Source organism: Virgisporangium ochraceum (genome assembly GCF_016863655.1).
Taxonomy (GTDB): Bacteria; Actinomycetota; Actinomycetes; order Mycobacteriales; family Micromonosporaceae; genus Virgisporangium; species Virgisporangium ochraceum.
Map to the genome: position 1 here is coordinate 1 of NZ_BOPH01000023.1, position 56895 is coordinate 56895.

A 56895-nucleotide genomic window follows, 5' to 3' on the forward strand; every position below is an offset into this window, starting at 1 on the left:
CAACGATCAAGGCGACCGGCACAGACCCGGTGGGCAGATTGCCGACGACGGACAGTGGCGGCGGGCCCGCCCGAGCCGAGACGCCGGCTTTGGCGCAACGCCGCCAGCGGCGCGGCCGGTCCACACCCCGGCAACGCACCACCAGGGCCCGGCGCCCGCTCGTACCGGGACACGGCATCCCCCGTCCGGAGTACTGGGGTGGGGCCGAACCGACGGTCAGGCGGGAGTGGCGTCGTGGGTCGCGCGGTGGGCGAGCACCTGGTCCATGTGCGACTCGGCCCAGGCCTTGAGGCCGCGCATGGTCCGGTGCAGCGACAGGCCGAGGTCGGTCAGCTCGTAGGAGACCGTGACCGGCACCGTCGGCACGACCGTGCGGCTGACCAGCCCGTCGCGCTCCAGGGCGCGCAGCGTCTGGGTCAGCATCTTCTGGCTCACGCCGGCCAGCAGGCGCGACAGCTCCGAGTAGCGCATCGGCCGCGGCCCGCCGGCGCAGTCGGGTCCACTGCCCAGGGCCGCCAGGATCAGCGCGACCCACTTGTCGGAGATCCGGTCGAGCAGCTGGCGGCTCGGACACGCCGCCAGGAACGCGTCGTACCCGGCCTTCGCCTGCGCCCTCGTGCGGGCTGCCTTCGTCGTCGCCATCGGCCCCTCGCGTTCCCGGGTGCGTAACGCACCTCGAAGTGCGTACTTCCCAGGAGAGAGTTACATCCCGATAGTGGCTCAGGCAACCGACAGAGAGGTGACCCGCATGGCCTCCCCTTCCCTTCCCGGCGGTACCTGGACGCTGGGCGACCTGACCGTGACCCGGTTCGGCTACGGCGCGATGCAGCTGGCCGGCCCCGGTGTGATGGGCCCGCCCGCCGACCGTGACGGCGCGCTCGCGGTCCTCCGTACTGCGGCCGACCTCGGCATCACCCACCTCGACACGTCCGCGGCGTACGGGCCGCGGGTCACCAACGAGCTGATCCGCGAGGCGCTGCATCCGTACCCGGACGGCCTGCACGTCGTCACCAAGGTCGGCGCGACCCGCGACGAGCGGGGCGGCTGGCCTCCCGCCCGCGACCCGCGGAGCCTGCGCAGCGCCGTCCACGACAACCTCGAGACCCTCGGCCTCGACGTGCTCGACGTGGTCAACCTCCGCCTCGGCGACGCCACGGGGCCGCGGCCGGAACCGGTCGCCGAGGCGTTCGGGACGCTCGTGGACCTCCAGCGGGAGGGCCTGGTCCGGCACCTGGGCCTCAGCAACGCGACGCCGGAGCAGGTCGCCGAGGCGCGGAGCATCGCGCCGATCGTGTGCGTGCAGAACCTGTACAACCTCGCCCACCGCCACGACGACGCCCTGGTCGACGCGCTGGCCGCGGACGGCGTCGCCTACGTGCCGTTCTTCCCGCTCGGCGGCTTCAGCCCGCTCCAGTCCTCGGCGCTGGAGGCGGTGGCCACCCGCCTGGAGGCGACGCCGATGTCGGTCGCCCTGGCCTGGCTGCTGCGGCGGTCGCCGAACATCCTGCTGATCCCCGGCACGTCGTCGGTGGCCCACCTGCGCGGGAACGTCGCCGGCGCCGGCCTTCCGCTCTCCGCGTCCGACCTCGCGGAACTCGACACGGTCGGCATCATGGGAACATGATCGCCGACGGTGGACCGGCTCTCCGGCAGGTCGACTACCAGTGCCTGTCCGCGGCCGGCGCCGCGGTCACGTCGACGTGGTCCGGGTCGGAGGAGCCGGTCGACGCCGTGGCCGCCTGGTTCCGGCACACCCTGGACGGCTACGTCGAGCGCGCACCGAACGACTGGGTCCGGCAGCGCGACGGCGGCACCGACCTAGTCGTCGTGGCCGCGGCCGGGCAGTGGCCGGGCAGTGGCCGGCCGGCACGCCGGCGCCGGCGCAGGGCTGGGGCGAGGGCTTCCGCACGCTGGTGATGCAGTCGTCGATCACGTCGCACGCGCCGCCGCCCGCACAGCCACCCCGCCGGCGGTGGTGGCACCGGTTCACCAACCGCCCCGGCTGAGAGGGAACCCGGCCCGGAAGGGCAGCCGGACCGGCCTTCCACCCGACGCGCACCGCGCCCCGGCCGTTGTAGCGTCCAGGCCTCTACCGTCGGGGAGGCCATGACCATGGTGCTCGGACGTGGCTTGGCGTCGGCTGTCGGCGCGTCTCCCGCTCGACGGGCGCGACGACGACGTCCTGCCGTTGGCGTGAAGCGTGAAGCGTGAACCTTGACACGCGCCATAGCATTTGATCGACGTTCTTCTCTGCAAGGAGGGGCGGTCGCCCATGCGTGGAAGAAGGTTCTTCGCCGTCGGCGTCATCGTGGCGGGCGCCGTGCTCGTCGCACCCTCCATCGCCCGGGCCGCGCCGCGGTACTCCTACGCCGACGCCATCCGGGAGAGCGTCCAGGTCGAGACGCCGCTGGACAACGACGCCGACGGCCGACCCGACCGCGTCGTGGTCGACCTGGTGCGCCCGCGCGAGGCCGCGGAGCGCGGCATCAGGGTGCCGGTCGTCATGGTGGCCTCGCCGTACTACCAGTGCTGCGGCCGTGGTCTGGAGAACGAACGCAAGGAGTACGCCGACGACGGGACCGTCACACAGTTCCCGCTCTACTACGACAACTGGTTCGTGCCGCGCGGGTACGCGTTCGCCGCCGTCGACGCGGCCGGCACGAGCCGGTCGACCGGCTGTGCCGACGTCGGCGGCCGGGAGGAGATCCTCGCGGTCAAGGCCGCCATCGACTGGCTCAACGGCCGCGCGCGGGGGTTCCACGCCGACGGCACGGGCGCGTCGGCGGGCTGGAGCACCGGCAGGGTCGGCATGATCGGCAAGTCGTGGGACGGCTCGATCGCCAACGGCGTCGCCGCCACCGGGGTCAGGGGCCTCGCGACGATCGTGCCGATCTCGGCGATCTCGAGCTGGTACGACTACAGCCGCTACGCCGGTGTCGTCCGGTCCCGGAGGCACCACGTCTACCTGCACAACTACACCAGCGGCCGGCCGGCCGGCGTCTGCACCGCGGTCACCTCGGAGCTGTCCGCCGGAAGCGACGACGCGACCGGCGACTACAACGCCTACTGGGCCGAGCGCGACTTCCGGCCCGACGCCCGCACCGTGCGGGCGAGCGTGTTCATCGCGCACGGCCTCAACGACACGAACGTGACCACGACGCAGGTCGGCGCCTGGTGGTCGGCGCTCGCGAAGCACCGCGTCCCGCGCAAGATCTGGCTCTACCAGCAGGCGCACACCGACCCGTTCGACGTCCGCCGCGCCGAGTGGGTGCGCACGCTGGACCGGTGGTTCGAGTACTGGCTCAAGGGCGTCGACAACGGCATCATGCGCGAGCCGCAGGCCACCGTCGAACGCGCGCCGGGCCGGTGGGTGGACGAGCCGTCGTGGCCGGCGCCGTCGCTTCAGGTTCCGGTCCGTCTGGGCAACGGCACGTTGGGACTGCGACCCGCCGCCGGAACCGTGTCGTTCACCGACGATCCCAGCCTCGGCGAGAGCGCGCTGGTGGCCCAGCCGAACACGCCCGTCGCCGGGCGGCTGATGTTCCTGTCGGCGCCGGTGCCGACGTCGCTGCGGGTGTCGGGCACGGCGTCGGTGACGCTGCGGGTCAGGGTGGACCGGCCGACGACGAACTTCAGCGTCCGGCTGGTCGACTACGGTACGGCCGACCGGGTGAACTACGGCAACGCGGCGGGCGGCGTGGTCCGGCAGACCACCGAGTCGTGCTGGGGCCAGTCGACCGCGACCGACGACGCCTGCTACTTCGACACGGTCGAGGACGTGGTCTCCACCGACCACGCGGTGATCACCCGGGGCTGGCTGGAGGCGTCGCACCACGCGTCGTTGAGCAGCCCGACCCCGCTGGACCCGGACCGCTGGTACACGATGACGGTGACGTTCCAGCCGCACGACTTCGTGCTCGCCACCGGCCACGTGCTGGGGCTCGTGGTGAGCCAGAGCGACCGGAGCTTCACCTCGCCCACCCCGAGCGGCGCGACCGTCGAGGTGGACCTCGCCGGCAGCCGGCTCACGCTCCCGGTCGCCGGTCCCGTCCGCATCGGTGAACCCGACCGCGCGCCGGCGGTGACGACCTCGCGGGCACCCGATCCGCCGGCCGCGGACGTCGTCCCGCACGCATAGACTCCACGGGCGGGGGGCAGTACCGATCATGACGACCGTCACCGATCGGAGGCTTGCCGATGGCCGACAGCGTGGTGCGCGCGATGACCTGGAACGTCTGGTGGCGGTTCGGGCCGCACTGGCGTGACCGGCAGCCCGGCATCCGGGAGACGCTGACCCGCGTCGGCCCCGACGTCGTGGCGCTCCAGGAGGTCTGGGCCGGCGACGGCACGACCCAGGCGCACGAGCTGGCCGACGCGCTCGGGATGCACGCGGTGTTCGCCGGTCCCTCCTACCCGACGGCGCCGGCCGACGCCGGCGGCGTCGAACTCGGCATCGCGGTGCTGAGCCGCTGGCCGGTGCTCGAACACGAGGCACCGGTGATGCCGGCCCGGCACCGCGCCTGGGACCCGGTGGCGCTCACCGTCCGGGTCGACCATCCGGCCGGGCCGCTGCCGATCGTGGCCGCGTGCCTGGACTACGGCGTCCCCTACACCGACGACCGGATCGCGCAGGGCGCGTTCGTGGCCGACCTCGCCACCGATCCCCGCTTCGACGGCCCGTGTCCGGTGCTGCTCATGGGCGACCTCAACGCCGCGGCGGACTCCCCCGTGCTGCGGTCGGTCGGCGACGTCCTGACCGACGCCTGGACCGCCGGCGGTGGACCGGCGGACGCGGTGACCCTGCCGTCGACCCACCCGTCGGCGCCGCTGAGCGCCGGACCTCAGCTCGTCGACCAACGCATCGACCACATCTTCTTCCGCCCCGGACGCGAGGACCAGCACGTGTCCGTCGACGCCGTACGGCTGGCCGGCGACGCCGTCGACGGCGTGTACCCGTCGGACCACCGTGCCGTCGTGGCGGACCTCCGCTGGAGCGAATGACCGTACAGTCGGTGAGTGTGACCGTGACAGGCCCGAACCGGACCGACGTGCTGCTCGACGTCGGCCCGTACCAGGCGGGCTTGGTGTCGTCGGCCAGCCAGCCGGACCGGTACATGTGGTGGCTCGACGGCGCCCTGCGGCTGTTCCCGCCGTGGGAGGTCCGCGCGTTCGGCCACACCGTCCCCAGCGTCTTCTTCCCAGCGGTCGTCGTACCCGGGGTCCTGGTGACGGCGACGGTGCTGTATCCGTGGCTGGAGGCCCGCTTCACCCGCGACCGCGCCGCCCACCACCTGTTGCAGCGGCCACGGGACGCGCCACACCGCACCGCGCTCGGCGCGATGGCGCTGGCGTTCTACGGTGTCCTGACCGTGTCGACGGCCAACGACGTGATCGCCGAGCGGTTCCACATGAGCCTCAACGCGATGACGTGGGCCGGCCGGATCGGGCTGCTCCTCATGCCGCCCGTCGCCTACCTGGTGGCCCACCGCCTCTGCCTGGCGCTGCAGCAGCACGACCGGGAGGTGCTCGCCCACGGCATCGAGACGGGCATCATCCGGCGCCTGCCCGACGGCGGGTTCGTCGAGGTCCACCAGCCGCTGGGCGACGGCCTCGGGTACCGCGGCACGCCCGTCCCGAAGAAGCTGAACCGCGTCGGCGCGCTGGCGCCGACCGTGCGAGGCTTCTTCGTACCCATCGAACGGCCGCCGCCGGACCGGCGTCGACCGGGAGTCGGCCTCAGGAACCGGCCGGACCTGCCGAACGTACTCACAGACCCGACACGTGTGACGGGTGGAGCGGACGAGACGGAGGTGGCGTGCCGGACACCCGAACTGTCGCGGTCCTCTCCCCCTTCGTCGGCGGGGACTACTACGGTGCGCTGATCGCCGGCGTGAACCGGGCCGCGGTGGCGGCCGGCGACCGGACGATCGCCGTGCAGACGCTCGACCCGGGCTCGCCGAGCGCCGACATCAGCGGGGTGCCCGACTTCCGCCAGCCGGTCGCCTGGAACCACCTCGACGGCGCGGTGGTGCTCCCCGGCGCCGTCGACGCCGCGTACGTGCGGCGGATGCGTGACGCCGGCATCGGGGTGGTGCTGATCGGCCACGAGCTGCCCGGGGTCGAGTGCCCGGTCGTGGTCGCCGACAACCGGGGCGGCGTCCGCGACAGCGTCCACGATCTCGTCGCGCACGGACACGAGCGGATCGCGTTCGGCGGCGACCTCGACCACTTCGACCTCCGGGAGCGGCACGAGGGCTACCGGACGGGCCTGCGCGACCACGGCATCGAGCCCGACCCGGCGCTGCTGTTCGACGCGATGGACAACCACGAGACCGGCGGCGTGGACATCGCCGAGCGGCTCATCGCGGCCGGCATGCCCGCGACCGCGATCGTGCTCGGCACCGACCGGAACGCGATCGGTCTGGTCCGGGCGCTGACCGGCGCCGGGTACGACGTGCCCGGCACGCTGGCCGTGGTCGGGTTCGACGACATCGCCGACGCCCGCTTCCTGCGGCCCAGCCTGACGACCGTGTGCCAGCCGCTCGACCGGCTGGGCCGGCTGGCGTACGAGCTGCTCGGGCAGGGTCCGGGCATGCACGTCGTCCCCTCCGAGCTCGTCGTCCGGGACTCGTGCGGCTGCCCGCCGAAGGGTCTGCAGCTCGCCGAGGACCGGTACCGCGCCCAGTTCGACGACACCGCCTACCTGCAGAAGACCCTCGACATCCAGTACGGGCTCAGCATCGAGCTCCTCGGCCGGCACGGCCGGGACCCGCTGGGGCTGGCCTGGCTGGGCCGCACCCCGGCCCGCGCCGGCCGCCTGGGCCTGTGGCGACCGGGTGAGCGCGCGATCGAGATCGTCGGCGCGTACGACGCGGCCGACCCGGCCCGGGCGTCGACGCGCGCGGTGCTGCCGGTCGAGGAGTTCCCGCCCGCCGACCTGTTCGCGCTCGCCGACGGCGAGGCCGGGCAGATCGTGTTCGTCGTGCCGGTGCGCAGCGAGGCACACGACTGGGGAATGCTCGCGGCGGTCGGCCGCATCCAGGACACCACGCCGCCGGGCCGCGAGATGATGAACCACTCCGGCGCGCTGCTGGCGTTGGCGCTGGAGCACACGGCGCTCCTGCGCTCGCTGCACGAGAGCGAGGAGCGGCTGCGCCAGGCCGCCCTGCACGACAGTCTGACCGGACTGCCGAACCGGGCCCTGTTCACCGAGCGTCTCCGGCGCGCGTGGCAGCGCTCGGTCGCCGACCCCGGGCACCACCTCGCGCTGCTGTTCCTCGACCTGGACGGCTTCAAGCAGGTCAACGACACGCTGGGCCACGCCGTCGGCGACCGGCTGCTGGTACACGTCGGCCAGCGCCTGACCGACCTGCTCCGCGACGGTGACACCGCGGCCCGGCTCGGCGGCGACGAGTTCGTCATCCTCCTCGACGGCGTCGACCTGCCGCACGGCCCCCGGCACGTGAGCGACCGCATCCGGGCCGCGTTCGTCGACCCGGTGCCGCTCGACGGCCACGAGGTGCGGGTCGGCGCGAGCATCGGGGTCGCGCTGTCCACCGACGGCGTCGCCGCGCCGGAGGACCTGCTCCGGCACGCCGACGCCGCGATGTACGACGCGAAGACCCAGCGGCGCGCCGCCCGCGCCGGCTGAGGGGCGCACCGACCGGCCGCTGGCGGCCACCGCGGCGACCCTGCCGCACCCGACCGGCAGGACCTCGACCGGATAGACAGGGATCGCTACCCTCGGGGTTCATGGCCAGGGTCGCGATCGTCACCGGTGCGTCCGCCGGCATCGGCGCGGCCACGAGCCGCCGCCTGCACGGGCTCGGTTTCCGCGTCTACGCGGTCGCCCGGCGGGTCGACCGGATGGCCCCGCTCGCCGAGCTCGGCGTCAGCACCGTCCGCGTCGACGTCACCGACGGTGCCGACCTGGCGGCGCTGGTCGACCGGGTCGTCGCGGAGACGGGACGCATCGACGTCCTGGTGAACAACGCCGGGTACGGCTCGTTCGGCGCGCTGGAGGACGTGCCGATGGACGAGGCCAGGCGGCAGTTCGAGGTCAACGTCTTCGGCGCGGCCCGGCTGTGCCAGCTGGTGCTCCCCCACCTGCGGGCGCAGGGATCCGGGCGCATCATCAACGTCTCCTCGGTCGGCGCGCGGATGTACCAGCCGCTCGGCGGGTGGTACCACGCGACGAAGTACGCCCTGGAAGGGCTCAGCGACTGCCTCCGCGTCGAGCTGAAGCCGCTCGGCATCCACGTGGTCATGATCCAGCCGGGTGGGGTCGCGACCGAGTTCCCGCGGGTCGCCGGCGAGCGGCTGCTCGCCACCTCCGGCGACGGCGCGTACGCCGGCTACGCCCGCCGGTACGCGGTGTCGCTCGCCTCGGAGACCGCGGCCCTGTCGGAGCCGTCGGTGGTCGCGCGGACGATCGGCCGGGCCGCGACGGCACGGCGTCCGCGCACCCGCTACGCGGTCGGGCGCGGCGCGAAGGCGGCGCTGCTGGTGCGCTGGCTCCTGCCGGACCGGGTCTACGACCGCGTGCTGGTGGGCATGTTCACGGCGCTGGCCGACCTGGCGGCCCGGAAGGCCCGGCACCGGTAGGAGCCCGGGCGTGCGGCGCGTGCCCGGACACCGGTAATTGACGGGCGTGGGTGCGGCGGGGCGGATACATTGCCGGGCGTGAGCAGGATCGCGTCGGTCAACCTGGCGGTACCCGAGCCGAACCCGGCCAAGCGCGTGGGGGTCACCGGTATCAACAAGCAGCCGGTCGACCGCCTGGTCACCGTCCGCGCGCCCGGTCCCAGGACGGTGGGACTGCACAGCGGCCTCGTCGGCGACCAGATCTTCGACATCGAGCACCACGGCGGCGACGACCAGGCCGTGTACGCCTACGCGCGCGAGGACTACGACTGGTGGCAGTCGCGGCTCAACCGTCCGCTCGCCAACGGCCTGTTCGGCGAGAACCTCACCACCGAGGGCGTCGACGTCAACGGCGCGGTCATCGGCGAGCGCTGGCGCATCGGTCCGCGGCTGGTGCTGCAGCCGACGTTCGGCCGCATCCCGTGCGCCACGTTCCAGCACAAGATGGGCGAGCCCCGGTGGACGAAGACGTTCACCCGGATGAACCGCCCGGGCGCCTACCTGCGCGTGCTCGAGGAGGGTGAGGTGCTGGCCGGCGACACCGTCACCGTCGAGGACCGGCCGGCGCACGGCGTCACGATCGCGCGGGCGTTCCACGCGTTCATGACCGAGCCCGACCTCATTCCCGCCCTGCTCGACCTCGACGGGCTGCCCGACGACCTGCGCGAGAGCCTCACCGAGCGGCTACCCCGTCAGCCGTAGCCCTACAGGCGGATCTGGATGGCCCGCGCGAGCGTCGTCGCGGGGTCCTCGCCGTCGCGCAGGTCGAGGTCGTCGGTCACCGCGCCATCGGACAACCGGACGAGACGGTCGCAGCGCGCGGCGACGTGCTGCTCGTGTGTCGCCAGCAGGATCGTCATCCCGCGCTGTTCGCGCAGCGTGAGCAGCAGGTCGAGGATCTGCTGGCCGGTCTTCGAGTCGAGGTTGCCGGTCGGCTCGTCGGCGAGCAGCAGCGCCGGCTCCCCCATGAGCGCGCGGGCGATCGCGACGCGCTGCTGCTGGCCGCCGGACAGCTCCGACGGCACGGCCTTCTCGCGGCCGGCGAGGCCGACCGCGTCGAGCAGCTCCCGGGCCCGCGCGGCCCGGTCGTAGGTGACCCGGTAGGGCAGCGTCGGCGCCACCACGTTGTCCAGCGCGGTGAGCGGCGGCAGCAGGTGGTACCGCTGGAACACGAAGCCGATCCGCTGCCGGTACGCGGCGAGCCGTCCGCGTCTGAGCGCGGTGACCTCGACGTCGTCGACGGTGATCGATCCGCTGTCGGCCCGCTCGATCGCGCCGACGAGGTGCAGCAGCGTCGACTTGCCCGAGCCGCTCGGTCCGGTGAGCGCCACCGTGCCGCCGGCCGCCACGTCGAGGCTGATGCCGTCGACGGCGACGATGTCCCCGTACCGCTTCGACAGGTTCTCGATCCTGATCATCGTCACTCCTCGGCCAGGAGACGCGCGGCCGGCAGGCGGCGCAGCAGTACGGTCGGAACGATCGCGGCGACGCCCGCGACCAGCACGCCGACGGCGGCGGTGCCGACCGCGACGGCGACCAGCCGGTACGGCACGTCGCCGACCAGCCAGGCGGCCGCGGCGAGCCCGGCACCGGCGCCGGTCACCGCGCCGAGCAGGCCCAGCAGCCCGCCCTCGTAGGCGATGAGCCGTACGAGCGCGGCGTCGGTCCACCCGGTCGCGCGCAGCGTGGCCAGCTCGGCGGCGCGGTCGCGGACGTTGAGGTACATCACGTCGGCGACGGCGACGACGCCCAGCAGCACCGTCGCGCCGGCGGCGAGCCGGTCGACGCCCCGCACGGTCACCGAGACGGCGTCGCCGAGCAGCGTGCCGACGACCGTGCCGTGGAACGCGATGGTGACGGCGGCGAGCACGGTCAGCGCGGCGACCCCGATCGCCAGCGCGCCGGCGCCGAGCACGGTGCGCCCCGGCACGCGGGTCAGGTTGACCACGCTCAGCCCGAACACGCCGCGGGCGTGCCGGCGCCGGCGGGAGGTTCCGCGCACCGGCCGCAGCGCCGCCGCGGGATGGGTCCGCGCGGCGCCGACGGCCGGAACCAGGCCGGCGACGAGCGCCAGGGCGAGGGCGACCGGGACCGCGACCGCGGCCCGCCCGGCCGGCACCCGGATGTCGAGCACCGCGGCGAGCGGTAGGGACAGGCCCACCGCGGCGAGCCCGGCGACGGTGCCGATCACCGCCACCTCGCCGAGGACCGACGCGGCGATGCGCCGGGCCGGCCAGCCCAGGCAGGACAGCACCGCCAGCTCGGTGCGTCTGTCACGCACGGCGGCGCTCACCGCGTTGCCGAGGAACAGCGCGCACACGACGAGCACCAGCGCGAACAGGGTCAGGCTCTTGCGGTCGACGGCCCGCACGATCCGGCTGGCCACGCCGATCGACGACCACCCCTCGCCGACCCGCAGCTCCGGCCGGCCGAACGCGCCCGCGGCCAGCTCGACGGTCTGCGGCTCGGGCGACGAGCCGAGCGTGATGTCGACGTCGAGGCCGGTGCGCCGGGCGATCTCCTCGGCGGCGGCCCGCACCCGCTCGGCGTTGACCTCGCTGAACCCGTCGACGCCGGCGACCTTGACCCGGATCGCGCTGATCGGTGCGGCCGCCCGGTCCGGGTACCGGTCGAACAGCGCCGGCACGACGTCGAGGTTGGTCAGCAGCAGCGGCGGCGGGGAGAGGTAGCCGCCCGGGTTGCCGCCGGGCAGCAGGGGCTGGTCGCCGAGGGCCGCGCGGCTGGCCGGGTCGGCGCCCGTGACCGCCGGCGGCTCGTAGGTCTCCAGGGGCACGCGGGAGACGTCGCTGAACCCGGTGAGCTTCTCCGGGTCGAAGAGGCCGACGGGCCGCCAGCTGCGGAAAGCGCCGCCGGACGCGGGGTCGACGAGCTCGACCCGGGTCAGCGGGCGGAACCACTGGTCGGCGGCCAGCCACGGCTGGGGCAGGCCGGCGAAGCGGCCCGCGCCGAAGACGTCCGGGGCCCGCGGAACGGTCGTGGCGCGGAGGGTGCCGTCGGGCAGCCGCTCGTACGAGACCGGGCCGGGCTGCACGACCGTCTCGAGCAGTTCGCCGCTCAGCGCGTCGGCGGCCATGCGCCGGTCCATCGACTCGCGGTACCGGTCGTTGACGTCGCCGCGCCACTCACCGGCGGGCGTGCCCGCCGACGCGGTGAGCGCGGTGCGTACCGCGTCCGACGACAGGCCGGAGACCTGCGGCGATGCCAGCCGCGACAACCGGGTGGCGGCCTTCAGGTCGACGTAGGCCCGGCTGCTCGCGACCGCTGGAAAGATGCGCTGCGCGGTGATGTTCGCCGTCGTCGGGGTGTCGGTGGGCCGGTCGGCGCCGGTGAGCGCGCGCCCGGCCACGGTGGCGCCACGCAGGCCGACGAGCCGCTCCTCCGAGTCCGGGTCGACGGCGGCGAGCAGGAACGGCACCGTGGCGAACGCCCGCACGACGAGCCGGTCGACCGGTCGGCCGAGGGGCGCACCGGGCCCGCTGCGGCTGCCCGTCTCGAAGCGCCCGTCGGGGCGCAGGTGGACGGTGTACCACCATGGCCGCTCGAGGTCGGACCGCGTCTGACCCGCCCGCAGGTCGCCGGCCGACTGGTCGGTCGGGCACACCGGCACCGTGGTGCCGTCGGGCAGCACCTCCCGGTCGGGGTACGGGAACAGCCCGCCGCCGCAGTCGAAGGGCGGGTACTCGCGGCCGTCGGTGTACCGCCCGGGTCGGTCCGGCGAAGGCTCGAAGGAGGGGTAGATCACGCTGTTCTTCGTCACGTACACCCAGCCGGGCGCGGCATCCGCGCGGGACAGGCCACGCTCGGCCTCGTAGGTGGTGTCGACGCGGATGACCTGCCGGTCGAGGCTACGGTCGACCGCGTCGGTGACGTCGACGGGCACGTGCAGGCTCATCGTCGAGTAGCCGATCATCGCGATCGGTGCCGCCACGCCGACCCCGGGCACGTCGCGGACCTTCGCCCAGTCGTCGAACGTGAGCCCGCCGAACTGGCCCGACAGGTAGTTGGGCCGCACCAGGCGCTGCCGCGCCTCCAGGGGTGTGCGGGCGCCCTTCGGCCGGACCAGGATGTCGTACGCGGCGCGGGTCTCCCGCCCGACCGAGCCGGTGACCTCGAGCCGGGACGTGTCGGTGGCACCGGTGAGCACGACGAAGCCGGTGGTCGCCACCAGCACCCCCGCCAGCAGCGCCACCGACCTGCCGAGCCGGCCCCGCAGGTACCGCCAGATGAACCGGACCACCGCTCGACCCCTCCCCCGATCGCCGCTCCACACTCTGCGCGATACATTGTCACAATGCAAGCGGCAGACGGTGACCGGTGAGATGCCGATCCAGCACGCGGTCCTGGCGCTCCTGGCGGCCGGCCCCAGCTACGGCTACGAACTGAAGGGCGCGTTCGAGGCGGCGGTCGGCCCGCAGTGGGGCACGCTCAACATCGGTCACCTGTACCAGGTGCTCGACCGGCTCTCCCGCGACGGTCACGTGGTGTCCAAGCGCCACGCCCAGCAGGTCAGGCCCGACCGCGTGGTGTACGCGATCACGGACACCGGGCGGGCCGAGCTGTCGCGGTGGCTCGACACGCCGAGCCCGCGCGGCAGCGGCTTCCGCGACGACTTCTTCCTCAAGGTCACCGCCGCCGCCCGGTCGGGCTCGGCCGACACGGTGCGCGCGGTGCTGGGTCACCAGCGCGGGCTGCTGCTGCGGGAGCTGCGCAACCTGCAGACGCTGCGGCGGGAGCAGTCCGACCCGGTGGTGGCGCTGCTGCTGTCGGCCGCCGCCCGCCACGTCGAGGCCGACCTGCTGTTCATCGAGGACGCCGACGGCGCCCTGCTGCGCGACGGCGGCGCGGCGCTGGAGGAGCTGCGCGTCGCGCCGCCGTCCGGTGAGCGACCCGGTGACGGTCCCGGCGACGAGGTCCGGGACGCGTCGTGAACCGGTCACCAGCCCGCACGCCGCGCCGGAACGTGGCTGGAAGGATGGCGGCCATGACCTCAGCGACGGATGTGGACGGACGGTTGACGCTTCGCGACGGGCGCACGCTCGCCTGGCACGAGTGGGGGGTGCCCGACGGGATCCCGGTGCTGCGGCTGCAGGGCACGCCCGGCTCCCGGTTCGCCCGCTACCCGCGGCCCGAGGTCTGGGAGCGGCTCGGGGTGCGGGTCGTCATGGCCGACCGGCCCGGGTACGGCGCCTCGACCCGGCTGCCCGGCCGCGGTCTCGCCGACGTCGCCGACGACCTGGCCGAACTGCTCGACCACCTCGGCCTCGACCGGGTGCCGGTCGCCGGTGGCAGCGGCGGCGGTCCGCACGTGCTCGCGATGTGCGCCCGGCACCCGGAGCGGGTGAGCGCCGCGACGGTGGTCGTCGGCGCCGCGCCGCTGACCGACGACGACCTGCCGTCGCTGATCGGGCTGAACGCCGACGCGCACCGGCGCATGCGCGACGGCGGCTGGGACGCGCTGTTCCCGCTGCTGCGCGACGTCCGGGAGAAGATCCTCGCCGACCCGCTCGGCGGATTCCGCGACGCGCTGCGGGACGCCCCGCCCACCGACCAGGCGGTGATGAGCGACCCCACCTGGCAGCTGACGCTGGAGCAGAACCTGGCCGAGGCCCTGCGGCCCGGCGCGGAGGGCTGGTGCGACGAGGCGCTCGCGATGTTCGAGTGGGACATCGCGCCGGAGGACGTGACCAGCCACATCGTCTGGTACCACTCCCGCCACGATGCCAACGCGCCGTTGCAGGCCGCCCGACGGGTGGTCGACCGGCTCCCGTCGGCCGACCTGCACGTGTGGGAGGGCGGTCACTTCGAGACGTATCACCGCGAGGAGGAGCTGATGCGCGACCTGCTCGCCCGCGCCTGACCGGACCGCCGGAACAGCGCCCCGCCCGGCCGCCGCGCGGTCGCCAGCGCGGCCACGGCGACCGCGGTCACCAGCAGGACCGTCCAGCGGTCGTGTGCCGCCGCCCAGGCCGGGGAGCCGACCTGCGCCATCAGCGCGAGCCGGTCCGGGAGCAGCAGCGCGCCGATCAGCAGGAGCAGCGCGGCCGGTGCCGCCACCGGCCCGGTCACCCCGCGGGCGGAGCCGCGCCACAGGCACACCGCCGCCGCGACGCCGACCGCGGCGAACGTCGCGGCCTCCAGGGTGAGGTCGCCGCGCGGCAGCGCGTCGCCGACGCCGTCCGCGGCGCCGGCGACCGTGACGCCGAGCGTCGCCGCCCACCACAGCGCGGCGGCCGCACCGGCCCACAGGGCACGCACGGCGGTGACGACCGTGGCCGACGTCGGTGCCGTGACCGTGCTCGGCTTCGCCGGGTCGTCGAACAGGAACACGATCCCGACGCCGAGGCACGCCGCCGCGACCCGGAGCAGCCCGACCAGGTCGCCCGGCTGGAGGTCCACCGACATGAGCGACGGGACGCCGGGGATCGCGAACCCGACGGCGGCGGCGATGCCGAACGGCAGCCAGCGGGCGGCCCGCAGCAACGGGACGGCCAGCAGCCCGGCGACGGTCAGGACGCGCACCCGGCGTGCCTCTCCTCGACGGGCGGCAGCGGCGCGGCGGGCACGCCGAGGAGGGCGGCGAACCGGTCGACGCCGACGGCCGGGTCCGTCAGTTCGGCCCAGTGCCGCCGCACGAGCGCGGTGCTCCCGGCCACCGGCCTGTCCAGCAGGGCCAGCCCGGACGCCGCGTCGGTGTCGGGAACGCTGAGCTGGATCCCGGAGAGCACCGGGTCCGACAGCGTCAACGCGCCCCAGCTCAGCTCGTCGGCCTCGCGCAGGCCGGCGGCGAGACGCCCGCCCGCCTGCCCGACCAGCCAGACGACCAGCGCGCCCCGGGCGCCGCAGACGAGCCCGTCGCCGTTGTCGGGGTCGGCGCCGGTGACGAGCCGGTAGGCCACCGCGGCGGCGAGCGCGGCGGCGGCCCGCGCCGACCAGTCCGTGCCGACCGCGACGGCGCCGGGCTGCCCGGCGGCGGTGTCGTCGGCGTCGCGACGCGCGGCGGCGGCCTGCCGCTCCTCCAGCGTGCTGGTGCCCGCGAGCCACGAGCCGTCGGCCGGGATGCGCTGCCGCACGGCGAGCGGCGGACCGGCGACCGCGGGCATCGGGCCCCGCACCGCGGCGACCACGTCGGCCCACTCGTCGATCCACGGGGTGAAGTCGTCGAACGCGCAGTACGTCGCGCCGTCGACGGTGCGGCAGGTGTGCAGCGGCGCCGGGGCGTCCACGGCGGCGGCACGGGCCCGCACCACGTCGGCCCGTTCGGGGAGCTGCGCCGCGACCCCGCCGGCGGCCAGCGCCGCGGCGAGCCCGGCGGCGACGTACGTCGCACTCCCCCGCGCGCCCGTGCGCACCAGCGCGCCGAGGGCGACCAGCAGGGTCAGCCCCACGAGGTAGGCCAGGTGACCGGCGGACGGCCGGTCGACCAGCACGTCGGGCAGCGCGTGCGGCGGGTAGCGGACCTGCAGCGGAACCAGCGCCATCATCGCGCGGCCCGGCTCCGAGGCGACGCCACCGACCACTGTGGACACCAGGACGGCGAGCACACCGACCGGTGCGACGACGACGCTGCGGACGAGCGTCGCCAGCAGCACCCCGACGGAACCGAGCAGCAGCACCAGAACGGGGCTGATGAGGACCTCGGCCCAGTGCGGGCGGCCGACCGAGCCCGGCAGCGCCGCGGACACGCCGAGCCGCAGCAGCACCAGCACGGCCGCCAGGGCACCGGTCGGCAGCAGGGCGAGCAGCAGCCCGCCGGTCCGCCGCGCGCGCGTCAGCGTGAGCACGCCGAAGAACTCGTCGACGTGGTGGCGGTGGCCGCGCAACGCGACGAGGTTGGCCGCGACCATCGCGGCGCTGCCGAACAGCAGGAGCACGAGGAACTGCAGTTCCAGCGCGTCGTCGCGCAGGGTCGGGTGGCGGTCGGCGCCATTGGCGAGGAAGAACACCCACGGCCCGAGGAACAGCACCGCCGCGACGACGAGGAGCGGGTGGCGCACCAGCCGGACGGACTCGACCCGGGCGAGCGCGAGCATCGCGCGGCGGTGGTCGACGGGCGGCGGTGGCGCCGGCCGCTCCAGGAGTGCGGTCACCGGTCCCCCTGGAGGCCGACGAGCGTGAGGTAACCGTCCTCTATGGACGGTTCGATCAGGTCGGCGCCGGGCGGCGGGTCGCCGACGTTACGGAACAGCCCGCTGCCGGTGCGCCACGACGCGAGCGCGGCTGTCTCGCGGGTGCCGCTCGTCCACACCCTTCCGGCCGCCAGCGCGGCCAGGTCGGTGGGTGTGCCGGTGAAGCGCACGCCGCCGTGGTCGAGCACGATGACCTCGCGGCACAACGACATCACGTCCTCGGTCTGGTGGGTCGACAGCAGCACCGCCCTGCTCTCCCCCAGGTCGGCGAACAGCTCCCGGAACCGCAGGCGCTGCTCGGGATCCAGACCGACGGTCGGCTCGTCGAACACCAGTAGATCGGGGTCGCCGACGAGGGCGGCGGCCAGCGCGACGCGTTGGCGCATACCGCCCGACAGGGTGCGGATCCGTTTGCCGCGCCGGTCACCCAGGCCGACCGCGTCGAGCACCCGGCGGACCTCGGCGTGGCGGGCGCGCCGGTCGGTGAGCTCCTTGAGGATCGCGACGTAGTCGACGAACTCGAACGCCGTGAACAGCGGGTGGAAGCCGGGATCCTGTGGCAGGTAACCGATCCGGCGCCGGGCGGCGAGCCGGCCGGGCCCGGTCCGCGGGTCGTGGCCGTGGATCGACAGCTCGCCGGCGTCGGGGTTGATCGCGGTCGCGACGATGCGCAGCAGCGTGGTCTTGCCCGCGCCGTTGGGGCCGAGCAGCCCGGTGACACCGGTGTCGAGCGTGAACGACACGCCGTCCAGCGCCGTCGTCCGGCCGTACCGCAGGGTGAGGTTGCTCGCCCTGAGCGCGACGGTGGTCGCGGTTGTCGTCATCGGTCGCTCCTTCTGAGGTGACGCGGGGAGAGGCCGGCCGTGTCGGACGCGTGGGCACGGCTGCGCAGCCCGAGGGCGGCGGCGGCCGCACCGACGGCGATGACCGCCTGGCCGGCGAGGGAGAAGAGCACGGTGTCCGTCGACAGCCCGGTCGCCACGACGAGGACCAGCCACCCGGCACCGACCACCGAGGACGCGGTCACCGGGCCGAGGCGCGGCGCCAGGAGCAGCGCCGCCGAGGTGAGACCGAGCGACGGCAGGAACCAGCCGACGACCGGCGGCCCCTCGGTGGCCATGACGAGCGTGGCGACCGCGGCGAGCACGGTGACCACCGACAGCACCGCCACGCACCGCAGCAGCACCAGCCGGAACGTGTGGATGGGCGCCACGACGGTCAGCTCGTAGGTCGGGTCGGTACGGGGCCCGAACGCGGCCGCCACCCCGAGCAGCGGCAGCAGCGGCGTCAGCACGAGGAACACGACCGGGTCGGCGACATACGCCATCAGTGCCGTGAGCGCGACCGTCACCGCGACCGCCGACACCCACGACAGGCGCAACGCCGGGGTCGCGGCGAGCAGCCGGGCCGTCGGTTCGGACACGCCGACCGCGACGAGCGCCCGTTCGACGGGACCGGGAACCGGCGCGTCGAGCGCGGCGTCGAGCCGCTGCCACCCCTCGTCGAGCAGGGCCGCCGGCGCGGCCGCCGTCAGCCGGGCGCGGCAGGGTTCGCACGCCGCGAGGTGCGCCTCCACCGACCAGACGAACGGCGCGGCGAGCGATCCGTCGGCGTAGCCGGTGAGGTCGGCGTCGGTGAGGTGCCAGGTGGTCATGCCAGCTCCCCGCGTAGCTGCCGGCGGGCCCGCATCGCCCGGGTCTTGACAGTTCCGGGTGGTATCCCGAGCAGCACGGCGGCCTCGCCGGTGCTCAGCCCGTCGAGGACCGTGGCCTGCACGACGGCGCGCAGTTCCGGCGAGAGGCGGTCGAGGGCGCCGCCGAGGTCACCGTGCTCGACGCCGCGCAGGACGAGGTCCTCCGCCGACGACTCGGTCGACGGGCGGAACCACGACAGCAGGTGCCGCAGCCGGTCCCAGGCGCCCTGCCGGCGCAGCGCGTCGACGAGCCGGCGCGAGCCGATGCGCCACAGCCAGCCGGCCACGTCGCCGGGCTCGCGGTACCGGGACGCGCCGCCGCGCCACAGGTCGAGGAACGTCTCCTGGACCACGTCGTCGACGAGCGACGCGTCGGCGCACCGGTACCGCAGCCGCATCGCCAGCCACACGGAGTGGCGACGGTAGAACGCCTCGAACGCGGCACGGTCGCCGACGGCGATCCGCGCCAGCAGATCAGCGTCCGTGGGGGTCGGTGTCACACCCCATCATCGTCGCGGGGCGGCAGTTCGGTTCACGGCCGCGCTCACGCGGTCAGAAAAGGATCGTCGCCAGACCGATCCGCACGCCCTCCGCGGGCGCGCCGTCGACCGGGGCCGGGTCGTCCGGCGTGGGTGCGATCCCGTCCGCAGCGATGCGGTCGAGGACCGCCATCCCCTCGGGGCTCACCGTGCCGAAGATGGTGTAGTTCGGCCGCAGCGCCGAGTCCTTGTAGACGAGGAAGAACTGGCTGCCGTTGGTGTCGGGGCCGGCGTTGGCCATCGCGAGCGTGCCGCGCTTGTAGACCTTGCGCTCGCCGGTGGGGTCGGTGGGGGCCGGCGGCAGGTTCGTCGGCAGCTCGTCCCGGTACCGGTAGCCCGGACCGCCCTCGCCGGTGCCGCTCGGGTCGCCGCACTGCAGGACGCTCAGCGTCGGGTAGGCGGTGAGCCGGTGGCAGATCGTGCGGTTGTAGAAGCCGAAGAGCGTCAGGTGCACGTGGCTCTGCACGGTGCAGGGGGCCAGCGACCGGTCGAGCGTCATCGGGATGCGGCCGTAGTTCGTCCACAGGGAGACGTCGATGGTGCCCCGGCTGGGCGTGCGCCGCGGGTCCGGCGGCAGCGGCACCGGGCGGGCGGCCGGGTCGTCGGGCGTCGCCGTGTACCGGCACGGACCGCGCGTCACCGACGGTTGCCCGCCCCCGGCGGCAGCGGTCCCGGCGGCGGGCTCCACGTTCTCGGCGGACGCCGCGCCGGGTGCGGCGACGACGCCGATGGCGAGCACACTCGCGGCGACGACCGCCGACAGCCAGCTACGCATGACACCTCCAGGGTCGCGGGTCAGCCTACATCGCCCTACATCGATGCGCGCGCCATCGCCCGGCGACCGTCACGGCCACCGCGGCCACCGACCGTCGCCGCCGGCCGCCGGCGGATCTCGGGCAGCCACCGCACCAGCGCGGCGGTGCGCGGGTCGGAGCCGTACACCAGCAGCGTGAGGAAGATGCCGTAGACCGGCAGGTGGCCCAGCAGCTCCGTGCCGCCGAAGAGGATCAGCGTCGCGTTGAACGGGATGCCGGCGACGAGCACCGCGACCTGCGGGAGCGCCCCGGAGATGACCAGCAGGCCGAACAGCAGCTCGGTGACGCCCGCGACCGCCACGAACGTGTCGACGGGCAGGTGGATGCCCACCAGCGAGAAGACGTCGAGCTGCGGGAACAGCCGCAGGGTCTCCCGGGCCAGCGCCGGGTTCGCCAGCTTCTCGGCGAAGGCGAGCGTGATCAGCGCGCCACCGGCACCGAGGCGCAGCGCCAGCAGGGCCCGCCGCAGCGTCGCCGCGTCCGGCTCCACGCGGCCGAAGGGCGCGTCCGACGGCGGGACGAACGCGAGGAACAGCGCCACACCGAGCAGGTCCATCGCCGACAGCAGGCCGACCGGTCCGGTCACCAGCAGGGCCAGGGGCCCGACGAGCGTCAGGCCGACGGCCGCGCCCCGCAGCCGGACGCCGGCGATGAACCAGATGCCGAGCGCGCCCTCGGCCAGCAGCAGCACCGAGCCGCCCGGCAGGTCGTCGACGCTCAGGTCGTGGGTCAGGAAGTGCCGCGACACGGCCGCGGCGAGCAGCGACACGCCGAGGTGGACCGCGAGCAGCCGGGGGACGTACGGCACCAGGCGGCCGAGGAAGCGCAACGGCCGCAGCTCCGGGGTCGGCAGGAACCGGACGGCCACGTACCGCCAGACCGCCGCGACCAGCACCACCGCCACGATGAGCCCCAGCGTCACCGGGCGCATCACGAACGCCCAGTCGCCCGGGTACGTGTGCGGGTCCTCGACGAACCACTTCTCGTGCGCCGAGGCCGCGCCCGGAACCGCCAGCAGGGCCGCCGCCACCGCGGTGACGACCGTCGACCGTCCCAGCACCGTCTTCATCTCAGTTCTCCACTTCCGAGCCGTGTCCGTGCACGTCCCGTCGACATTTCTAGCGGTGATCCAAGCCGGATTCAGCACGTGCGCCGCAGGTCAGGACCAAAGTCCCGCCGGGTCGGGACCGTTGCCGCCGTAAGGGGTCACCATCCGGACAGCCAATCGCCGATGGTCGATATACGGTGGGGCGTCCTTTCCGGCACGCGGTGACGGAGGTTGCCATGAGGCGTTGGCATCGGCGGATCCCCCTGCTCGTGGCGGCTCTCGCGCTCGTGGCGGCTCCGGCGCTCGCCGCACCCGTGGCGCCCGCCGCCGCGGCGGAGCCGGCCTCCGCGGCGCGGGCCAACCCCGTCATCACCTGGGACCTCAACGCCCAGACGGCGATCTGGGACATCGCCCGGCAGCAGCCGAACGTGCAGGCGCGGGCGTTCGCGATGGTGCACGGCGCCGCCTACGACGCGGTGAACGCGATCGCCGGCACGCCGTACCAGCCGTACCTGGGCGCCCCGCGCGCCGACGGCACCGAGTCGGTCGACGCGGCCGTCGGCGCGGCCTCGCACCTGGTTCTCGCCGCGCTGTTCCCCGACCAGAGCGACCGCCTGCGCGCGCAGTACGACGAGTTCCTCGCCGGGATCCCCGACGGCCGGGCGAAGCGGCGCGGCATCGCGCTCGGCGAGCGCACCGCGGCGGCGATGGTGGCCGACCGCCGCGACGACGGCGCGTTCGGCGACCAGACCTGGGTGGTCGGCACCCGGCCGGGCGAGTGGCGCCCGACGCCGCCGACGTTCGGCTCGGACTCGGCGTGGAGCGGGCACGTGCGGCCGTTCCTCGTCGGCGACGTGTCGCGGTTCCCCACGCCCGGGCCGCCGGCGCTCACCAGCGCCGCGTACGCCCGCGACGTCGGGGAGGTGACGCTCGTCGGCCGGGCCACCAGCACGGTCCGCACCGCGGACCAGACCGAGGCCGCAATCTGGTGGCACGACCGCAACAACGTCATGTGGCAGGTGAAGCGGCAGCTCGCGACGACCCAGCGGTTGAGCGTCCTGCGGACGGCCCGCCTGTTCGCGATGATCGACCTCATCGGCGCCGACGCGGCCATCGCCTGCTTCGCGCAGAAGGAGAAGTGGAGCTTCTGGCGGCCGGTCACGGCGATCCAGCTCGCCGACACCGACGGGAACCCGCTCACCGTGGCCGATCCCACGTGGATGCCCCTGCTGGTGACGCCGCCCTTCCCCGAGTACCCGTCCGGGCACGCCTGCGGAACGGCCGCGCGGATGACGACCTACACGCTCTTCTTCGGTCGCGACCGGGTCCCCTTCAGCGCCTACAGCGTCGACGCCGACGCGACCCGCCACTTCACCAGCTTCTCCGGTGCCCTCGCCGAACTGGAGGATGCCCGCGTGTGGGGCGGGGTGCACTTCCGCACCGCCGACACGCACGGCGCCGCCCTCGGTGCCGCCGTCGCCCGGTACGCCGCCGCACGCCACTTCCAGCCGCGCCACTGACCCGCCGCGCACTGACCCGCCGCGGCACTGACCCGCCGCGGCGGGCCTGTGCCGGGTACGGTCGCGGAATGACGCGGCCGTTCGTCTTTCTCGATGTCGACGGCGTCCTGATCCCGTTCCGCCCGCGCCCGGACAGTCCACCGTCGGGCGGCACCGACGTCGGCAACCCGCTGCTGCACAGGCTGAACCCGGACGACGGGCCCCGTCTCCTCGCCCTGGACGGCGACCTGGTCTGGGCGACGACCTGGATGGCCGACGCCAACGACGCCGTCGCACCACCGCTGGGCCTGCCGGCCCTCCCGGTCGTCGAGTGGCCCGACGAGGACGACGACGAACCCGGCGTGCACTGGAAGACCGTGTGCCTCACCCGGTGGGCGGCCGGGCGGCCGTTCGTCTGGCTCGACGACGAGACCACCGACGCCGACCGCCGGTGGGTCGCCGCGCACCACCCGGCGCCGGCCCTGCTCCACCGCGTCGACCCGACCGTGGGACTGACCGACGCCGACTTCGCCGCGGTGCGCCGGTGGCTCGCCCTGCCCGGCGGAGCCGGATGACGCGGCGGAGCCGGATGTCAGTCGTCCTGACCGGGCTCGCCGTGTTCCGCTACCGCCAGCGGACCGGGGAGCGGTGACGCGTACTCGGCGCAGATCTCGTCGACGACGCGCGCGGCCGCTGCCGCTCCCGGGCCGGCGTCGGCGTAGAGCAGCAGCGCCTTCCACAGCGCCCACGCCCGTCCCCGCGCCCACGTGCCGGCGTCGACGCCGAGCCGGGCGCGGAACGCGTCGCGGCTGGCGCCGGTGAACAGGGTCCAGGCGATCGGCAGGTCGCACGCGGGGTCGCCGACGCCGCAGGTGCCGAAGTCGATGACCGCGCTGAGCACGCCGTCGCGGAGCAGGAGGTTGCCCGGGGCCACGTCGCCGTGGAACCACACCGGCCGGCCGGCCCAGGTGGCGTCCACACCGGCCTGCCAGATCTCCAGGACGAGCGGACGCGGGATCCGCCCGCCGAGCCGCCCGACCGACCGGAGCACCTGCGCTTCGTAGCTGTGCGGTGGTCCGCCGCGGAACCAGTTGTGCGGCCCCGGCCCGGGCCCGCCGGTCGGGTCGACGCCCCGCAGGGCGACGAGGAACGCGGCCAGGCTGTCGGCGAACTCCACCGGGTCGCGGATGCTGTCGGCGTCGACCGTCACCCCGTCGATCCACGGATAGACCGACCACTCGAACGCGAAGTCCCCGTCGGGGACGCCCCGGGCGACCGGCACCGGCACGGTCAGCGGCAGCAGCGGCGCGAACACCGGCAGCCACCGGTGCTCCTTCTCCACCGCCAGCGCGTACTCGCGGGCGGTGGGCAGCCGCACCGTCAGGTGCTCGCCGAGCCGGAACGTCTGGTTGTCCCAGCCGCTGACCGGCACCGGCCGCACCGGAAGGTCGGCCCACCGCGGGAACTGGCTCGCCACGAGCCGCCGCGCCACCCCGACGCCGACGAGGCGGCGGTCCGGCAGCGGGACGTCGTCCATCCCTCGACGCTAGGACGGCGCGCAACCGGTTAACCGGGCGCGGACGTCCGCGGCCTCCGGGCCGCCGAGGTCGGTGTACCGGGCCAGCGCCCGCTCGTAGTGCCCGCGGGCCCGGTCGGGGTCGCCCAGGGCGCGGTACGCGTCGCCGAGGCCGGTGTGGGCGCGGGCGTACTGGTCGGCGCCGCCCGTCTCGGTGGCGGCGGCGAGGGCATCGGTGTGCCGGGCGACGGCCGCGGCCGGGTCGCCGCCGGCCCGGGCGGTCTCGCCGAGGCCGTTGAGGGCGTAGGCCTCGCCCTCCCGGTCACCGGTCTCGCGGAAGACGGCGAGGGCCTCGTGGTAGTGCTCCGCGGCGCGGTCGCGATCGCCGAGACCGGCGTGCGCGGTGCCCAGCCCGTCGTGCGCCCACCCCTCGCCGGTCCGCTCGCCGACCTGCCGGAACCGGTCCAGGGCCAGCCGGTGGTGCTCCATCGCCGACGCGTACCGGCCCAGCCGCGCCTCGACGGCGCCGAGGCCGTTGAGCGCCTCCGCCTCGCCGGCCGCGTTCGCGGTGCGCCGGAACAGGGCGAGCGCCCGCTCATGGTGGTCGACCCCGTCCTCGTACCGGCCGAGCCGCCGGGCGATGTGGCCGAGCTGGGTCAGCGCGAGCGCCTCCCCCGCCTCGTCACCGGACCGCCGGAACACGGCGAGCGCCCGCTGGATGTGGTCGCTGGCCGGCTCGTAGCGGCCCAGGTGCGCCTCGAGCATGCCGAGGTTGCCGAGGGCGCGGGCCTCACCGGTTCCGTCGCCGACCTTCTGGAACAGCACCAGCGCCCGCCCGAGGTGGTCGATCGCCGGGTCGTAGTCGCCCAGGCGTCCGTGGATGGCACCGAGCCCGAACTCCGCCTGCGCCTCCGCCGCCGGGTCGTCGGTCTGCCGCGCGGCGTCGCGGGCGTGCCGGTACACCGTCAACGCGTCGCCGTGGTGGCCGCCGCCGAGGTAGCGGTAGAGGGTGGCGGATAGCCGGATCGCGTGGCCGGGGAAGCCGTGTGCGGCGGCGTGCGCGACGACGGTCACCAGGTTGTGCCGCTCGGCGTCGAGCCAGCCGCGCGCGGCGTCGGGGTCGGCGAGCGCGGGCATCGGTGCGGGCGCGTCGACGCGCGGCCGGCGGTTCGCGTCGGCCGGATGCAGGCTGTCCATGGCCGCCGCGGCGTTGGCGAGGTAGTGGTCGAACAGCCGGTCCAGGGCCGCCCGTTCACCGTCGGCGGTGGCGAGGCTTGCGGCGTAGGCGCGCAACAGGTCGTGCATCCCGTACCGGCGCGGCGCGGTGCGGTGGACGAGGTTCGCGCGGGCGAGCTGTTCGAGTGCCCGCGCGGCCCCGTCGGGGTCGGTGCCGTCGAGCGCCGCGGCCGCGTGGGCGTCGATGTCGGGACCGGGGTGCAGGCCGAGCAGCGCGAACGTGCGGGCCGCCGGTGCGGGCAGGTGCCGCATCGACCAGGAGAACACGGTGCGCACGGCGGCGCGGGGATCGTCGCCGGCGTCGAGCAGCCGCAGGCGCTGCCGCTGGTCGGTCAGCTCCGCGACGAGGTCGGCCAGCCGCTCGGACGGGCGGGCGGCCGCGAGCTCGGCGGCCACCCGCAGCGCCAACGGCAGCCGCACACACAGCTCGGCCAGCTCGGCGGCGGCACCGGGCTCGTCGTCGACCCGGCGGCCGACGAGCCGCCGCAGCAGCGCCAGCGCGACTCCCGGCGCCAGCAGATCGAGGTGGACCCGGTGGGCGCCGTGCAGGGCCGCCAGCCCGGCGAGCGAGTCGCGGCTGGTCACCACCACGGTGCAGGACGCGGTGCCGGGCAGCAGCGGACGCACCTGCTCGACGCTGGAGGCGTTGTCGAGCAGGATCAGCATCCGCCGGTCGGCGGTCGCGGTCCGGTAGCGGGCCGCGCGGTCGTCGACGTCGAGCGGGATGTCCTGGCCGGGCACCCCGAGCGCGGTCAGGAACCGGGTCAGCGCGTCCGCGGCGGTCATCGGCCGGTCGGGGTCGTAGCCGCGCAGGTTGACGTAGAGCTGGCCGTCCGGGTACCGCGCCCGCACCCGGTGCGCCCACCGGACGGCCAGCGCGGTCTTGCCCACGCCCGCGGTGCCGGCGACGGCCGAGATGACCACGGCGGTCGGATGCTCACCGGCCGCGGCCGCCGCCGCGTCGAGGCTCGCCAGCTCCTCGTCGCGGCCGGTGAACGCGGGCACGTCGGCGGGCAGCTGTGCGGGGCTGTCACCTGGCCGGCCCGGTGCGTCGGCGGTGGGCGGTCCGGGCGGTACCAGCGTCGGGTCGTCGCGCAGGATCCGGACGTGCAGGTCGCGCAGCCGGGCCGACGGCTCGGTGCCCAGCTCGTCGGCGATGCTCGCGCGCACCTGGGCGTAGGTCGCCAGCGCCTCGGTGGACCGGCCGGCCCGCACCAGCGCCAGCAGCAGCGGGACCACGATCCGCTCGGCGGTGGGGTGCTCGGCCACGGGACCGCTCAGGTCGTCGATGACGGTGGCGTGCCGACCGGTGCGCAGGTCGGCCTCCGCGCGCAGGGCGAGCAGGTCGAGCCGTTCCCCGTGCAGCGCCTCCCGCATCCGGGTGGCCCAGCTGCCCGGAACCCCGGCGAGGGCCACCGACTGCCATTCGCGCAGCGCCCGGCCGAGGAGGTCGGCGGCGCGCCCGGCCGCGCTCCCTGGGCCGCCGTCGGCCGCGCTCCCGGGGCCGCCGTCGTCGAGCGCGGCGCGGGCCTCGGCGGCCAGCCGCCGGGCGCGGTGCAGGTCGACCAGGTCGGGGTCGCAGTCGAGCCGGTAGCCGCCGTCGACGAAGCGCAGCGTGCCGAGGTCCGCGCCGGGCGCGGCGGTGTCGATGACGCGGCGCAACCGGGTGACGTAGGGGGCGGCCGCGGTGCCGGAGCGCGGGGGCCGGTCGTCCCACACCCGGTCGATGAGCGTCTGGACCGGGACGGTGCGTCCGGGGGTCATCAGCAGCACGGCGAGCACCGAACGTTGCCGGCCCGGCCCGAGGTCGATCTCACGCCCGTCCACGGTCAACCGGACCGGGCCGAGGACGCGCCACAGCGTCTGACCTGCGCCGTCATCCCCCACAAACCAAGCCAACCGCACCGGCCGGAACCGCGCAACGATCGAAACAATCGAAAAGCAAACGCCGCGCTATCGACGGTCGCCATAGTGTCACCGATCTTCGGACCGGCAAGCACACGGGGGCGGCGGCATGACTGAGACGGGGCGCGCGGGCCAGAGCGCCGATTTCTACGAGTTCAGCTTCCGCCGTGGCCACGTCCGCGGGCGGTCGGCCCGGACGTGGGCGGTCAGAGATCGGCGGCGTCGTCGTAGCGGCGGCGCAGGTCGGACATCTCCGACGGGGCGAGCGCCTCTTTCTGCGCCAGTTCCGAGTACTTGGCCGGGAACATCTGGCGCAGCCGGTCGATGTACATGACGTCGGCGGTCGCCTCGACCACCTGGATGCCCGGCGGGTCGGTCGACATGTCCAGGATGACGGGACCGGCGAGCTTCACCGCCACGTCCCACGGGCGCTTCGGCTCGGCCACCCCGCAGAGGTGGAAGCCGTAGACCGTCTTCACGTCGGCGAGCGCGGTGGCGCCCTCCGGCTCGAAGCCGTAGACGTGGACCCCGCAGATCACCGGTGGCTTCGCCTGCCCGTCACCCTGCAGCGGGTTGTGCCCACCGTGGTTGTGCTGCCCCGGGTCGGCCTTCTCCAGGGTGGTGCGCATCCGGCCCAGGATCTGGCTCCGCACGTCTCCGGCCCTCGTCGGCTCCGCGTCGGAACCGGCCGTGTTGACCAGAGCGACGGCGCCGACCGTCGCCATCAGGATCACCGCCGCCCACGCGAAGCGGTTGCGGAACAACCCCGTCACAGCTGCCCGGGACATCATGATCGCTTCTCACCTCGTCGTCGGGGGGAGCTCCGGCCCCGGAGCGTCGGCTGACGCTCCGGGGCCGCAGTGTTGCCGGTCGATCAGCTGGTCGATCAGCTGAAGGTCACGTCACTGCACCACATGTAGGCCTGGTCGAGGTGCGAGGCCTGCCAGATGATGAAGAGGATGTGGTTGCCGGTGTAACCCGACGTCGAGACGTTGAACGAGATGTTCTGCGACGGTGCGTACCGCCCGGTCTGCGTGATGAAGTCGAGGTTGCCCCAGCCCAGACGCTGGGTCTGCGGGTTGAACCCCTGCTTGCTCACGTAGACCCGGAAGTAGTCGGCGCCGTGGCTGGCCTGGTCGTACAGCTGCACCGTGAAGTTGCGGCTGATGGGAGTGGTCTTCCAGGCACCGAGGTTGTTCAGGCTGTTGTTCCGCGACAGGTTGTTGCTGCACAGCGTCCCGTCGGGGGTACGGGCCTGGAACTGGGCACCGAGGCCGTCCCGCAGCGCGCTCATCCAGTTCCACATGGTGTCGGGGTTGGCCTGGAAGGCCTGCCAGCACATGGGGTCCTGCGTCTGCATGGCCGGGTTCATGTGCTGGCTGCCCCAGGTCTTCCAGCACTGGTAGGCGCGGGTCTGCGGGTTGATGATCGTGCCGTGGGCCTGGGCGGGGGCGACCCACGTCAGGATGCTGGCCATCGTGGCGAGCAGCACGACGAGTGCGGCGGCGGGCTTGCGGACAGCGGAGCGGGATCGCCGTCCGTCTAGGTCAGAATCGTGTGGACGCACGTACGTCCTCCATTCATCGGCGTACTGTGGGGGTGGGAGCGCTCCCACTGAGCATTGCATCTCAATGCCCTCATATCAACCGAGGTCTATGGATTTCGTGCCGCCCGAGCGCCCTGCCTCCCCGAAACAGCGGCCATGAGCAGGGAAGACGGCCAAATGCGCCAATCTGGAACCGTTCGAAACCGTGGGAACATCCACCGGGCCCGATATGGAAGTCTGTCACCGTGACGGAGCCGGTGCCAGGGGACGCGTTCGGAGATCTGCTGCGACACTGCTGGGCCGGCGGCGGCACGCCGGGCCGGTCGATCGAGATCGTCGAGCGCGACGACGGGTTCATCGGCGCCGGCGACGCCGCCCGCTACTTCGGCGGCGCCGACTCGTGGTCGCCGCGGGAGGCCGCGGTCCTCCCGCACGCGCGGGGACGGATCCTCGACGTCGGCTGCGGCGCCGGCCGGCTCATGGCCACCCTCCGCGAACGGGGCCTGGAGCCGGAGGGCATCGACCTCTCGCCGGGAGCGGTGCAGGTGTGCCGCGAGCGCGGGCTGACCGCCTCCGTCGGAAGCATCGACCACCCACCCGCCGGCCCGTTCGACACGTTCATGCTGTTCGGCAGCAACCTGTCCCTGCTCGGGTCGCCCACCCTGGCCCCCGCCCGGCTGGCGGCGCTCGCGGCCGTGGCGGCACCGGAGGCGCGGATCCTCGGCTCGTCCACCGACCCCTACCGCACGGCCGACCCGGTCCACACCGCCTACCACGCCAGCAACCGCGACCGGGGCCTGCCCGGCGGACGGCTGCGCCTGCGCGTGCGCCACGCCGACCGGGCGACCGACTGGTTCGAGTACTGGCTGCTCAGCGTCGCCGAACTGGAGGGCGTGCTGCGCGGGTCACCGTGGCGGCTCGACACCGTGGAACGGAGCGACGACGAACCGGTCTACGCGGTCGTGCTCACGTTGATTCACCCACAGCTTATATAAGCGCGAACTGAACAATGATGTAGGGTCGGCGGGTGACCGACGCGACGGTGTCCGACCTCATGGCCGAGCTCGCCACGCTCGACGACCCGAAGGTGCGGGCGGCCAACGGGAGACGCGGCGACGACCACGGCGTCAACCTGACCCGGCTGCGCGCGGTCGCCAAACGCCTGAAGACCCAGCAGGACCTGGCGCGCGGGCTCTGGGAGACCGGCGACACCGCGGCCCGCCTGCTGGCGCTGCTGATCTGCCGCCCGAAGGCGTTCGAGCGCGCCGACCTCGACGCGATGCTGCGCGCGGCCCGCTCCCCCAAGGTCCACGACTGGCTCGTGAACTACGTGGTGAAGAAGAGCCCGCACGCCGAAAGTCTGCGCCTGGCCTGGCTGGCCGACCACGATCCGGTGGTCGCGAGCGCCGGCTGGGCCCTGACCGTCGAGCGCGTCGCGAAGAGCCCGGAGGGCCTCGACCTGGCCGGGCTGCTCGACGTCATCGAGGCCGACCTGAAGGACGCGCCCGACCGCCTGCAGTGGGCGATGAACCACTGCCTGGCCCAGATCGGCATCGACCACCCCGGTTCACGCGCCCGCGCGGTCGACATCGGCGAACGCCTGGAGGTTCTGAAGGACCACCCCACACCGCCCGGCTGCACGTCGCCGTTCGCGCCGGTCTGGATCGCGGAGATGGTGCGCCGCCAGGCGTGACGGGTACGCCCTCGCGGACCGGGTAGACCGTACGTTGTGACGTTCGCCGACCGGGCGGAGGCGGGACGCGCGCTCGCGCGCCGCGTCGCCGCGCTGTCCCTGGAAGACCGGAGGGGGCCGCTCGTGCTGGCGCTCCCGCGCGGCGGCGTGCCGGTCGCGGTCCCGGTCGTCGCGGAGACCGGCGGGGAGCTCGACGTGGTCATCGCCCGCAAGATCGGGGCACCGGGGCAGCCGGAGCTGGGCATCGGGGCGTTGGCCGAGGACGGGCCGCCACTGGTCGACCGCGCCGCGATGGCCCACCTCGGCGTCACCGACGACGACCTCGCCCCGGTCGTCGGGCGCGAGCGGGCCGAGCTCGCCCGGCGGACCCGCCTCTACCGGGGTGACCGGCCGGCGCCGCGGGTCACCGGCCGCGCCGTGGTCGTGGTCGACGACGGGCTCGCCACCGGGGTCACCGCGGTCGCCGCGCTGCGGTGGGTGCGGGCCGGCGGCCCGTCCCGGCTGGTCATGGCCGTGCCGGTCGGCTCGCGGCCGGCGTGCGCCGCGGTGGCGCGGGTCGCCGACGACGTGGTCTGCCTCCGCACGCCCAGGCGGTTCCGGGCGGTGGGCCGCTGGTACCACGACTTCTCCCAGCTCACCGACGCCGACGTGGTCCGCGCGCTGGCCGGCTGACCGGTGTGCCGGTTTTGCGCCAGCCGGCATCGGGTAGCCCGTGAGTGCAGTCAATGAACAGCCCTGTCGATGCACCTCGGGGCTTCCCCTGGATACGAAGGACATTCTCATGCGTCGTCGCATCATCATGGCCATCGGCGCCGCCGCCGGTCTCGGGCTCGCCCTCACCGGGTGCGCCGAGGGCGGCACGCCCGGCGCGACCCCCAGCGGGTCCCCCGCGGGAAGCGGCTCGGCCTCGGCCGGCGGCCCGGTCGCGTCCTGCGTCGTCGGCTCGTGGCGCTCGACCGCGCTCACCGCCGACGCCGCCTCGCGGCGCAACAACGTCAGCGCGCAGCTCACCGGCGGCGCCGGGATCGGTGTGCGGATCGCCCAGAACGGCGCCACGAACATCGACTTCTCCAGCATGGAGCCGGTCAACTTCAGCGCGAAGGTCGCCGGTGCCGACGTCCGCGGGAAGTTCACGTACGCGGGCACCGCCTCGGGTCAGATCAGCACCGGTGCGGCGCCGGCCGGCACGTCCGCCACCCCGGCACCGAGCGGCTCCTGGGCGCCGGTCGGCGACCTGAACTGGGAGGCGACCCGGCTGACGCTCGACCTCACCCAGCCGGTGCAGGCGCGTCCGTTCGACAACACCCCGATCGGCCGGTACGTCGGTTCGGAGACCGGCAACGCGGTCGACATCGACCCGTTCTTCGACCAGGGCACCTACACCTGCAGCGGCGACACCCTGACCATCACGCCGGACAAGGAAGCCGACATCCCCTGGACCCTCAAGCGCACGTAGTCATCCACGGTCGCCGGACACGTAGGAACATCATCCGGGAAGTTCCTACGTGCCCGGTCGGCCCTCAACGGTCCAGGAACGCCAGCCGCGCGGTCTTGTGCGGCAGCACGACCCGGTCGCCGAACACGAAACCCAGGCGCCGCCAGCGTTTCAGGGCACGCTCGTTGCGGGCGTCGGGCTCCACGACGATCCGGGTGCGTCCCGGGTCCCGGAACACGAACCGCAGCAACGCATCCGCCACCGCGCCGGTGAACCCCGGAACGGGCGGCGACGCGGGCGCCAGGAACAGGTGGATGCCGAAGTCGCCGGGCCGCACCGGGTAGTACTCCCCGATCGGGTCGGCGTCGGGCTCGTAGGTCTGGAAGATGCCGACCGGGACGTCGTCGAGCCGCATCAGGTAGGCGTGGTGGGTGTCGAGGCTGTCGACGAAGCCGTAGACCTCGCGCACCTCGTCGAGCGTGTGGTCGGTCATGCCCCAGAACTCGGCCCGCGGTTCGGTGACCCAGCCGTGCACGAGGGGCGCGTCGGCCACCGGGTCGAGCCGGGTCAGCGTGAACCGGCCCAGACCGGCCAGGTCCTCGGAGTAGGCGGTCATCGCAGGTCACGCACCAGCATCCGGTGCGACCGCCAGCCCGGGAACGGCACCAGGTCGCCGACGTGCCGGAACCGCATCGCCTGCAACGCGCCCCACACGCGCGTGTTCGACTCGGCGACGGCCATCGACACCCGCTCCTCCGTCCGGCTCAGCAGCAGCTCGGTGATCATGCGGATGCCCAGCCGGTGGCGCTGGTACCCGGGCAGCACGAACGCCTCGCAGAGCGCGAACGTGCGGCCCTCCCACTCCGTCGTCACGCCGGGCTCGCCGGCCGAGGCGAGGTCGCGCCACCACAGCGTCCCGGCGGGGAGCGGGCAGCCCATCATCGCGCCCGCCAGCTCGTCACCGACGTATCCGACGGCGGCCGCGAACCCGGGCGCCTCCGCGGTCCAGCGCAGGCGGTCCCCGACGCTCGGGTGGCGGTGGTCGGTGAGGTGGAGGTCGGCGGCGTGCACCGTGCGGTAGACCGCCTCGAGCCCGTCGAGGTCGACGGCCCGGGCCAGGACAACCGTGCTTTCCATCGGCCACCTTCGGTGCTTGGTTTGGTAAGCCTTACCTAAGCAGAGGAGACCGGCCCGAGGCAAGGCTGTCCATATAACGGGAAAGTATTCCCGGATTTCGGGAAGCGAACCTACCGTCCCCTCATGGCTTCCGCTGTCTACACCCACGGCCACCACGAGTCCGTCCTGCGCTCGCACCGGTGGCGTACCGCCGAGAACTCCGCCGCCTACCTGCTGCCTCACCTGCGTCCGGGCCTGTCGCTGCTCGACGTCGGCTGCGGGCCCGGCACGATCACGGCCGACCTCGCCGACCGCGTGGCGCCCGGGCGGGTCACGGCGGTCGAGGTCACCGCGTCGGCGCTGGACCTCGCCCGGGCCGAGATCGCGCGCCGCGGCCTGACCACCGTCGACTTCGCGGTGTCCGACGTGCACGCGCTCGACTTCCCCGACGACACGTTCGACGTGGTCCACGCCCATCAGGTGCTGCAGCACGTGGCCGACCCGGTGCGGGCGCTGCGCGAGCTGCGCCGCGTGTGCCGTCCCGGTGGGGTGGTCGCCGTCCGCGACGCCGACTACGCCGGCTTCACGTGGTACCCGCGGCTGCCGGAGCTGGACGAGTGGATGGCGCTGTACCAGCGCACCGCCCGCGCCAACGGCGGCGAGCCCGACGCCGGCCGGCGCCTGCTGGCCTGGGCCCACGCGGCCGGCTTCACCGATGTCACCCCGGGCGGCAGCGTGTGGTGCTACGCCTCGCCGGAGGACCGCCAGTGGTGGGGCGGCCTGTGGGCCGACCGGATCCTGAAGTCCGACCTGGCCCGCGTCGCGCTCGCGAGCGGCGACGCGACGGAGGCCGACCTGCGCCGCATCTCCGGGGCCTGGCGCACCTGGGCCGCCGACGACGACGGCTGGCTGACCATCCTCAACGGCGAGATCCTCGCGCGCGCCTGACCGCCGGCCCAGGGCGCGGGCGGCGGGCGCGGGCCGTGTCAGGCACGCGCGGTGGCCGACGGTGTCGAGGCCAGCGCGAGCTCGACGAGCGCGTCAGCGGCCGCCCCGGCGCCGCCGGCGGCCCGGAACGAAGCGCCGATCCGGGCCGCGGCGGCAGCGTACGCCGGGTCACCGAGCACCGTGTCGACGGCCGCGGCCACCTGTGCCACCCCCGCGCGGGCGAACCGCAGCCGCACTGCCGCGCCGGCGGCGACCACCTGGGCGGCGACCGCGGGCTGGTCGTCGCGGATCGGGGCCACCACCAGCGGGATCCCGTGCCACAACGCGTCGCAGGCGGTGTTCTGGCCGCTGTGACAGATCACCAGGCTGGTCCGGCGCAGCACCGCGAGGTACGGGATCCACCGGACCGTCCGCACGTTCCCGCCGAAGGCGGCGTCCGGCCCGCCGAAGGCGGCGTCGTTCCCGTCGCGGGCGGCGTCGCCGAGGACGCCGTCCGGGTCGACCACCAGCGTGTCGAGGTCGGTGCGCGCGGACAGCGCCTCGGCGCACACCCGCAGGAAGCGCTCGCCGGCCGCGCCGTTGGCCGTCCCGAGCGTCACGACGACCAGCGGGCGCCCGCGGTCCCAGGGCGGCGTCCAGTCGTGGTCACCCGCCTCGGTGAGCGTCGGACCGACCCAGCGCACGTTCTCCGGGACCGACACCGGCCGCACCAGGTCGGGGGTCGTGTACGCGAGCACCAGCGACGGCGACCAGCGCGGGTCCGGCTCGGCGGGGCACGCGTCGGCCAGCCGTCGCGTGACCCAGGCGGCGATACCCGCCGGCAACGGCTCGACGAGCTCCGCCGTGGTCGGCGCCGAGGTCGCCCACGGCACGCCGGCCAGGTGCGCGGCGGCGCCGCCCGCCCAGGTGTGCTGGTCGGCGAGCACGAGGTCGGGCCGGTACCGCTCGATGGCCGACCGCACGCCGGGGAGCATCTCCGTCGCCAGGGGCACCAGGTACCCGTCCACGAGGAACTGGAACGCCGCCGGCCCGCGGAGGTCGGGCGGGCGCAACGACGTGTCGGCGAACCGCGGCGACGCGCAGTCGAACACCGTCGCGTCGGGGCCGAACCGCTCCCGCAGCCACCCGCCCGCGCCGGCCCACGCCACCTCGTGGCCGTCGGCGACGAGCCGGTCGGCGACCCCCCGCATCGGCGCGAGGTGACCGAACAGCGGCGCCACCACGAACAGGAACCTCACGGCACCGCCACCGCCGCCCGATCGGCCAGCCACGGCAGCACGGCCGCCCGGACGCGGTCCGGCGCGGTCACCAGGACCAGGTGGCCCTGGTCCGCGACGACCTCCACCGTGCACCGCCGCAGCAGCGGCACCAGGTGCGCAAGCTCGCCGTGCAGGTCCGACCGGCCGCCGACGACCAGCAGCACCGGCGCGTCGACCGCCCGGATCTCGTCGGCGGTCATCAGGCCCTCCGGACGCACGACGTCGGCGCCGATCGTGGTGGTCCCGGTCAGGATCCGGCCCGACGCCACCAGCTTGCGGGTCAGCTCGGGGTGCCGGTCGGTGTCGTCGCCGTCGTCGCGCGTGACGTCGTGCAGGACGCGGGCGATGCGCGTGCACCACGCGGCGGTCGGTGGCTCGGACTCGATGACGACCAGCGACGCCACCGACCCCGGGTGACGGTGGGCGTAGCGGAACGCGACGGTGCCGCCGAACGAGTTGCCGACCAGGTGCACCGGACCGGCGATCCCGAGCCCGGTGACGACCCCGTGCAGGTCGTCGACGGCGGCGTCGAGCGTGTACCCGCTCGCCGGCCGGTCGCTGCGGCCGTGCCCGCGCAGGTCGTAGGTCACCACGTCGAAGCCCAGCCCGTGCACCGGGCCGGCGAGCGTGAAGTGGAAGTCGGCCATCGACCCGGTCATCCCGTGCACGAACACCAGCGGCGGCCCGTCGCCGGCCAGCCGCTGGACGTGCAGCCGCACGCCGTCGACCGTCACGTAGGCCATGTCAGCGGCCGCCGGTCAGGTGGTCGACCAGGTCGCCGACGCGCAGCGCGATGATCTCCTGGAGGCTCAGCTCCGCCAGGAACGCCGGCAGGTTCGCGGCGGGGCCGTAGCGCTCGGTCAGCCGGGTGCCGAGCACCACGAGGTCGATGCTCTCGAACGCGAGGTCCTCCTGGAACGACGTCTCCCGGGTGATCGGCACGTCGAGGTCGGGCTCGTCGAGCACCTCGCGGATCAGGTCACCTATCTCGGTGAGGACGTCGGTGCCGGTCTGCACGCGGGTCACCTCTCGCTCGCGGGTGGGGTCCAGGCGACGACGTAGCGCCGCCCGTCGTAGGTCAGGTCGGTCACGCGCACGAGGACGTCGCGCACCAACAGGTCGTCGCCGAACACGCCGGTGATCTCCAGGTCGTCTGCCGCCCCGCCTTCCGCCCCGCCCATGGCCCGGGCGGCGGCGCCCTTCGCGGCCCGGAACCGCGCGGTGTCGGCCGTTGTGCCGGTCCCGCTCACCTCGACGACGTCAATGCCGATGGGACCGGCGGAGCGCACGATCGCGACACCGACCTCGCCGGCGTGGGCGAGGGAGACGGCGAGCTCAGGCAGGGTCCGGTCGAACCGTCCACGCACCCATGGCCGACCGTCGTCCTCCTCCACCGTCAGCTCGGCGGGGAAGACCTCGCCCGCCGGTTCGCGGTCGCGGACCAGGCCGCGGACGGCGTCCTTGACGGCGACCCGGCCGAGCAGCCACCGCCGGCGCCGCTGCGGGGGCTGCCGCTCGTAGGCGTCCCACTCGTCGCGGGTCAGGTACGTGCGGGCCATCAGCTCGCGGCTGGCCAGGTCGGGCCAGGCCTCGCCGACCCAGCACCAGCCCTCGGCCTGCCGGCGGGCCAGCAGCTCCGTGCCGGCGCCGCGGTCGACCGCCTGGACCTCGGGGCCGTACGCGAACCGGCGCAGCTGCCAGCCGTCGGCCTCGGCCCACACCGTGCCGTCGGCGCGGACCAGTTGCAGCGCGGCGACCACGGTCGTCGCGGTCACCGTGAGGACGCGGGCGTGGCACGTGACCCGCTCGCCGACCGGCGGTTCGGGCGAGTACGTCCGCAGCTCCCCGATCCGGACCGGGAACGTGCGGTTGTCCTCCTCGCACTCCTCCAGCACCCAGTAGCCGACGAGCTGGCCGGCCGCGTCGAGCAGCCCACCGGGAGCGTCGGGCACGGTCAGCTCCCCGACGACGTGGTCGGGCCCGATCGAGTCGATGCCCGTGATGCCGCGGTATCCGGGGCCGTGGAACATCCAGCGCCGGTCGTACACCTCGCGCGCGGTGAGGAGCGGTGCCCGCCCGGAGACGGTGGGCCAGCGCGCCGGCGGTGGCGGGTACGCCTCGTCGAGGTCCACCGTCGCCCGGGCGTACCCGCGCACGACGACGGCCATCCGGGCCGCGCTCACGCGGGTCCCCTCGAACGTGACCCGGACCGGCGGCTCGACCGCGAGCCAGCGCTCGAACCTGGCCTCCCGCACGGCGACCGCGACGCGGCCGGGCGCGCTGTCGCGGGCGAAGTCGGCCAGCTGCCGGACGAGCTCGGTGGCCGGCACGACCGGGAAGCCGTCGTAGGGGTCGGGCCAGTTGGCGGGCACCGAGAAGAAGGTGTGGTCGCGGAGGTAGGGCATGGCGCCCAGCGACATGTCCCGGGTCTGGGTGCGGACCGGCACCTCGCGCCGGGGTTCCGGTGCGGTGGACCGGGACCGGGTGGCGGTCAACACCGCCAGCGCGGCCTCCTCGGCCTCCGCCACCATCGCCGCGATGCCCGTGTGCGCCACACGCGGCGCCGCCGGGACCGGGCCGGCCGCTTCCGGCCTCACCGGGGCCAGGCCCGCCGCTCCCGGGCCGAGCGAGACCAGCGGGCTGCCGAGCGCCAACCGCACCCGCTCCCGCCGCGACGCCACCGCTCCGAGCAGCTCGTCGCCCACCCGCGCGCCCTCGACCCACAGCGCCGCCAGTACCCGGGTGAGCTGCCCGAGCCCCGTCTGCCGCGGCGAGCTGGCGGCGACCGCGAGATGCTCGCGCCCCCGCAGCACGTCGTGGACCAGCGACGCCAACTGCCCGACCCCGACCTGGACGAACGCCCGCACCCCGGTCTCGTACAGCCGCTCGACCAAGGGCCGGAAGCGCACCGGCTCCAGCAGGTGACGCGTGTGCAGCGCCCGCACGTCGGCGGGGTCGTCCGGGTACGGCGCGACGGTGGTGGCCGACCACACCGGCTCGCGCCACGGCCGCGGCTCCAGACCGGCGGCCGCGTGGGCGAACCGGTCGAGGTACGGCCGCAGGCGCGGCGTGTGGAAGCCCGACCGGAACGGCAGGACCTGCCCGAGGACGCCGTCGGCGCGCGCCGCGGCCAGCACCCGCTCGACCTCGACGGCCGGACCGCAGACGACGCTCTGGTGCGGCGAGTTGTCGTGGGACACGGTCACGGTGGTGCCGGCCAACCGGCGGGCCGCCGCACCGGCGGGTTCGCCGAGGACGCCGAACACCACGTCCGGCACCTCGCGGGCGGCGTCGGCGAACGCGGCCAGCACCGGCTCGATCTCGGCCTCGGTGTAGCCGGCCGCGATGCCGGTCGCGGTCCACTCGCCGATCGAGTGGCCGGCGAGCACGTCGGGACGCACGCCGTGCGCGCGCAGCGCGGCGTCGAGGAGCCGGCCGACCCAGAGCACCGCGGAGCCCTGCCGGAACAGGCTCTCCGTCCCCAGGTCGGGCACCGGCCAGCCGAGGTGCGCGGCGACGTCGGACACGCGCGGGTCGAAGTCGGCCTCCAGACCCGGGTACAGGAAGGCGATCCGGCCGCCGTCGAGCAGCGGACGGGGGCTGAACCAGATGTCCTGGCGGCCCCGCCACGGCCGTCCGGCGGCCAGTACCCGGCGGGCGGTCGCGAGCGTGCGCTCCGTCGGGGCCACGACGGCGATCCGGCACGGGCCGTCGGAGGAAGGCCGGCCGTCGGACGGGTGCCGGTGGTCGAGCCGGTCGGCGAGGTCGGCGACGGTCGGCGCCGCGAGCCGCAGCACCGGCTCCGGCTCCCGCACGCGGACCGGACGCGTCGCCCGCGGTTCGCCCTCGAGCACCACATGCGCGTTGATCCCGCCGAAGCCGAACGCGTTGACCGCGGCCCGGCGCACGCCGTCCGGCCACTCCCGCGCGGTGTCGATCGGCCGGAACCGGGTGGCCGCGAGGTCGGGGTGCGGGTCGTCGCAGTGCAGCGTCGGCAGCAGCATGCCGTGGTGCACGGCGAGCGCGGCCTTGATGAACCCCGCGATCCCGGCCGCCGGCATCGTGTGCCCGATCATCGACTTCACCGAGCCGAGCACGGCGGGCGCGCCGGCACCGAACACCTCGCGCAGGGTGGCCAGTTCGGCCGTGTCGCCGGCGGGGGTGCCGGTGCCGTGCGCCTCCAGCAGGCCGATCGACCCGGGTGCCGCCGCGTCGAGACCGGCCGCCGCCCAGGCCTGCCGCAGCGCCTCGACCTGCCCGCCGGTGCCCGGGTGCATGAGACTGGCACCGCCGCCGTCACTGGCGACGCCGGTGCCCCGGACGACCGCGTACACCCGGTCGCCGGCGCGACGGGCGTCGGCGAGCCGTTTCAGGACCACCACCCCGGTGCCCTCGCCGATCAGCAGCCCGTCGGCCGACCGGTCGAACGGCCGGATCGCACCGGAGCCGCTCACCGCGCCGAGGCGGTCGAACACGGTCCACAGGCCCGGTTCGTGCGCGTGGTGCACGCCGCCGACGAGCACCGCGTCGCAGCGTCCCCGGTTCAGCTCGCCCACGGCGTGGTCGATCGCCACGAGCGACGACGCGCACGCCGCGTCGACGGTGTACGCCGGTCCGCCGAGGCCGAGCCGGTTCGCGATCCGCGACGCGGTCAGGTTCGGCACGAGCCCGATCTCCGCACCGCGCGAGGGCGGGTCGAGCCGCGCGAGGAACGCCTCACGCACGCGCTGCCGGGTCCCGTCGTCGAAACCCAGCTCCGCGAGCAGGTGCGCGACCTGGTGCACGGTGCGGGTGCGCAGGTCCATCCGGGCCATGCCCGCGGTGAAGTACCCGCCGCGGCCCAGGATCACGCCGACCCGGCGGGGGTCGCCGAGCGGGCCGGCGTCGGCGAGCGCCGCGGTCGCCACGTGCAGCGCGATCAGCTGGTCGGGCTCGGTGTGCGGCAGCGCGGCCGGCATCACGCCGAGCGCGGCGGCGTCGACCGCGGCGAGGTCGCCGAGGAACCCGCCGCGTCCGGCCGGGAACACGTCGGCGGTCAGCCCGTACGACGCCGGCACGGGCGTGATGCAGTCGACCCCGCCGACGAGGTTGCGCCAGTACGTGTCCAGGTCGGGCGCGCCGGGCAGCAGCACCGACATCCCGACGACGGCCACCGGTTCCATCGGGCTCACCAGCCGGGCGCCGCGTACACGACCGACGTCAGCGCCGGATCGCCCCAGGCCAGCTCGTGCAGCAGGCCGACGGCGCCGCGCACCGGGTCGATCAGGCGCACGCCCTGGCGTGCGAAGCGCTCGGCCAGCTCGGGCGTCACCATGCCGCCGCCGGTCGGCGCCCACGGTCCCCAGTGGACGGTCAGGCAGCGCCGCCCGGTGTCGGCGGCCCAGCGTCCGCCGAGTTCGGCCATCGCGTCGTTGGCGGCGGCGTAGTCGCACTGGCCGCGGCTGCCGAGGACCGACGCGATGCTGCCGAACAGCGTCACGAACCGGGGACCTTCGGGCAGGTCGCCCAGCGCATCGAGCAGGTTCCGCGCTCCGTCGACCTTCGTGGCGAACACCCGCCGGAACGACTCCGGTGACTTGTCGGCCAGCAACCTGTCCTCGATGACGCCGGCGGCGAAGATGACGCCGTCGAGCCGGCCGTGCCGCGCGTACACGTGCTTCACCAGGCTGTGCACCGCTTCCGCGTCGGTGACGTCGACGGGGGTGTACCAGGCGTCGCGGCTGACGGCACGCAGCCCGTCGAGCGTCCGGGTCACCTCGCGGCGGGCGAGCGCGGCCCGCGCGCGGGCGTCGACCGCGGCGGCCGGCAGCCCGGGCTCGCGCGCGGCCAGCACCGCGCGCAGCCCGGCGAGGTCGACGGCCGCGGCCAGTTCAGAATCTTCGGGACCGGCGGGCAGCAGCGTCCGGCCGGCGACCGCGACCCGGCACCCGCTCGCCGCGGCGAACTGCCGCGTGACGACCGACGTGATCCCCCGTGCCCCGCCGACGGCGAGCAGGACCGACTGCGGCCCCAGGCCGATCGCCGCCGCGGCGTCCGCCGTCGCGGCGGCCGGTTCGAGCGGACGTGCGGACGTGGTGCAGATGAGCCGCTCGGATCCCAGCCGTGCCACGGGTTCGGAGTCCCGGACGGCCAGTTCGGCGAGCACGGCGCCGGCCGTCGCCGCCGCGGAGCGTCCCGGCTCGACGGCCACCAGCCGCGCGATCGCCTCGGGACGCTCGCGCCGCAGCGACCGGAAGAACCCGGCCAGCCCGTCGGCGCGCGGGTCGCCGTCGGCGACGACGACGAACACCCCCGAGCCGGTGAGCGCCGCGTCGCGGAGCACCGGGAACCACTCCGGCAGGAACGCCGGCTCGTCGTCGTCCGCCGCGCCGAGCGCGTCGAGCAGGACCAGGTCGTCGGCCGGCTCGTCGGGCCCGACGACGGTGGCCGCGCACCTCTCGATCAGCAGCCGCGCCAGCTCCGCGCCGACCGAGGCGCCCACCGACGCGTCGGGCCCGGTGCCGATCGGGCTGACCGCGATCCGCCGGCCGGCGAGGTCGGCCAGCCGCCCGGCGACCGGAGACGGCGTCCACGTGACCGTGAGCCGCTCGACGGCGGGGTCCGGCTGGAGGTCGGGTCCCGGTGCCGGTTCGGATCCCGCTTCCAGGGCCGGTTCCGGTGCCGGCTCCGGCCGGCCGGACCGGGCGTCGAGCCAGCCGGCGATCGCGACGGCCGTGCGCATCCGGGCCAGCTCCTCGATCTCCGAGTCGGCCAGCTGCGCCGCCATCGCACCGGCCGTGGCGCCGGCCAGCTCACCGATGATCTCGGTGCGCTTGATGGAGTCGATGGAGAGGTCGGCCTCCAGGTCGAGGTCCGGCTCGACGAGGTCCAGCGGGTATCCGGTGCGGTCGCTGATGACCTGGCGCACCCTGTCCACTGTGGACCGGGTGTCCTCCACCGGTGCCGGGCCGGCCTGGTGCGGGATCTCCGGGACCGGCGCCGGCGCGGGCTCCACGACGCGCGGCGGTGCGGGCGCGGTGCCGAGGTAGGCCAGCATGACCTCGCGCTGGGCGGCGATGAACTCGCGCGTGGTGCGCAGGTAGTCGCCGATCAGGTCGTCCGACGACGCGGTCACCGCCGGGGTCAGGTCGACCGGTCGGGGCGTGGTGACGCCGCCGGGCAGGAACGCGCCGTCGGCGGTGCGCACGGCGTGCCCGTCGACCGTCCACCGTGGAGCGACGGCCGGCGGGGCGGCGGCGAGGTCGACCGCGTCGCGGCCGCGGAACAGCCGGTCCGGACGCACCGGGACGCCGGCCAGCGCGAGGTCGGCCAGGGCCCGCAGCGCGCCGGGCAGCCCGCCGCCGGCCCGCTCGAAGTTCACCACCGTGTGCGGCCGGCCCTCGAGTGTCGCGCCCACGAGTCCACTGAGGACGGTGCCCGGCCCGCACTCGACGAACACGCGCGCGCCGGCCGCGTACATCGCCTCGACCTGCTCGCCGAAGCGCACCGGCGCACCGATCTGCTCGGTGAGCTCGAACGCGATCTGGCCGGCGTCGTCGGGGTACGGCCGCGCGGTGCGGTTCGACCACACCGGCACCGAGGGGGCGCGCAGCGCCACCCGCGCCACCGCCGCGCCGAAGGCGGCACCGGCGCCGGCGACGAGCGGGCTGTGGAACGCGCCCGCCACGTCGAGCGCGGTGACCCCGATCCCCCTGGCCCGCAGCCGTTCCACGGCCGACGCGACCGCGCCGGTGGCGCCGGACACCACCACCTGCCGGGGCGCGTTGAGGTTGGCGACCACCACGCCGGGGATCCCGGTCAACGCGTCGAACACCGTCTCCGCCCCGGCCTGGACGGCGGCCATGGTGCCGGGATCCCCGCCGACCGCGCCCAGGATCGCCGCCGCCCGCTCCGTGCTGAGCGCGGCCAGGTCGGCGGCCGGTACCGCGCCGGCGGCGGCGAGCGCGACGAGTTCGCCGTAGCTGTGCCCGGCGACCATGTCGGGCGCGACACCGGCCATCGCGAGGAAGCGGTGCGCGGCGAGGCCGGCCGCGCCGAGGGCGGGCTGGGCGTGCCGGGTGTCGCGCAGCAGGTCGCGCTGGCGGCGCTCGGCGTCCGGGTCGAACGCGGCGCCCGGGTAGAGCGCGGCGGCCCAGTCGCCACGCGGGTCGACGAGGTCCTGCAGTTCGGGGAACGCGACGAGCAGCGGCGCCAGCATCCCGACGCGCTGGCTGCCCTGTCCCGGGAACAGGAACGCGACCGGCGGGCGGTCGGCGGGCTCCCGGACCGTCACCGTGTCCAGTTCGGACACCAGCTCGTCCACTGTGGACGCCACGACCGCGGCGACCGCGACCCCGCCGGCCCGGTCGAGCCGCACCGCCGCCGTGCGGGCGAGGTCGCGCGGCCGCACCGGTCCGCCGGAGACGGCGCGGTCGCGCAGCCAGGCGGCGTCGGCCGCCGACGCGAACAGGAACAGCTCGGCCGGCCACGCGTCGTACCCGTGCCGGGGCGGCGCGTCCCCGCCGCCGGTGAGCACCGCGTGGAAGTTGGTGCCGCCGAAACCGAAGCCGCTCACCGCGGCCACGCGTCCACCGGCCGGCTCAGGCCACGGCCGCGCGGTGCGGTCGAACGCGAACGGGCTCTCCGACGCCGACCACTCCGCGTGCGGTTCGGCCAGGTGCGTCGTCGGCGGGCGGACGCCCACGTGCAGCGCCAGCGCCGCCTTGATGACCCCGGCCACGCCGGCCGCGCACTTGGTGTGGCCGATCTGCGACTTCACCGAACCGAGCGCCACCGTGCCGGGTGCGCTTCCCGCGAACACGGCCGTGAGTGTCGCCAGCTCGGTGCGGTCGCCCACCGCCGTGCCGGTCCCGTGCGCCTCGACCAGGCCGACGTCGGCCGGCGACACCCGCGCCTGCGCGTAGGCCCGTTCCAGCGCGGTCCGCTGCCCCTCGGGTCGCGGCGCGGTCAGCCCGCGGGCCCGGCCGTCGCTGGCGCTGCCGATCCCCCGGATCACCGCGTAGACCCGGTCGCCGTCGCGGCGGGCGTCCGCGAGGCGCTTGAGCACCAGGCAGCCAACGCCCTCGCCGAGCGCGATCCCGTCGGCCGACCGGTCGAACGGCCGCGACCGGCCGGTGGGCGACAGCGCGCCCACCGAGGCGAAGAGGCGGTAGTCGTAGACGCCGTTGTGGGTGTCGGCGCCGCCGCAGAGCACGAGGTCGGCGGTGCCGGCCACCAGTTCGCGGCACGCCACGTCGAGCGCGGCCAGCGAGGACGCGCACGCGGCGTCCACCGTGAAGTTCGACCCGCCGAGGTCGAGCCGGTTCGCGATCCGTCCCGCGATGACGTTCGCCAGCACGCCGGGGAACGTGTCCTCGGTGAACGCGGGCAGCTGTTCGTCCACTGTGGACGGTATCGTCGACAGGTAGCCCGGCAGCGTCGCGCGCATCATGGCCGCGCTCGACAGCTCGCCGCCCGACTCGGCCCCGAACACCACCGACGCGCGCGACCGGTCGAAGGAGCGCCCGTAGTCGGCCAGCGCCCGCGCGGCCACCTCCAGCGCCAGCAGCTGCACCGGCTCGATCGCGGCCAGCGACGCCGGCGGGATCCCGTACGCCAGCGGGTCGAACGGCACGCGGGGCAGGAACCCGCCCGCCGCCGACGCCATCCCGTGCCGCGCCGGATCCCACCGCTCCGCCGGCACCGGGGTCACCGAGTCGACGCCGGCCAGCACGTTGGACCAGTACGTGGCGGTGTCCGGCGCGCCGGGGAAGATCCCGGCCAGCCCCACGATCGCGACGTCCAGCGGCTCCGGCGGTTCCGGCGCGCCCGCCGTCGTCGTGAGCGGCCGTGCGGCCGCCCGTGAGGCGAGCCACGCCTTGGCCCCGGCGGTCACCTGGGTGTGCAGGTCGGCCACGGTGGTCACCCGGTCGCGCAGCACCGCGACCTGGCCGGCCATGAACAGGCCCTCGTCGCGCTGGACGGTCTCGTCGACGCGTTCCAGCCGCGCCCCGTCCCGGCGGATGCCCTTGCTGGCGATCCGGAGCCGCCCGAGGTTCAGGCGCTCCAGCTCCTCCCACATCTCCCGGTCGGGCGTGCCCGCGGCTCGGAGCCTGTCGCGGGTCCCGTTGAACTCTTCCGTGTAGGGCGAGGTGACGCACCGGGTGAGGTGGCCGGGCGCGGTCTCCAGCACGGCGGTGGACCGCGCGCCGCGCAGCTCGCGCTGGAACGTCGCACCGATCGCGCCGGTCTCGACGGCCTCCTCGGTGAACAGGTAGGCGGTTCCCATGAGCAGCCCGACGCCCGCACCCCGCGCGGTCAGCGGCGCGGCGAGCGCGGCGACCATCGCCGCCGACCGGGCGTCGTGGATGCCGCCGGCGAAGACGACGTCGACCGTGGTGCCGGGGTTGCGGTCGAGGTGGTCGACCAGGATCGGCAACTGCGCCTGCCACAGGCAGAAGCTCGACCGCGGTCCGATGTGGCCGCCGCACTCGGCGCCCTCGAACACGAACCGGCGCGCCCCGGCGGCGAGGAACTGTTCGAGCAGACCGGGCGACGGCACGTGCAGGAACACCGAGATGCCGACGTCCTCCAGCGCCGCCGCCTGCGACGGCCGTCCGCCGGCGATGACCACCGCGGTCGGCCGGGTGGCCCGGATCGCGTCGAGCTGGGCCGACCGCACCTCCTCCGGCGCGAACCCCAGGATGCCCGCCGCCCACGGCCGCCCGTTCACCTTCCGCGCCGTGTCGGCGAGCAGCGTCCGGCTGGACTCGCCGTCGGCCAGCGACAGCGCCACGCACGGCAGCCCACCGGCCGCGGCGACGGCGGCGGCCAGGGCCGGCCGGTCGCTCACGCGGGTCATCGCGCCCTGCACCACCGGAAGCTGAAGCCCCAGCCGGCGAGCGAACGGCGCCGACGCCTCCAGCGCCTGTACGGCCAGCTCACCGGTCGCGGCGGCGATCGCGAGGTCGACGGCCCGCACGGTCGACGCCACATCACCGGTCGCGACGCCCGCCGCGGGAGCGTCCGACACGGCGCCCCACCCGGCGGCGGCCGCGGCGAGGAACAGGTCCTGGCCGGCCGGCACGTCACGGGTCGCGCCGCGCGGCCGCCACACCCGGCGGCCGTCGCGGACCACGGTCCCGGTGCCGTCGGCGGTGGCCAGCGCCGCGGCCAGGTCCGGTGGCGGGGTCGCCTCGTCGAGCAGGGCGAGCGCGCTGTCGAGCACCACCCCGGCCGCGCCACCGGCGACGGCGGCCGCCGCGGTGTGCGGGCCGATCCCGCCCCACGCCCACACGGGGACCGGCACCGCACCGAGCACCTGCTGCAGCAGGACGAACGTGGTCAGCTCACCGGCAGCTCCGCCAGCCTCGCTGCCCCGGGCGAGCAGCCCGTCGGCGCCGGCGGCGACCGCGGCGACCGCCTGCGCCGCGTCGGTAACCTCCACGAGCACGGTGCGGCCGCCCGCAACGACGGCCGCCCACTCGGCCAGATCATGCGGGACCACGAGCAGGTCGACCGTGTCCGGCAGCGCGCCGAGGAGCCCGGCCGGCGGGTCGGACCCCAGCCGCACCCCGAACGTGCCCGGCACCCAGCGGGCGGCGCGCGCCAGCTCGTCCTCGGCGCGCTGGTCGTGCCCGGTCAGATCGAGGACCCCGGTGGCTCCCGCGGCGCGCAGTGCCGCCACGAGGCGCGCGTCCGGCAGCCCGAACGGGGTCACTCCGATGATCGTTCCGAGCGTCATTGACCTGTGACCTCCCCTGGTCGGCGGCGCGCCCGCTCGCACCACCCTCGGGGAAGTAACGCTCGTTTTGTCCACTTTGTTACGGCCGAATGCGGCCCCGGCACGCGGCAGGGCGGGCTCGGCCTCCCGCCTGCTGGGCCGGCGCGTTGCCGGGCGGCGTGGCGTGCTCACCGATCGACTCCCGAGTGGCTCGCGCGCCCACGCGCGTCTTCTCAGGTCTGGAGTTGCGCGACGGCCCGACGCAGCGCGACCGCCCGCGACCGCGGAGTGCGGGCCTTGAGCATCGGCAGGAACAGCGAGTACCGCTCGCTGCGGCCGAGGCCGTCGAACGCGGCCCGCGCCCGGTGGTCGCGCGCGAGTTCCGCGAGAAGATCCGGCGGGACCGGCGCGGAGCGCTGCGGCGCGTACGCCGCGTCCCAGCGCCCGTCGGCCTTGGCGGCGGCGACCTCGGCCCGGCCGCCGGCGCGCATCCGCCCGGCGGCCTCGAGGGTGGCGACCCGGTCGACGTTGACCTGTGACCACGGGCTGCCCGCCCGGCGCGGCGAGAACCGTTGGAGAAAGCGCTTTCCGTCGAGCCGGCGGCGGTGGCTGTCGATCCAGCCGTGGCAGATCGCGATGTCGCCGGCCTCGGCGGCGGTCAGGCCCGGGGTGCCCTTGCGGGCCACGGCGACCCACACCTCGCGCTCGCCGGGGTGCGCGGCGAGCCAGCGGTCGAAGGCATCGACGTCGGTGAAGGTCATCATTGTCCCTTCACCTCCACGTAGTGCGGGTTGTACATGACGCCGAACAGGTTGCCGAACGGATCGACCACCGTCGCCGTGACGAAGCCGGCACCACGGTCGGCCGGCGGCTCGTGCCCGGTGGCACCCATCGACAGAAGTCGCTCGAAGGCGCCGTGGACGTCGTCGACGTGCCAGTACACGACCACGCCGCCCGGGCCCTGCTCAATGCGCCCCGGCGGGCGGTAGCGGCTGTCGATCAGCCCGAGCTCGTCCAGGTCGTCGCCCAGCCGCCATTCGGCGTAGCCGTCGCGCAGGAAGTACGGCTCGGCGCCGATCAGCTCGGAGTACCAGTCCTTCGCGGCGTTCCAGTCGTCGGCCCAGTAGGAGACGTTCGCCAAACCCCTCAGTTCGCTCATGTGGACAACGCTAGGAGGGGTTGAGGAAGGTTAGATTCCTCAAATGCTGGAGACTTCGGTTCGACTCCTACGCCTGCTCTCGCTTCTGCAGCAGCGCCGGGAATGGACAGGCGCCGAGCTCGCGTCGCGCCTCGAGGTGACCACCCGCACGGTCCGCAACGATGTGGACAAGCTGCGCCAGCTCGGATACCGCATCGACTCGTCCACCGGCCCGACGGGCGGCTACCGGCTCGGCTCCGGCACCGCGATGCCGCCGCTGCTCCTCGACGACGACGAGGCGGTCGCCGTCGCGGTCGGGCTGCGCGCGGCGGCGGCCGGGTCCGTCACCGGCATCGAGGACGTCTCACTGCGGGCGCTCACCAAGCTCGAACGCACGCTCCCGTCGCGGTTGCGGCCCCGCGTGGACGCGCTGCGCACGGCCACGGTGTCGGCGGCCGGCGGTGGGCCGACCGTCGATCTGGAAACACTGTCCACAGTGGCGAACGCCGCTCACAACCGAGAGCGGCTGCGCTTCTCCTACGCCGGGCACGACGGGACGGTCAGCGTCCGGGACGTCGAGCCGCACACGCTCGTGTACACCGGCCGCCGCTGGTACCTGCTCGCCTGGGACACCGACCGGCGCGACTGGCGCACCTTCCGCGCCGACCGGGTCACCCCGCTGCCGCCGACCGGCGACGCGTCGGCCGCCGCACGGAGGTTCGTGCCGCGCGAGCCGCCCGGCGGGGACGCGGCCGCGCACGTGCTGCGCGGCGTGGTGTCGGCGCCGTGGCCGTACAAGGTGCGGGTCCGGCTGCGGGCGCCGGCGTCCGTCGTGGTCGAGCGGACCACACCGACCTCAGGCCGCGTGACCGACCTCGGCGACGGGACCTGCGAACTGGTGACCGGCTACGACTCGCTGGCCGACCTGACCACGTACCTGACCGGGTTCGAGGTCCCGTTCACCGTGCTCGAACCGCCCGAGCTCCGGGAGTTCCTCCGCGAGCGGGCCCGCCGCTACCTCGACGCGTCCTCCTGACGGCTCGCGTCGGCGAGCACCGCCTCCAGGGCGGGAATGTGGTCCAGGTCGTCGGCGTCGACCTCGATCACCGGGGTGTCGAGGCCGACCCGGTGGACGGTCAGCCCGTCGTCGTCGACCTCGACCCGGTCGACGTCGCCCCAGGGCACGGTGCCGGCCAGGTCGGTGCCGATGCCCCGCGGTCCGATCCGGACGTCGCCGAACTCCAGCTCCTCGCCGGCGGCGAAGCGGGCCCGGTGGTTGCGGATGATCCCGGGCAGCACCGCCTCCTCGATCGCCTCGGCGAGGGGACCGGTGTCGTGGAACTCGCTGTGGATCTCCAGCGGCACCCGGGCGGTGGTGAGGATGTAGTGGGAGTGGTAGGTGCGCTCGTCGGGCGTCCCGAGCAGGCGGGCCTCGTTCTCGTCGAGGTGGTCGACCGTGTGGTCGTAGTCGTCCACCTCGTTCCAGGCCACGACCTCCGGATGCAGGTCGCCCATGACGATCACGAGGCCGCCGGTGTACTGGTAGAGCCGGCGCAGCCGTTTGCGCCGGCGGTGCTCCCAGACCTGCCGGGCGAAGATGATCGTCAGGGGCAGGCCCAGGGCCAGGCCCGCCCAGGAGACCCAGCCGTGGGTCAGCGCGCCGAGCGTCAGCACGACGGGACCGAGAGCGGCGACGTACGGGTTCAACGTGGTGTTGACGTCCCGCGCCGACATCCGCAGGGTGCCGGCGTACCGGTACTCCCGGATCAACGTGCCGAGCCCGTGGTCGTGCGCCACGTCGGCGACGTCCTCCGGTACCTCGACGTGCCCCTCGTCGTCCACCTACCGATCACAGCACCCGCGGGGTGCGGAATGTGCCACTTTGGCCGATGGTGAGCACGACCTTCGCGCGCGCGTGCTCCTCCTCCAGGTAGCGGATCGCGTCGGACGCCGCGCTGAGCGGGTAGGTCCGGTCGATCGCCGGAACGACCGTGCCCGCTTCGAGGAGCGCGGTCAGCGCGTCGAACTTCTCCCGGGCCGGTTTCGGCTGCGGCGTGAGGATCCGGTGGCGCCGGCTGAACCTCGCGGCCAGCGACCCGCGGATGAACAACCCCATGGGACCCACGAGGCTGCCGCCGGTCGACGTCCCGCCGCCCGACAGCACCAGGGTCCCGCCGTCCGTAACGCACCGGCGCAGATCCTTCAGCGACCGGTTGCCGACGAGGTCGAGGACGACGTCGTACCGTCCACTGTGGACAAAGTCCTCCCGTGCGTAGTCGACGACGTGCCCGGCACCCAGGCTCCGGACCAGGTCGACGTTGCGGGTGCTGCACACCCCGGTCACGTCGGCACCGAGCGCGCGGCCGATCTGCACGGCGAAGGTCCCCACGCCGCCCGAGGCGCCGTTGACCAGGAGCCGTTGTCCCGCGACGACCTTCGCCTCGTCGCGCAGGCACTCCAGCGCGGTGTTGCCGGCCAGCGGAACCGCCGCCGCCTGTTCGTGGGTGAGGTTCGCCGGCATGACGCCGACGAGGCGCCGCGGCGCGCGCACGTACTCGGCGAACGCGCCATCGACCTCCCCGTAGACGTCGTCGCCCTCCTTCAGGTCGGTGACGCCCGTACCGACGGCGACGACCGTGCCGGCGAAGTCGGTACCGACGACCCGCCCCCTCGGCGCGCGCAGCGACATGCCGGGCGTGAGGCGGGCGACGTACGGGTCGCCCCGCATCAGGTGCCACTCGCGGGCGTTCAGCGACGCGGCGCGCACCGCGACGAGGACGTCGTCCGGCCCGGGCGTGGGCGTCGGCGCCTCGCCGTAGGAGAGCACCGCTCCCGGTGCGCCGTACCCGTTCTGGATGACCGCCTTCATCGCGCCGCTCCCATCAGAGTCCTCCGGTGTGCCCTTCCACGGATGGCGACCTCCGCCACCGCGAGATTGATCAACCAGCCGGCGAGCATCGCGAACGCCTTGCCGGTCCGGTCGACCGGACCTGTCGCGGCGATGAACACCGCGTGGGTGAACGCCTGCGTGCCGGCGCCGAGCCCGATCGCGTAGCCCCGGACCATCCAGGCGCGGTGGCCCGCGAAGTCACGCCGCCGGACGGCGACGGCACCGAGGACGACGGCCACGGCCATCGCGGTGCCGAACACCAGGCGGAACACCGTGACCAGCGTGCCCACATCGTCGGGCCGGGGAAAGAACACGGTGAGCCACAGCCCCGACAGCGCCGCGCCGAGCCCCGCCGGCACCAGGATCCGGCCGGTGACCCGGTGCCACGCCGGCCGCGCCATGCCGGTGCCCCGCCGGGGCAGGAACTGGAACGCGCCGAGGACGCAGAACACCGTGACCGTGACGATGTGCACCACGACCGGTACCGGGTCGGCGGCGAACCGCTCGTCGCCGGGGCCGGCGGCGGCGCCGGTCGACAGCTGCGTGACGCGGAACGCGCCGGCCGCCACCGGCACCGCGCTCAGCAGGAGCAGCCCCGTGGGGATGAGCCAACGTCGTGTCATACCGACGATCGTGCTGCGCCGTCGGCGCCGGATCATCGGAGCGGAGGCCGGCCGGACACCCACCGATGGACGGGGACGGCTCCCGTACTTTCGGCGGCCCGGCGGGCCGGCCCGAAGGCCCGGCCCGGCGGCCTACCGGCCGGGGACCACCCGGCGGGTCTCGTAGGCCCACATCGCGATCTCCACGCGGTTCCGCGCGCCCAGCTTCGCCATCAGGCTCGCGATGTGCGTCTTGACCGTGCTCAGCGTGATGTACAGGTCGCCGGCGATCTCGTTGTTGGTGCGGCCCCGCGCCACCGCGGCGAGCACCTGCTCCTCGCGGTCGGTCAGCGGGTCGACCGGCTGGCGGGGCGGTCCGGCCGGACCGGCCTCGACGAACGCGGTGAGCAGCCGCGTGGTGACGGCCGGCGCGATCAGCGCGTCGCCCTCGGCCGCGGCGTGCACGGCCTGGGCCAGCAGGGTCGGGCCGGCGTCCTTGAGGAGGAAGCCCCGGGCGCCGGCGCGCAACGCGGCGTAGACATACTCGTCGAGGTCGAAGGTGGTGATCACGACGACCGCCATCGGGTCGGGCACGTCGGGGCCGGCGAGCGCCCGCGTCGCCTCGATGCCGTCGAGCAGCGGCATCCGGATGTCGAACAGGCACACGTCGGGGCGCAGCCGGCGGGCCAGGTCGACGGCGCGCCGCCCGTCGCCGGCCTCGCCGACCACCTCGATGCCCGGCTGGGCGTTGAGGATCATCGTCAGCCCGGTGCGCACGATCTCCTGGTCGTCGGCGACCAGCACCCCGACCGTCATGCGGCGCGGCGCGGGAGCACGGCGGTGACCGTCCAGCCGCGGTCGGGGTTGGGACCGGCTTCGCACGTGCCCCCGAGGAGGTCGGCCCGCTCGGTCATGCCGACGAGCCCGTACCCCGGTGACCCGAACGCCGGCCCGGCCTCCCCGTCGTCGGTGACCCGCAGCCGCACCGACGTGTCGTCGGCCGCGACGCGGACCTCGATGCGGGTGGCGTGTCTGGCGTGCCGGCGCGCGTTGGTGACCGACTCCTGCGCGAGGCGGTAGATCGCGCTGTCGACCGAGGGCGGCAGGTCGGTGGTGTCACCGTCGATCGCCACGTCGACCACGGGACCGCCGCGCGCGCCACCGGCGAGCGCGCCCAGGTCGGCGATGCGCTCGCCGGGCGCGCGGACGGCCGCCGGCGGCTGGGCCCCTTCGGCGCGGCGCAGCGCCTTGACGATCGTGCGCATCTCCGCCAGCGTCCGCGTCGCCTCGGCCTCGATGACGCGCAGCGCGTCGGCCGCCGCGTCGGGGTTGGCCGCCAGCGTCGCCAGGCCCGCCTGTGCCCGGATCGCGATCGCGGAGACGTGGTGGGCCACCGTGTCGTGCAGGTCGCGGGCCAGCCGTTCGCGTTCGAGCAGCGCCACCGTCTCCAGTTCGCGCTGCCGGGCCTCCAGCTCGCGCTGCCGGGCGCGGGACCGGTACCGCAGCGCCACCCCGCACGCCGCCGCCACCGAGAGGACCAGCACGCCCACGGCCGCCATGCCCAGGGTGATCTGCTGCAGCACCACCGAAACGGCCAGCCGGCCGAGCATGATGCCCGATCCGAGCACCACCTCGCGTCCGGATCCCCACCGGAACAGCGCGTACGCCAGGATCGTCAGAAAGCCCGTCGTCTGCAGCTCGGCCAGCTCGCCACCGGTGACCAGCGGGCTCAGGCCGCAGGTGCCGAACGCGATCGCCACCATGAGCAGCGGCCGGGTGCGTCGCCACAGCATGGTCGGCACGAGCGCGAGCGCGAGGACGGTCGCCACCACCCGCCACCGGAGGTCGGGCGCCAGCACACCCTCGAGCACCACGGCGACGACCAGAACCGCGACGAGCAGCCAGTCGCGCCACACCCGCACGGGCGCACCGGGCGCCCGGGGCTCCGACCAGAGGGCACGCATGAACCACGGCACGCCACCGATGGTACGAGCGCGGAAGCCCGACGAGATCAGTCCAAAGGACTAGTCGCCGCCCAGGTGACGTTGGCTCAACGGGTTCACGTCGTTCCACACGGCGTCGATGAACGCGAGGCACTCGGACTTGGATCCCACGCGCCCGGTCGTCTGCCAGCCCTCGGGCAGGGGCTGGTCGACCGGCCAGATCGAGTGCTGCCGCTCGGGGTTCAGCACGATCTGGAACTGCTGCGAAGGATCGCTCATCGGCCCACCCGTCGTTGACGAAGCATCGACGACGGTACCATGTCTGATCAATCCACTGTGGACGGAAACTGTGGACGGAAGCCGGTCACCGTCCGAGTTCAGGCGGTGTCCAGTCGGCGTAGCGGGCCATCGACCGCAGCGCCGCGCGCGGCGGGGTGACGCGCATCAGCGCGTTGCGCGCGGCCACCACGACCGGGTTGGCGGCGCTGCTCATCCGGCCGATCCGGCGCGAGACGCGGGCCACCTTCTGGCTACGCGGCCGGCGGTCGCGGTCGTACCGGTCGGGCGAGCCGGCGGTCGCCGCCAGCACCACGGCGTCCTCGAGCGCCTGGTTCGCGCCCTGGCCCAGGTTCGGGGTCATCGCGTGCGCCGCGTCGCCGAGCAGCACGACGTCGCCGCGCACGTACGTCGGCAGCGGAACGTCGAGGCAGCGCAGGTCGTCGTGCAGGATCGTGGCCGGGTCGGTGGCGCCCACCAGTGCGGGAACCGGGTCGTGCCACCCGCCGAAGCGCCGCAGCACCGCCGCGACCGGGTCCTCGTCGGTGACGGGCGCGGGCCCGTTGATGGCGGCGAACCAGTAGACCCGACCGTCGAGGAGCGGCACGACCCCGAACTCCTCCCCGCGTCCCCAGCTGATCGCGACGTCGATGTCACCGGGCCACGGGTCGCGGGTGACACCGCGCCACACGATCACGCCGACGCGCGCCGGCCCCGGATTCTCCGGCCACAGCGCGGCGCGCACGGCGCTGTTGATGCCGTCGGCGCCGACCACCAGGTCGGCGTGCCGGGTGTGTTCGACGCCGTCGAGCCGGTAGGTGACGGTGCCGTCGGCCGACGCGCCGGTGACCGTCGCTCCCGTGTGGACGGTGCCGGACGGAAGCGCGTCCAGCAGGATCCCGTGCAGGACGGCGCGGTGGATGCCCACGGCCGACGTGCCGAGGATCTCGGCCATGATGTCGCCGTCGATCCGGGCGAGCCACCTGCCGTCGGAGGTCCGGGTGCCGCCGCCGGCGTCGGGCCGGCCACCGGCCCGCACCGCGTCGCCCAGGCCGAGCTCGTCGAGGCAGCGCATGCCGTTGGCCTGCAGCACCAGTCCCGTGCCGGCCGGCGCCGTCGACGGCCGCCGTTCCAGCACCGTCACGTCCCAGCCCGTCAGCCGCAACCCGACGGCGGCGCCGAGCCCGCCGATGCCGCCGCCCACCACGATCGCCGTCCGCATGTCCCACCGCTTTCTACAGATGTAGAAGACGATACTACGGGACGTGCCCAGCGACCGGATCCCCACCCTCGCCGACGCCGCGATCGACCTCCTCGCCGACGCCGGCATGCGCGGGCTGACCCACCGCGCCGTCGATGTGCGGGCCGGGATGCCGCAGGGCACGACGTCGGCCTACCTGCGCACCCGGCAGGCGCTGGTGGAGGCCGTGGTGAACCGGCTGGCCGACCTCGACCGGCGCGACCTCGAGGCCACGCCGCTGCCCGACGCCATCGTGGACATGACCGACCTCGACGCGATCGCCACCGGCATCGCGTACCTGCTCGACCGGTGGCTGACCACCGACCGCCGGCGGACGCTGGCCCGCTACCACTGCGTGCTCGCGGCCACCCACCAACCCGAACTGCGGACGGTGCTCGCGCACGGCGCGGCGTCACGCACGCAGGCCCGCGCGATGATGGCCGCCGCCGGCGCCACCGACCCCGACCGGGCCGGCGACCACCTGGTGGCCAGCATCGACGGGCTGCTCTTCGACCGGCTGGCCGGCGCGGGCGCGCTGACCGCTCCCCCGGCCGGCACGGAGGAAGGCCGTGCCGACCTGACGGTTGCCGTCCGCGCGTTGCTCACGGCGTACTCGACGGCCTGACCGCACCGTGATGCGCGCACGCGAGCGGGACCCCGGAGGGCATGTGGGCGCACGGCGTTGCGGGTCGTGTGGCCCACTGGTTGACCGCACGACCCGCAACCTCCCCCCGGAGCCCCAGCACTCAAGTCAAACGATCTCGGCTTCCGGGATCATGCCGCCTGCCTACCGGCACCGCTGCAACACGTAGTCCCAGTTGGTGCCGGCCGGACAGTCCGGCGCCGCGAGCACGTTCGACGGCGTGGCGTCGGCGGCCGCGACGGTCCCGCTCGCCGCAGGGAAGGCGGCGGCGACCAGGAAGCTCAGCAGCAGGTTGCGGAAGAATGCGCGCATGGTTCACCTCCTCTCAGGGAGAGGCGTCACGGAAAGGGCGAGACATCACCGGATCGGGGAATCCATTAATGTCATATCGACGTTAACTGTTGACCATGTTTGTGTCAAGGTGACAGAAAGGCGGTGTCCCATGTCCGACCGTTCGCACGAGACGCTGCGCCTGGCGGTGGACCTGGTCATCCTCACCGTGCGCAAGCGCACGTTCCGGGTGCTCCTGATCGCCCGCGGCAACGAGCCGTTCCAGGGCCGGCTCGCGCTGCCCGGCGGGTTCCTCCGCACCGGCGAGAGCATCGAGGCGGCCGCCGCCCGCGAACTCGAGGAGGAGACCGGCCTCAAAGGCGACGAGCTACCCCTGCAGCAGATCGGCACCTACGGCGACCCCGACCGCGACCCCCGCGGACGCGTGGTGTCGGTGACGTACCTGGCGATCGCGCCCAACCTGCCGACCCCGGTGGCCGGCTCCGACGCCGCCGACGCGCGGTGGAGACCGGTCGCGCCGCTGCTGGAGAAGCCCGGCCAGCTGGCCTTCGACCACGACCGGATCCTGGCCGACGCCGTCGAGGAGGCCCGCCGGCGGCTGGAGTACACGACGCTGGCGACCCGGTTCTGCGCCGACACGTTCACGATCGGCGAGCTGCGCGACGTCTACGAGCTCGTCTGGGGCATGCGGCTGGACCCGCGCAACTTCAACCGCAAGGTCACCAAGGCCGACGGCTTCCTCGTGCAGACCGACGCCAAGCGGGCGCACGAGACCGGCCGCCCGGCGGCGCTGTACCGGCGCGGCCCGGCCGAGAAGCTCCACCCCGCGATGCTGCGGAACGGCTCAGAGGAGTGACTTCCGCTCCGCCTCCGCGCGTTCGCGCAGGTGCGTGGCGGTGGCGGCGGTGAAGCAGAAGATCGCCCGGTCCAGCCGCGACCGGGCGTCGGGGATCCGACGCGCGGCCCGGAAGAGGGCCGCCTGCGACAGCGCGACGCGCCCCTCCAGGAGCGCGTCGCCCGCGTGACCGGCCAGCTGGGCGGCGAGGCCGAGGTGCTGGTCGGCGTCGGCGTGGCGGCCGGCGGCCAGGGCGATGTCGCCCAGGCCGAAGTGGCCCCACGCCATTCCCACCTCG

51 protein-coding genes and 1 pseudogene (1 of these 52 only partly in view) are annotated in these 56895 nt (G+C 74.7%); 20 read left to right on the forward strand and 32 right to left on the reverse strand.

Annotated elements, in window-relative coordinates:
• Positions 1-216: 216 nt before the first annotated feature.
• A complete protein-coding gene (locus Voc01_RS10285) occupies positions 217-642 on the reverse strand; it encodes a winged helix-turn-helix transcriptional regulator (protein WP_203927096.1) in 426 nt (141 codons plus the stop codon).
• 106 nt (positions 643-748) lie between these two features.
• Here Voc01_RS10285 and Voc01_RS10290 point away from each other — a divergent pair, with 106 nt between their 5' ends.
• From Voc01_RS10290 to Voc01_RS10325, 8 genes and pseudogenes are all read left to right on the forward strand, one after another.
• Positions 749-1624, forward strand: a complete 876-nt coding sequence (locus Voc01_RS10290) for an aldo/keto reductase family oxidoreductase (RefSeq protein WP_203927097.1) — start codon at positions 749-751, stop codon at positions 1622-1624.
• On the forward strand, positions 1621-1917 hold the full coding sequence (locus Voc01_RS10295) for a hypothetical protein (protein WP_203927098.1): 297 nt from the start codon (positions 1621-1623) through the stop codon (positions 1915-1917). Before Voc01_RS10290 ends, Voc01_RS10295 begins: the two co-directional genes overlap by 4 nt.
• A 355-nt stretch (positions 1918-2272) precedes the next feature.
• Positions 2273-4138 (forward strand): Xaa-Pro dipeptidyl-peptidase, encoded by a 1866-nt coding sequence (locus Voc01_RS10300; RefSeq protein ID WP_203927099.1) that lies wholly within the window; start codon positions 2273-2275, stop codon positions 4136-4138.
• 59 nt (positions 4139-4197) lie between these two features.
• Positions 4198-5001 (forward strand): endonuclease/exonuclease/phosphatase family protein, encoded by an 804-nt coding sequence (locus tag Voc01_RS10305; protein WP_203927100.1) that lies wholly within the window; start codon positions 4198-4200, stop codon positions 4999-5001.
• A gap of 62 nt (positions 5002-5063) precedes the next feature.
• Positions 5064-5729: pseudogene (locus tag Voc01_RS10310) on the forward strand (cytochrome bc1 complex cytochrome b subunit); the annotation flags it as partial.
• A gap of 86 nt (positions 5730-5815) precedes the next feature.
• On the forward strand, positions 5816-7651 hold the full coding sequence (locus Voc01_RS10315) for a substrate-binding and GGDEF domain-containing protein (protein ID WP_203927102.1): 1836 nt from the start codon (positions 5816-5818) through the stop codon (positions 7649-7651).
• A gap of 101 nt (positions 7652-7752) precedes the next feature.
• Positions 7753-8604 carry an oxidoreductase gene (locus tag Voc01_RS10320; protein ID WP_203927103.1) on the forward strand — a complete coding sequence of 284 codons (852 nt, stop codon included), beginning with the start codon at positions 7753-7755 and terminating at the stop codon, positions 8602-8604.
• A 78-nt stretch (positions 8605-8682) separates the two neighbouring features.
• The gene (locus tag Voc01_RS10325; RefSeq protein WP_203927104.1) at positions 8683-9345 is read left to right on the forward strand and encodes an MOSC domain-containing protein; all 663 of its coding nucleotides are present in this window, start codon (positions 8683-8685) and stop codon (positions 9343-9345) included.
• 2 nt (positions 9346-9347) lie between these two features.
• Here the strand turns inward: Voc01_RS10325 and Voc01_RS10330 are convergent, their stop codons facing one another.
• Together Voc01_RS10330 and Voc01_RS10335 are read right to left on the reverse strand one after the other, a co-directional pair.
• Positions 9348-10061: an ABC transporter ATP-binding protein gene (locus Voc01_RS10330; protein ID WP_203927105.1), complete on the reverse strand. Its 714-nt coding sequence runs from the start codon at positions 10059-10061 to the stop codon at positions 9348-9350.
• A 2-nt stretch (positions 10062-10063) separates the two neighbouring features.
• Positions 10064-12901: an FtsX-like permease family protein gene (locus Voc01_RS10335; RefSeq protein ID WP_203927106.1), complete on the reverse strand. Its 2838-nt coding sequence runs from the start codon at positions 12899-12901 to the stop codon at positions 10064-10066.
• A 70-nt stretch (positions 12902-12971) separates the two neighbouring features.
• Here Voc01_RS10335 and Voc01_RS10340 point away from each other — a divergent pair, with 70 nt between their 5' ends.
• Both Voc01_RS10340 and Voc01_RS10345 read left to right on the forward strand, forming a co-directional pair.
• Positions 12972-13592, forward strand: coding sequence for a PadR family transcriptional regulator (locus Voc01_RS10340; protein ID WP_203927107.1), 621 nt, complete (start codon positions 12972-12974; stop codon positions 13590-13592).
• A gap of 53 nt (positions 13593-13645) precedes the next feature.
• Complete coding sequence (locus Voc01_RS10345) at positions 13646-14521, forward strand: alpha/beta fold hydrolase (RefSeq protein ID WP_203927108.1); 876 nt, start codon at positions 13646-13648, stop codon at positions 14519-14521.
• Here Voc01_RS10345 and Voc01_RS10350 read toward each other — a convergent pair.
• The 7 genes from Voc01_RS10350 to Voc01_RS10380 are packed head-to-tail and all read right to left on the reverse strand — an operon-like array spanning position 14476 to position 20906.
• Entirely contained in the window at positions 14476-15183 is a 708-nt protein-coding gene (locus Voc01_RS10350) for a hypothetical protein (RefSeq protein WP_203927109.1), read from the reverse strand. The two genes, Voc01_RS10345 and Voc01_RS10350, sit on opposite strands and share 46 nt — an antisense overlap.
• Positions 15171-16751, reverse strand: a complete 1581-nt coding sequence (locus Voc01_RS10355) for a hypothetical protein (RefSeq protein WP_203927110.1) — start codon at positions 16749-16751, stop codon at positions 15171-15173. The genes Voc01_RS10350 and Voc01_RS10355 overlap by 13 nt, the downstream gene beginning before the upstream one ends.
• Positions 16748-17614 carry an ABC transporter ATP-binding protein gene (locus Voc01_RS10360; protein ID WP_203927111.1) on the reverse strand — a complete coding sequence of 289 codons (867 nt, stop codon included), beginning with the start codon at positions 17612-17614 and terminating at the stop codon, positions 16748-16750. The genes Voc01_RS10355 and Voc01_RS10360 overlap by 4 nt, the downstream gene beginning before the upstream one ends.
• Positions 17611-18444, reverse strand: coding sequence for a zf-HC2 domain-containing protein (locus Voc01_RS10365; RefSeq protein WP_203927112.1), 834 nt, complete (start codon positions 18442-18444; stop codon positions 17611-17613). The genes Voc01_RS10360 and Voc01_RS10365 overlap by 4 nt, the downstream gene beginning before the upstream one ends.
• Positions 18441-18983, reverse strand: coding sequence for an RNA polymerase sigma factor (locus tag Voc01_RS10370; RefSeq protein ID WP_239160092.1), 543 nt, complete (start codon positions 18981-18983; stop codon positions 18441-18443). The genes Voc01_RS10365 and Voc01_RS10370 overlap by 4 nt, the downstream gene beginning before the upstream one ends.
• 52 nt (positions 18984-19035) lie before the next feature.
• A complete protein-coding gene (locus Voc01_RS10375) occupies positions 19036-19797 on the reverse strand; it encodes a peptidylprolyl isomerase (protein WP_203927113.1) in 762 nt (253 codons plus the stop codon).
• Between the two features lie 35 nt (positions 19798-19832).
• On the reverse strand, positions 19833-20906 hold the full coding sequence (locus tag Voc01_RS10380; RefSeq protein ID WP_203927114.1) for a hypothetical protein: 1074 nt from the start codon (positions 20904-20906) through the stop codon (positions 19833-19835).
• A 215-nt stretch (positions 20907-21121) separates the two neighbouring features.
• On the opposite strand from Voc01_RS10380, the gene Voc01_RS10385 reads away from it, so the two are divergent.
• Both Voc01_RS10385 and Voc01_RS10390 read left to right on the forward strand, forming a co-directional pair.
• Positions 21122-22405, forward strand: a complete 1284-nt coding sequence (locus Voc01_RS10385; protein WP_203927115.1) for a vanadium-dependent haloperoxidase — start codon at positions 21122-21124, stop codon at positions 22403-22405.
• A 68-nt stretch (positions 22406-22473) separates the two neighbouring features.
• Entirely contained in the window at positions 22474-22959 is a 486-nt protein-coding gene (locus Voc01_RS10390) for an HAD domain-containing protein (RefSeq protein WP_203927116.1), read from the forward strand.
• A 17-nt stretch (positions 22960-22976) separates the two neighbouring features.
• Here the strand turns inward: Voc01_RS10390 and Voc01_RS10395 are convergent, their stop codons facing one another.
• The 4 genes from Voc01_RS10395 to Voc01_RS10410 all read right to left on the reverse strand — a co-directional run bounded on the left by Voc01_RS10395 (position 22977) and on the right by Voc01_RS10410 (position 28608).
• Positions 22977-23921, reverse strand: coding sequence for an aminoglycoside phosphotransferase family protein (locus tag Voc01_RS10395; RefSeq protein ID WP_203927117.1), 945 nt, complete (start codon positions 23919-23921; stop codon positions 22977-22979).
• A 9-nt stretch (positions 23922-23930) separates the two neighbouring features.
• Positions 23931-27023, reverse strand: coding sequence for an AfsR/SARP family transcriptional regulator (locus Voc01_RS10400; protein WP_203927118.1), 3093 nt, complete (start codon positions 27021-27023; stop codon positions 23931-23933).
• A 224-nt stretch (positions 27024-27247) separates the two neighbouring features.
• Positions 27248-27832: a hypothetical protein gene (locus Voc01_RS10405; protein ID WP_203927119.1), complete on the reverse strand. Its 585-nt coding sequence runs from the start codon at positions 27830-27832 to the stop codon at positions 27248-27250.
• A 95-nt stretch (positions 27833-27927) separates the two neighbouring features.
• Positions 27928-28608 carry a lytic polysaccharide monooxygenase gene (locus tag Voc01_RS10410; protein WP_239160093.1) on the reverse strand — a complete coding sequence of 227 codons (681 nt, stop codon included), beginning with the start codon at positions 28606-28608 and terminating at the stop codon, positions 27928-27930.
• A gap of 224 nt (positions 28609-28832) precedes the next feature.
• On the opposite strand from Voc01_RS10410, the gene Voc01_RS10415 reads away from it, so the two are divergent.
• From Voc01_RS10415 to Voc01_RS10430, 4 genes are all read left to right on the forward strand, one after another.
• The gene (locus tag Voc01_RS10415) at positions 28833-29582 is read left to right on the forward strand and encodes a class I SAM-dependent methyltransferase (protein WP_203927121.1); all 750 of its coding nucleotides are present in this window, start codon (positions 28833-28835) and stop codon (positions 29580-29582) included.
• A gap of 32 nt (positions 29583-29614) precedes the next feature.
• Positions 29615-30280 (forward strand): DNA alkylation repair protein, encoded by a 666-nt coding sequence (locus tag Voc01_RS10420; RefSeq protein ID WP_239160094.1) that lies wholly within the window; start codon positions 29615-29617, stop codon positions 30278-30280.
• Positions 30281-30316: 36 nt separating this feature from the next.
• Positions 30317-30952, forward strand: coding sequence for a phosphoribosyltransferase (locus Voc01_RS10425; RefSeq protein WP_203927122.1), 636 nt, complete (start codon positions 30317-30319; stop codon positions 30950-30952).
• A gap of 109 nt (positions 30953-31061) precedes the next feature.
• Positions 31062-31736, forward strand: a complete 675-nt coding sequence (locus Voc01_RS10430) for a hypothetical protein (protein ID WP_203927123.1) — start codon at positions 31062-31064, stop codon at positions 31734-31736.
• Between the two features lie 64 nt (positions 31737-31800).
• Here the strand turns inward: Voc01_RS10430 and Voc01_RS10435 are convergent, their stop codons facing one another.
• Positions 31801-32331 (reverse strand): GNAT family N-acetyltransferase, encoded by a 531-nt coding sequence (locus Voc01_RS10435; RefSeq protein ID WP_203927124.1) that lies wholly within the window; start codon positions 32329-32331, stop codon positions 31801-31803.
• Entirely contained in the window at positions 32328-32852 is a 525-nt protein-coding gene (locus tag Voc01_RS10440; protein ID WP_203927125.1) for an N-acetyltransferase, read from the reverse strand. Before Voc01_RS10440 ends, Voc01_RS10435 begins: the two co-directional genes overlap by 4 nt.
• A gap of 123 nt (positions 32853-32975) precedes the next feature.
• Here Voc01_RS10440 and Voc01_RS10445 point away from each other — a divergent pair, with 123 nt between their 5' ends.
• Positions 32976-33779, forward strand: a complete 804-nt coding sequence (locus Voc01_RS10445; protein WP_203927126.1) for a class I SAM-dependent methyltransferase — start codon at positions 32976-32978, stop codon at positions 33777-33779.
• 38 nt (positions 33780-33817) lie between these two features.
• Here the strand turns inward: Voc01_RS10445 and Voc01_RS10450 are convergent, their stop codons facing one another.
• The 7 genes from Voc01_RS10450 to Voc01_RS10480 form a co-directional block, all read right to left on the reverse strand.
• Positions 33818-35017, reverse strand: coding sequence for a glycosyltransferase (locus Voc01_RS10450; RefSeq protein WP_203927127.1), 1200 nt, complete (start codon positions 35015-35017; stop codon positions 33818-33820).
• Positions 35014-35772, reverse strand: coding sequence for an alpha/beta fold hydrolase (locus tag Voc01_RS10455; protein ID WP_203927128.1), 759 nt, complete (start codon positions 35770-35772; stop codon positions 35014-35016). The genes Voc01_RS10450 and Voc01_RS10455 overlap by 4 nt, the downstream gene beginning before the upstream one ends.
• A 10-nt stretch (positions 35773-35782) precedes the next feature.
• Positions 35783-36055, reverse strand: coding sequence for an acyl carrier protein (locus Voc01_RS10460; RefSeq protein WP_203927129.1), 273 nt, complete (start codon positions 36053-36055; stop codon positions 35783-35785).
• Positions 36056-36060: 5 nt separating this feature from the next.
• Complete coding sequence (locus Voc01_RS10465) at positions 36061-40200, reverse strand: beta-ketoacyl synthase N-terminal-like domain-containing protein (protein ID WP_203927130.1); 4140 nt, start codon at positions 40198-40200, stop codon at positions 36061-36063.
• A 5-nt stretch (positions 40201-40205) separates the two neighbouring features.
• On the reverse strand, positions 40206-46760 hold the full coding sequence (locus Voc01_RS10470; protein ID WP_203927131.1) for a type I polyketide synthase: 6555 nt from the start codon (positions 46758-46760) through the stop codon (positions 40206-40208).
• A 212-nt stretch (positions 46761-46972) separates the two neighbouring features.
• A complete protein-coding gene (locus Voc01_RS10475; RefSeq protein ID WP_239160095.1) occupies positions 46973-47500 on the reverse strand; it encodes a YdeI/OmpD-associated family protein in 528 nt (175 codons plus the stop codon).
• Entirely contained in the window at positions 47500-47898 is a 399-nt protein-coding gene (locus Voc01_RS10480) for a VOC family protein (RefSeq protein ID WP_203927133.1), read from the reverse strand. Before Voc01_RS10480 ends, Voc01_RS10475 begins: the two co-directional genes overlap by 1 nt.
• Positions 47899-47941: 43 nt before the next feature.
• On the opposite strand from Voc01_RS10480, the gene Voc01_RS10485 reads away from it, so the two are divergent.
• The gene (locus tag Voc01_RS10485) at positions 47942-48913 is read left to right on the forward strand and encodes a helix-turn-helix transcriptional regulator (protein WP_203927134.1); all 972 of its coding nucleotides are present in this window, start codon (positions 47942-47944) and stop codon (positions 48911-48913) included.
• Here Voc01_RS10485 and Voc01_RS10490 read toward each other — a convergent pair.
• From Voc01_RS10490 to Voc01_RS10520, 7 genes are all read right to left on the reverse strand, one after another.
• Positions 48892-49719, reverse strand: coding sequence for a DUF6585 family protein (locus Voc01_RS10490; RefSeq protein WP_203927135.1), 828 nt, complete (start codon positions 49717-49719; stop codon positions 48892-48894). The two genes, Voc01_RS10485 and Voc01_RS10490, sit on opposite strands and share 22 nt — an antisense overlap.
• A gap of 7 nt (positions 49720-49726) precedes the next feature.
• A complete protein-coding gene (locus Voc01_RS10495) occupies positions 49727-50746 on the reverse strand; it encodes an NAD(P)-dependent alcohol dehydrogenase (RefSeq protein ID WP_203927136.1) in 1020 nt (339 codons plus the stop codon).
• On the reverse strand, positions 50743-51390 hold the full coding sequence (locus Voc01_RS10500; RefSeq protein WP_239160096.1) for a DUF2306 domain-containing protein: 648 nt from the start codon (positions 51388-51390) through the stop codon (positions 50743-50745). The genes Voc01_RS10495 and Voc01_RS10500 overlap by 4 nt, the downstream gene beginning before the upstream one ends.
• A 132-nt stretch (positions 51391-51522) precedes the next feature.
• On the reverse strand, positions 51523-52185 hold the full coding sequence (locus Voc01_RS10505) for a response regulator (RefSeq protein WP_203927138.1): 663 nt from the start codon (positions 52183-52185) through the stop codon (positions 51523-51525).
• Positions 52182-53345, reverse strand: a complete 1164-nt coding sequence (locus Voc01_RS10510) for a sensor histidine kinase (RefSeq protein ID WP_239160097.1) — start codon at positions 53343-53345, stop codon at positions 52182-52184. The genes Voc01_RS10505 and Voc01_RS10510 overlap by 4 nt, the downstream gene beginning before the upstream one ends.
• Before the next feature lie 48 nt (positions 53346-53393).
• The gene (locus Voc01_RS10515) at positions 53394-53591 is read right to left on the reverse strand and encodes an MbtH family protein (protein WP_203927139.1); all 198 of its coding nucleotides are present in this window, start codon (positions 53589-53591) and stop codon (positions 53394-53396) included.
• Positions 53592-53676: 85 nt separating this feature from the next.
• Positions 53677-54810 (reverse strand): FAD-dependent monooxygenase, encoded by a 1134-nt coding sequence (locus Voc01_RS10520; RefSeq protein WP_203927140.1) that lies wholly within the window; start codon positions 54808-54810, stop codon positions 53677-53679.
• A gap of 43 nt (positions 54811-54853) precedes the next feature.
• On the opposite strand from Voc01_RS10520, the gene Voc01_RS10525 reads away from it, so the two are divergent.
• Positions 54854-55453 carry a TetR/AcrR family transcriptional regulator gene (locus Voc01_RS10525; RefSeq protein WP_203927141.1) on the forward strand — a complete coding sequence of 200 codons (600 nt, stop codon included), beginning with the start codon at positions 54854-54856 and terminating at the stop codon, positions 55451-55453.
• Between the two features lie 162 nt (positions 55454-55615).
• Here Voc01_RS10525 and Voc01_RS10530 read toward each other — a convergent pair whose 3' ends face one another.
• Positions 55616-55783 carry a hypothetical protein gene (locus tag Voc01_RS10530; protein WP_203927142.1) on the reverse strand — a complete coding sequence of 56 codons (168 nt, stop codon included), beginning with the start codon at positions 55781-55783 and terminating at the stop codon, positions 55616-55618.
• A 130-nt stretch (positions 55784-55913) separates the two neighbouring features.
• Here Voc01_RS10530 and Voc01_RS10535 point away from each other — a divergent pair, with 130 nt between their 5' ends.
• Complete coding sequence (locus Voc01_RS10535) at positions 55914-56618, forward strand: NUDIX hydrolase (protein ID WP_203927143.1); 705 nt, start codon at positions 55914-55916, stop codon at positions 56616-56618.
• On the opposite strand, the gene Voc01_RS10540 is transcribed toward Voc01_RS10535, so the two are convergent.
• Positions 56607-56895, reverse strand: the final stretch of a protein-coding gene (locus Voc01_RS10540) for an AfsR/SARP family transcriptional regulator (RefSeq protein ID WP_203927144.1). Its footprint extends 2630 nt past the window's final position; the window shows 289 of its 2919 coding nt (coding positions 2631-2919); its start codon lies beyond the right edge, outside the window — the gene reads right to left on this strand; it ends in the stop codon at positions 56607-56609. The genes Voc01_RS10535 and Voc01_RS10540 overlap by 12 nt on opposite strands.

Excerpts from the sequence above, each read along its gene's own strand:
- Voc01_RS10285 (WP_203927096.1), bottom strand. The coding sequence starts at position 642 with ATGGCGACGACGAAGGCAGCCCGCACGAGGGCGCAGGCGAAGGCCGGG.
- Voc01_RS10290 (WP_203927097.1), top strand. The coding sequence starts at position 749 with ATGGCCTCCCCTTCCCTTCCCGGCGGTACCTGGACGCTGGGCGACCTG.
- Voc01_RS10295 (WP_203927098.1), top strand. The coding sequence starts at position 1,621 with ATGATCGCCGACGGTGGACCGGCTCTCCGGCAGGTCGACTACCAGTGC.
- Voc01_RS10300 (WP_203927099.1), top strand. The coding sequence starts at position 2,273 with ATGCGTGGAAGAAGGTTCTTCGCCGTCGGCGTCATCGTGGCGGGCGCC.
- Voc01_RS10305 (WP_203927100.1), top strand. The coding sequence starts at position 4,198 with ATGGCCGACAGCGTGGTGCGCGCGATGACCTGGAACGTCTGGTGGCGG.
- Voc01_RS10320 (WP_203927103.1), top strand. The coding sequence starts at position 7,753 with ATGGCCAGGGTCGCGATCGTCACCGGTGCGTCCGCCGGCATCGGCGCG.
- Voc01_RS10330 (WP_203927105.1), bottom strand. The coding sequence starts at position 10,061 with ATGATCAGGATCGAGAACCTGTCGAAGCGGTACGGGGACATCGTCGCC.
- Voc01_RS10345 (WP_203927108.1), top strand. The coding sequence starts at position 13,646 with ATGACCTCAGCGACGGATGTGGACGGACGGTTGACGCTTCGCGACGGG.
- Voc01_RS10360 (WP_203927111.1), bottom strand. The coding sequence starts at position 17,614 with ATGACGACAACCGCGACCACCGTCGCGCTCAGGGCGAGCAACCTCACC.
- Voc01_RS10365 (WP_203927112.1), bottom strand. The coding sequence starts at position 18,444 with ATGACCACCTGGCACCTCACCGACGCCGACCTCACCGGCTACGCCGAC.
- Voc01_RS10375 (WP_203927113.1), bottom strand. The coding sequence starts at position 19,797 with ATGCGTAGCTGGCTGTCGGCGGTCGTCGCCGCGAGTGTGCTCGCCATC.
- Voc01_RS10380 (WP_203927114.1), bottom strand. The coding sequence starts at position 20,906 with ATGAAGACGGTGCTGGGACGGTCGACGGTCGTCACCGCGGTGGCGGCG.
- Voc01_RS10385 (WP_203927115.1), top strand. The coding sequence starts at position 21,122 with ATGAGGCGTTGGCATCGGCGGATCCCCCTGCTCGTGGCGGCTCTCGCG.
- Voc01_RS10390 (WP_203927116.1), top strand. The coding sequence starts at position 22,474 with ATGACGCGGCCGTTCGTCTTTCTCGATGTCGACGGCGTCCTGATCCCG.
- Voc01_RS10395 (WP_203927117.1), bottom strand. The coding sequence starts at position 23,921 with ATGGACGACGTCCCGCTGCCGGACCGCCGCCTCGTCGGCGTCGGGGTG.
- Voc01_RS10405 (WP_203927119.1), bottom strand. The coding sequence starts at position 27,832 with ATGATGTCCCGGGCAGCTGTGACGGGGTTGTTCCGCAACCGCTTCGCG.
- Voc01_RS10430 (WP_203927123.1), top strand. The coding sequence starts at position 31,062 with ATGCGTCGTCGCATCATCATGGCCATCGGCGCCGCCGCCGGTCTCGGG.
- Voc01_RS10435 (WP_203927124.1), bottom strand. The coding sequence starts at position 32,331 with ATGACCGCCTACTCCGAGGACCTGGCCGGTCTGGGCCGGTTCACGCTG.
- Voc01_RS10440 (WP_203927125.1), bottom strand. The coding sequence starts at position 32,852 with ATGGAAAGCACGGTTGTCCTGGCCCGGGCCGTCGACCTCGACGGGCTC.
- Voc01_RS10445 (WP_203927126.1), top strand. The coding sequence starts at position 32,976 with ATGGCTTCCGCTGTCTACACCCACGGCCACCACGAGTCCGTCCTGCGC.
- Voc01_RS10465 (WP_203927130.1), bottom strand. The coding sequence starts at position 40,200 with ATGGAACCGGTGGCCGTCGTCGGGATGTCGGTGCTGCTGCCCGGCGCG.
- Voc01_RS10470 (WP_203927131.1), bottom strand. The coding sequence starts at position 46,760 with ATGACGCTCGGAACGATCATCGGAGTGACCCCGTTCGGGCTGCCGGAC.
- Voc01_RS10475 (WP_239160095.1), bottom strand. The coding sequence starts at position 47,500 with ATGACCTTCACCGACGTCGATGCCTTCGACCGCTGGCTCGCCGCGCAC.
- Voc01_RS10480 (WP_203927133.1), bottom strand. The coding sequence starts at position 47,898 with ATGAGCGAACTGAGGGGTTTGGCGAACGTCTCCTACTGGGCCGACGAC.
- Voc01_RS10485 (WP_203927134.1), top strand. The coding sequence starts at position 47,942 with ATGCTGGAGACTTCGGTTCGACTCCTACGCCTGCTCTCGCTTCTGCAG.
- Voc01_RS10495 (WP_203927136.1), bottom strand. The coding sequence starts at position 50,746 with ATGAAGGCGGTCATCCAGAACGGGTACGGCGCACCGGGAGCGGTGCTC.
- Voc01_RS10500 (WP_239160096.1), bottom strand. The coding sequence starts at position 51,390 with ATGACACGACGTTGGCTCATCCCCACGGGGCTGCTCCTGCTGAGCGCG.
- Voc01_RS10505 (WP_203927138.1), bottom strand. The coding sequence starts at position 52,185 with ATGACGGTCGGGGTGCTGGTCGCCGACGACCAGGAGATCGTGCGCACC.
- Voc01_RS10515 (WP_203927139.1), bottom strand. The coding sequence starts at position 53,591 with ATGAGCGATCCTTCGCAGCAGTTCCAGATCGTGCTGAACCCCGAGCGG.
- Voc01_RS10520 (WP_203927140.1), bottom strand. The coding sequence starts at position 54,810 with ATGCGGACGGCGATCGTGGTGGGCGGCGGCATCGGCGGGCTCGGCGCC.
- Voc01_RS10530 (WP_203927142.1), bottom strand. The coding sequence starts at position 55,783 with ATGCGCGCATTCTTCCGCAACCTGCTGCTGAGCTTCCTGGTCGCCGCC.
- Voc01_RS10535 (WP_203927143.1), top strand. The coding sequence starts at position 55,914 with ATGTCCGACCGTTCGCACGAGACGCTGCGCCTGGCGGTGGACCTGGTC.